Origin of the sequence: Polaribacter sp. L3A8 (genome assembly GCF_009796785.1) — a bacterium.
GTDB lineage: Bacteria > Bacteroidota > Bacteroidia > Flavobacteriales > Flavobacteriaceae > Polaribacter.
In genome coordinates, this window is the sequence record NZ_CP047026.1 from 115,343 (window position 1) to 173,013 (window position 57,671).

General features: G+C 29.5%; 42 protein-coding genes and 1 pseudogene (2 of these 43 running past the window's edge). 28 read left to right on the plus strand and 15 right to left on the minus strand.

What is annotated here, in order from left to right; translation table 11 throughout:
- The 4 genes from GQR92_RS00425 to GQR92_RS00440 all read left to right on the plus strand — a co-directional run.
- A protein-coding gene (locus tag GQR92_RS00425; protein ID WP_233269918.1) for an MFS transporter crosses the window boundary here: on the plus strand, window positions 1-447 show its end. 996 nt of this gene lie to the left of the window's left edge; only the last 447 of its 1,443 coding nucleotides appear in the window; the start codon falls outside the window, past its left edge; the stop codon is at window positions 445-447.
- Window positions 448-1,022: 575 nt separating this feature from the next.
- Window positions 1,023-2,849, plus strand: coding sequence for a T9SS type A sorting domain-containing protein (locus GQR92_RS00430; RefSeq protein ID WP_158837274.1), 1,827 nt, complete (start codon window positions 1,023-1,025; stop codon window positions 2,847-2,849).
- Between the two features lie 432 nt (window positions 2,850-3,281).
- Window positions 3,282-6,260 carry a cellulase family glycosylhydrolase gene (locus GQR92_RS00435; protein WP_158837275.1) on the plus strand — a complete coding sequence of 993 codons (2,979 nt, stop codon included), beginning with the start codon at window positions 3,282-3,284 and terminating at the stop codon, window positions 6,258-6,260.
- An 820-nt stretch (window positions 6,261-7,080) separates the two neighbouring features.
- Window positions 7,081-7,632, plus strand: coding sequence for a tetratricopeptide repeat protein (locus GQR92_RS00440; RefSeq protein WP_158837276.1), 552 nt, complete (start codon window positions 7,081-7,083; stop codon window positions 7,630-7,632).
- A 33-nt stretch (window positions 7,633-7,665) separates the two neighbouring features.
- On the opposite strand, the gene GQR92_RS00445 is transcribed toward GQR92_RS00440, so the two are convergent.
- The gene (locus GQR92_RS00445) at window positions 7,666-8,316 is read right to left on the minus strand and encodes a peptidoglycan-binding domain-containing protein (protein WP_158837277.1); all 651 of its coding nucleotides are present in this window, start codon (window positions 8,314-8,316) and stop codon (window positions 7,666-7,668) included.
- Window positions 8,317-8,388: 72 nt separating this feature from the next.
- A complete protein-coding gene (locus GQR92_RS00450; protein WP_158841879.1) occupies window positions 8,389-9,417 on the minus strand; it encodes a LacI family DNA-binding transcriptional regulator in 1,029 nt (342 codons plus the stop codon).
- Between the two features lie 153 nt (window positions 9,418-9,570).
- Between GQR92_RS00450 and GQR92_RS00455 the strand changes: the two genes are divergently transcribed.
- The 10 genes from GQR92_RS00455 to GQR92_RS00500 all read left to right on the plus strand — a co-directional run bounded on the left by GQR92_RS00455 (window position 9,571) and on the right by GQR92_RS00500 (window position 19,514).
- Window positions 9,571-10,617 carry a sugar kinase gene (locus tag GQR92_RS00455; protein ID WP_158837278.1) on the plus strand — a complete coding sequence of 349 codons (1,047 nt, stop codon included), beginning with the start codon at window positions 9,571-9,573 and terminating at the stop codon, window positions 10,615-10,617.
- A 97-nt stretch (window positions 10,618-10,714) separates the two neighbouring features.
- Complete coding sequence (locus GQR92_RS00460; protein ID WP_158837279.1) at window positions 10,715-11,383, plus strand: bifunctional 4-hydroxy-2-oxoglutarate aldolase/2-dehydro-3-deoxy-phosphogluconate aldolase; 669 nt, start codon at window positions 10,715-10,717, stop codon at window positions 11,381-11,383.
- A 181-nt stretch (window positions 11,384-11,564) separates the two neighbouring features.
- Complete coding sequence (locus GQR92_RS00465) at window positions 11,565-11,978, plus strand: response regulator (protein WP_105048253.1); 414 nt, start codon at window positions 11,565-11,567, stop codon at window positions 11,976-11,978.
- A gap of 2 nt (window positions 11,979-11,980) precedes the next feature.
- Window positions 11,981-12,520 (plus strand): heme NO-binding domain-containing protein, encoded by a 540-nt coding sequence (locus GQR92_RS00470; protein ID WP_158837280.1) that lies wholly within the window; start codon window positions 11,981-11,983, stop codon window positions 12,518-12,520.
- Entirely contained in the window at window positions 12,520-14,502 is a 1,983-nt protein-coding gene (locus GQR92_RS00475; RefSeq protein WP_158837281.1) for a PAS domain-containing sensor histidine kinase, read from the plus strand. The genes GQR92_RS00470 and GQR92_RS00475 overlap by 1 nt, the downstream gene beginning before the upstream one ends.
- Entirely contained in the window at window positions 14,503-15,648 is a 1,146-nt protein-coding gene (locus GQR92_RS00480; protein WP_158837282.1) for an FIST signal transduction protein, read from the plus strand. It abuts the gene before it with no gap.
- Window positions 15,648-16,691, plus strand: a complete 1,044-nt coding sequence (locus GQR92_RS00485) for a sensor histidine kinase (protein WP_158837283.1) — start codon at window positions 15,648-15,650, stop codon at window positions 16,689-16,691. The genes GQR92_RS00480 and GQR92_RS00485 overlap by 1 nt, the downstream gene beginning before the upstream one ends.
- Window positions 16,692-16,693: 2 nt before the next feature.
- The gene (locus GQR92_RS00490; protein ID WP_158837284.1) at window positions 16,694-17,011 is read left to right on the plus strand and encodes an Hpt domain-containing protein; all 318 of its coding nucleotides are present in this window, start codon (window positions 16,694-16,696) and stop codon (window positions 17,009-17,011) included.
- Between the two features lie 5 nt (window positions 17,012-17,016).
- Entirely contained in the window at window positions 17,017-17,727 is a 711-nt protein-coding gene (locus tag GQR92_RS00495) for a LytR/AlgR family response regulator transcription factor (protein ID WP_158837285.1), read from the plus strand.
- A 98-nt stretch (window positions 17,728-17,825) separates the two neighbouring features.
- A complete protein-coding gene (locus tag GQR92_RS00500; RefSeq protein WP_158837286.1) occupies window positions 17,826-19,514 on the plus strand; it encodes a T9SS type A sorting domain-containing protein in 1,689 nt (562 codons plus the stop codon).
- A 51-nt stretch (window positions 19,515-19,565) separates the two neighbouring features.
- On the opposite strand, the gene GQR92_RS00505 is transcribed toward GQR92_RS00500, so the two are convergent.
- Entirely contained in the window at window positions 19,566-21,638 is a 2,073-nt protein-coding gene (locus tag GQR92_RS00505; protein WP_233269920.1) for a tetratricopeptide repeat protein, read from the minus strand.
- Window positions 21,639-21,868: 230 nt separating this feature from the next.
- On the opposite strand from GQR92_RS00505, the gene GQR92_RS00510 reads away from it, so the two are divergent.
- Both GQR92_RS00510 and GQR92_RS00515 read left to right on the plus strand, forming a co-directional pair.
- Window positions 21,869-23,137, plus strand: coding sequence for an oligosaccharide flippase family protein (locus GQR92_RS00510; protein WP_158837287.1), 1,269 nt, complete (start codon window positions 21,869-21,871; stop codon window positions 23,135-23,137).
- A 111-nt stretch (window positions 23,138-23,248) separates the two neighbouring features.
- Window positions 23,249-24,430, plus strand: a complete 1,182-nt coding sequence (locus tag GQR92_RS00515) for a glycosyltransferase (RefSeq protein WP_158837288.1) — start codon at window positions 23,249-23,251, stop codon at window positions 24,428-24,430.
- Between the two features lie 13 nt (window positions 24,431-24,443).
- On the opposite strand, the gene GQR92_RS00520 is transcribed toward GQR92_RS00515, so the two are convergent.
- Genes GQR92_RS00520 through GQR92_RS00530 form a run of 3 tightly spaced genes read right to left on the minus strand, consistent with a single transcriptional unit; the run spans window position 24,444 to window position 30,261 of the window.
- Window positions 24,444-25,961 carry a glycoside hydrolase family 2 TIM barrel-domain containing protein gene (locus GQR92_RS00520; RefSeq protein ID WP_158837289.1) on the minus strand — a complete coding sequence of 506 codons (1,518 nt, stop codon included), beginning with the start codon at window positions 25,959-25,961 and terminating at the stop codon, window positions 24,444-24,446.
- The gene (locus tag GQR92_RS00525; protein ID WP_158837290.1) at window positions 25,955-27,172 is read right to left on the minus strand and encodes an Ig-like domain-containing protein; all 1,218 of its coding nucleotides are present in this window, start codon (window positions 27,170-27,172) and stop codon (window positions 25,955-25,957) included. The genes GQR92_RS00520 and GQR92_RS00525 overlap by 7 nt, the downstream gene beginning before the upstream one ends.
- Window positions 27,172-30,261 carry a hypothetical protein gene (locus GQR92_RS00530; protein WP_158837291.1) on the minus strand — a complete coding sequence of 1,030 codons (3,090 nt, stop codon included), beginning with the start codon at window positions 30,259-30,261 and terminating at the stop codon, window positions 27,172-27,174. Before GQR92_RS00530 ends, GQR92_RS00525 begins: the two co-directional genes overlap by 1 nt.
- Window positions 30,262-30,442: 181 nt before the next feature.
- Here GQR92_RS00530 and GQR92_RS00535 point away from each other — a divergent pair, with 181 nt between their 5' ends.
- The 3 genes from GQR92_RS00535 to manA all read left to right on the plus strand — a co-directional run bounded on the left by GQR92_RS00535 (window position 30,443) and on the right by manA (window position 33,318).
- Window positions 30,443-31,597: a response regulator gene (locus GQR92_RS00535; RefSeq protein WP_158837292.1), complete on the plus strand. Its 1,155-nt coding sequence runs from the start codon at window positions 30,443-30,445 to the stop codon at window positions 31,595-31,597.
- A gap of 74 nt (window positions 31,598-31,671) precedes the next feature.
- Window positions 31,672-32,082, plus strand: coding sequence for a hypothetical protein (locus GQR92_RS00540; RefSeq protein WP_158837293.1), 411 nt, complete (start codon window positions 31,672-31,674; stop codon window positions 32,080-32,082).
- Window positions 32,083-32,088: 6 nt separating this feature from the next.
- Window positions 32,089-33,318, plus strand: coding sequence for a mannose-6-phosphate isomerase, class I (gene manA, locus GQR92_RS00545; RefSeq protein ID WP_158837294.1), 1,230 nt, complete (start codon window positions 32,089-32,091; stop codon window positions 33,316-33,318).
- A gap of 1 nt (window position 33,319) precedes the next feature.
- Here manA and GQR92_RS00550 read toward each other — a convergent pair whose 3' ends face one another.
- The 8 genes from GQR92_RS00550 to GQR92_RS00585 all read right to left on the minus strand — a co-directional run bounded on the left by GQR92_RS00550 (window position 33,320) and on the right by GQR92_RS00585 (window position 48,356).
- Window positions 33,320-33,679 carry a hypothetical protein gene (locus GQR92_RS00550; protein ID WP_158837295.1) on the minus strand — a complete coding sequence of 120 codons (360 nt, stop codon included), beginning with the start codon at window positions 33,677-33,679 and terminating at the stop codon, window positions 33,320-33,322.
- A gap of 3 nt (window positions 33,680-33,682) precedes the next feature.
- Window positions 33,683-34,066, minus strand: a complete 384-nt coding sequence (locus GQR92_RS00555) for a YchJ family protein (RefSeq protein ID WP_158837296.1) — start codon at window positions 34,064-34,066, stop codon at window positions 33,683-33,685.
- A gap of 239 nt (window positions 34,067-34,305) precedes the next feature.
- The gene (locus GQR92_RS00560) at window positions 34,306-36,723 is read right to left on the minus strand and encodes a glycoside hydrolase family 2 protein (RefSeq protein ID WP_158837297.1); all 2,418 of its coding nucleotides are present in this window, start codon (window positions 36,721-36,723) and stop codon (window positions 34,306-34,308) included.
- A gap of 65 nt (window positions 36,724-36,788) precedes the next feature.
- Window positions 36,789-37,961: a glycoside hydrolase family 88 protein gene (locus tag GQR92_RS00565; RefSeq protein ID WP_158837298.1), complete on the minus strand. Its 1,173-nt coding sequence runs from the start codon at window positions 37,959-37,961 to the stop codon at window positions 36,789-36,791.
- 365 nt (window positions 37,962-38,326) lie between these two features.
- Complete coding sequence (locus tag GQR92_RS00570) at window positions 38,327-39,859, minus strand: RagB/SusD family nutrient uptake outer membrane protein (protein ID WP_158837299.1); 1,533 nt, start codon at window positions 39,857-39,859, stop codon at window positions 38,327-38,329.
- Between the two features lie 24 nt (window positions 39,860-39,883).
- A complete protein-coding gene (locus GQR92_RS00575; RefSeq protein ID WP_158837300.1) occupies window positions 39,884-42,910 on the minus strand; it encodes a SusC/RagA family TonB-linked outer membrane protein in 3,027 nt (1,008 codons plus the stop codon).
- 237 nt (window positions 42,911-43,147) lie between these two features.
- Window positions 43,148-47,218, minus strand: coding sequence for a hybrid sensor histidine kinase/response regulator (locus GQR92_RS00580; RefSeq protein WP_158837301.1), 4,071 nt, complete (start codon window positions 47,216-47,218; stop codon window positions 43,148-43,150).
- Window positions 47,219-47,270: 52 nt separating this feature from the next.
- On the minus strand, window positions 47,271-48,356 hold the full coding sequence (locus GQR92_RS00585) for a substrate-binding domain-containing protein (RefSeq protein WP_158837302.1): 1,086 nt from the start codon (window positions 48,354-48,356) through the stop codon (window positions 47,271-47,273).
- Window positions 48,357-48,550: 194 nt separating this feature from the next.
- Between GQR92_RS00585 and GQR92_RS00590 the strand changes: the two genes are divergently transcribed.
- The 9 genes from GQR92_RS00590 to GQR92_RS00630 all read left to right on the plus strand — a co-directional run bounded on the left by GQR92_RS00590 (window position 48,551) and on the right by GQR92_RS00630 (window position 57,558).
- Entirely contained in the window at window positions 48,551-49,378 is an 828-nt protein-coding gene (locus tag GQR92_RS00590; protein ID WP_158837303.1) for an SDR family oxidoreductase, read from the plus strand.
- 14 nt (window positions 49,379-49,392) lie between these two features.
- Window positions 49,393-50,580, plus strand: coding sequence for a mannonate dehydratase (gene uxuA, locus GQR92_RS00595; RefSeq protein WP_158837304.1), 1,188 nt, complete (start codon window positions 49,393-49,395; stop codon window positions 50,578-50,580).
- Between the two features lie 67 nt (window positions 50,581-50,647).
- The gene (gene kduI / locus GQR92_RS00600) at window positions 50,648-51,487 is read left to right on the plus strand and encodes a 5-dehydro-4-deoxy-D-glucuronate isomerase (RefSeq protein WP_105048280.1); all 840 of its coding nucleotides are present in this window, start codon (window positions 50,648-50,650) and stop codon (window positions 51,485-51,487) included.
- Between the two features lie 5 nt (window positions 51,488-51,492).
- Window positions 51,493-52,287 carry a gluconate 5-dehydrogenase gene (locus GQR92_RS00605; RefSeq protein WP_158837305.1) on the plus strand — a complete coding sequence of 265 codons (795 nt, stop codon included), beginning with the start codon at window positions 51,493-51,495 and terminating at the stop codon, window positions 52,285-52,287.
- On the plus strand, window positions 52,287-53,438 hold the full coding sequence (locus GQR92_RS00610; protein ID WP_158837306.1) for a DUF4861 family protein: 1,152 nt from the start codon (window positions 52,287-52,289) through the stop codon (window positions 53,436-53,438). The genes GQR92_RS00605 and GQR92_RS00610 overlap by 1 nt, the downstream gene beginning before the upstream one ends.
- Before the next feature lie 11 nt (window positions 53,439-53,449).
- Entirely contained in the window at window positions 53,450-54,436 is a 987-nt protein-coding gene (locus GQR92_RS00615; protein ID WP_158837307.1) for a TRAP transporter substrate-binding protein, read from the plus strand.
- A complete protein-coding gene (locus tag GQR92_RS00620) occupies window positions 54,436-54,906 on the plus strand; it encodes a TRAP transporter small permease (RefSeq protein ID WP_233269921.1) in 471 nt (156 codons plus the stop codon). Before GQR92_RS00615 ends, GQR92_RS00620 begins: the two co-directional genes overlap by 1 nt.
- Before the next feature lie 5 nt (window positions 54,907-54,911).
- Entirely contained in the window at window positions 54,912-56,210 is a 1,299-nt protein-coding gene (locus GQR92_RS00625; protein ID WP_158837308.1) for a TRAP transporter large permease, read from the plus strand.
- A 208-nt stretch (window positions 56,211-56,418) separates the two neighbouring features.
- The gene (locus tag GQR92_RS00630) at window positions 56,419-57,558 is read left to right on the plus strand and encodes a hypothetical protein (protein ID WP_158837309.1); all 1,140 of its coding nucleotides are present in this window, start codon (window positions 56,419-56,421) and stop codon (window positions 57,556-57,558) included.
- A 79-nt stretch (window positions 57,559-57,637) separates the two neighbouring features.
- Here GQR92_RS00630 and GQR92_RS17750 read toward each other — a convergent pair.
- Window positions 57,638-57,671: pseudogene (locus GQR92_RS17750) on the minus strand (IS1595 family transposase); its annotated part runs 301 nt beyond the window's last position; the annotation flags it as partial.

A 57,671-nucleotide genomic window follows, 5' to 3' on the forward strand; every position in this document is an offset into this window, starting at 1 on the left:
TTATTGTGGTTTCTTTTTATACCAGGAAAACCCTATATGTTTTTATTAGCGTTACCTTTTTTCTCTTTTGGTATAGGTGGTTTATTTACAATAATGATGTCTATGACCGCAGATATTTGCGATTTAGACGAATTAAATTTCGGACAAAGAAGAGAAGGTATTTTTGGTGCAATTTATTGGTGGATGGTAAAATTTGGTTTTGCCATTGCAGGTGGTTTAAGTGGATTAATAATGCTTATGGTAGATTTTACACCAGATGCCGCTACCCAACCAGAAGGAGCAGTTACTGGTTTAAGATTTTTCTTCTCTGTTTTTCCTATTCTAGGTACCGCAATTGCTATGTATATTATGAGAGATTACGATTTAACAGAAGAAAGAGCGATAGAAATTAGCACAGAATTAAATAAAAGAAAAGCCTTAAAGCAAGAAACTTTAAAGAAAATATAAATTAGCATATACTATCAATGAAACAACTTCTGTTTCTTAATAAACGCTATAAATACTTGATATTTATAGCGTTTTTTTATGTTTATTTAAGAAGTCCTTAAAAAGTATCAAAATCAATCTATATAAAGAGGTTGGTTATGGTTATAAGTATATTAATAACGAGTGTAACTTACTTAATAGCTCTATATTATTAAGCTCTTAATAGTTTTTTTAGTGGTGTTATGTTGTTGTTTATTAGGTTTTTAATGTGTTTTTTTTGTGCTATTATTGTCCGTGTTTAGTTATTTATAGTCCTCTTTTTTTTGAATGCAGGTATACATTAAAAATTAGAACAACAACACTTGTAATTTAAACAATACATTACCTATACAGATGCAAAATAATGCCTATTTGTTGTCTTTTATTCATTCTTAATAATTTACTATTATTATGATGCTATCATTGCTTTTGTTACTATTTTAATTCATTTTTTTATCATTTTTTTCAAACTGTATGTTTTTTGTTCAGGTCTTAAAAATCAATATTGCATAGTTTAAGGTTAATATTGAGTATACTAATTTAAAGAAATAACTATTATGAAAAAAATTACTCTATTATTTGCTTTATTGATCACATCAATAGGCTTTTCTCAACAACAAGAATATCATTTAGATTTTGAAGAAGGTACACCATCTGGAATTGCGTCTAATTGGTATACGTTTGATAACCAACCTGCTCCTGCAGAGATTGTTGACAACCCCAATTTAAATGGTGTAAATACTACCGCTTCTAAAGTGATGAAAGTTGTTATGGGACCTGGCAATGCTTTTTACGCAGGTGTTAATAATAAATGGGAAGACTCTAAATTTGGTACTTGGAAAATAGACATGAGTGTTGCCAGCAACCTAACCTTAACTATGGACGTACATAAGAATTACGTAGGTACTGTAGGTATTAAAATGGGAACAAATAGTGCAGGAACTTCATTTCAAATTACAGACCAGAATGTTGGTAATACAGTGGTAAATGAATGGCAAACATTAACTTTCGATCTTTCTGGAATAAACCCTAATGGAGATTTATCTAACATCAGTCAAATGGTTGTTTTTGTAGATTGGACGCAAGATATGGCAGATAGAGCAGCAGGAAATACCATATATATAGACAATATTAAATTTAATGCAGAAAAATTAACAGATGCACCAGAAGCACCTGTTGCAGGTACAGCTTCTTTACCATTAGATTTTGAAAGCGAAATAACTTGGTCAGATTTTGATGGAGGAGTTGTATCAACAGAAACAAACCCTTATAACAATGCAGACAATAGTTCTGCAAAAGTTGGTAAGATGGTAAAATTTGAAGGTAAAACTTGGGGAGGAAGTGCGTTAACCTTAAGTTCTGCAATGGATTTTGCGAATAATGATACTTTTACAATGAAAGTATATTCACCAAGAGTAGGAGCAAAAGTATTATTAAAAGTAGAAAATTCTGGAGATGCAGGAATTAATTTTAGTAAAGAAGTTCTAACAACCATAGCAAATGGATGGGAAACTTTAACTTTTGATTATGCAACTATTAGTAAGGCTAATTCGTATGATAAATTGGTCTTAATATTTGATAATGGAACAGTTGGAGATGGTTCTGCTAACTTTACTTTTTATATAGATGATATTGCATTAACTTCTTCAGGTGTTGTGCTTCCTACAGTAGCATTACCTTTAGATTTTGAAAGTGCAACAACATGGACCAATTTTGATGGAGGAGTTGTTACCACAGAAACAAATCCATATAACAATGCAGATAATTCTTCTGCAAATGTTGGTAAAATGGTAAAAAATGCAGGTCAACCTTGGGGTGGCAGTGTCGTAAAATTAAGTTCAGCAATGGATTTTGCAGCAAATGATACTTTTACAATGAAAGTATATTCGCCAAGATCAAATGCAAAAGTGTTATTAAAAGTAGAAAATTCTGCAAGTCCAGCTACTAGTTTCGAGAAAGAAATAACCATAACCACAGCAAATGCGTGGGAAACAATTACGTTCGATTATTCAGCAATTCCTAGTGGATCATATGATAGCGTTGTTTTAATTTTCGATTTAGGAACTATGGGAGACGGAAGTGCAAACTATACCTTTTATATGGACGATCTTATGTTGTTTAATGCAGCAACTGCAAGCGTGTCAGACAATAAATTACTAAATGTTTCTATGTATCCTAACCCAACTACGAGCAGTTTAAATATTTCTGCACAAAGCACTATTAAAAATGCTGCCATTTATAATATTTTAGGGAAACAAGTTATCAGTTTAGCAATCAATAAAAACAGTGAATCTATAGATGTTTCTAACTTAGCATCTGGTATTTATTTAATTAAATACACTGTAGATAATGCTGTAGGTACTGCAAAGTTTATTAAAGAATAACTTTATTTCTTTACAATAATTTAAAAGAGATGCTATTTTAGGATCTCTTTTTTTTGCATTTTTTATAACTTAAATTATAAACAAAACAGTAATTTTTAATGTATGAGTAAATATAAACTGACTTCATTTGCTACTATAAAACTCAATATTGTAGATTAAGAACTTTAAATAAAATAAAAAAAGTGTCTAAATTAAATTTTAGGCACTTTTTTTTGTTGTAAATAATTGTGATAGATGTATTTTATTTATCAAACCATTCTTTTTAGAAGAAATAAACTTAATCTGAGTTTAATATTTATCAAAAGAATATAACTATTATCCTAAATAGGAGCATAATAGTTTAATTGTTTGTTTTTTAGGTAGTTGTGTTTTGTTTTTTAGTTTTTTAGGATGAGTAATTGTGTTAATTTAGCGATATAAAAACTTAAAATTATGACCAAACTAAAACTAAAATTTTACGCATTATTTATTTTTTCATTAATATCCTATGGTATTCAAGCTCAATCTATTGTAGATAAACATGGTAGATTACGGGTTGATGGTAATACTATTGTAGACAAATCTGGCACCTCTATTAGTTTAGCTGGTAACAGCTTATTTTGGAGTAACGCAGGAGATTCTTCAGATTTTTACAATTCGAGTACAGTGAATCATTTAGCCGATAATTGGAATAGTTCAATTATTAGAATTGCCATGGGTGTAAAAGAATCATGGGATGGAGGAACAGGATACATTGATAGTCCTATTGCTCAAAAAAACAAAATTAAAAAAGTAATAGATGCTGCAATAGCCAAAGGTATTTATGTTATTATAGATTGGCATACCCATGAGGCTGAAAATTATCAAGAAGAATCTGTTGCCTTTTTTAGAGAAATGGCAGAGTTATACGGACAAAATGATAATGTTATTTATGAAATTTATAATGAACCCATAAAGCAACCTTGGTCTGTGGTAAAATCTTATGCTACTCAGGTAATTAATGCAATTCGTTCTAAAGATTCAGATAATTTAATCATTGTAGGTTCCCCTAATTGGTCTCAAGATGTTGATGTTGCATCTCAAAGCCCAATAGTAGATAGTAATACAGCATATGCTTTACATTTTTATGCGGGTACACATTCTGGATTTTTAAGAGACAAAGTTAAAAAAGCATTAAATAACGGAGTTGCAATTTTTGCAACAGAATGGGGAGCTGTAAATGCAGACGGTAAAGGAGATGCATCTGTTTCCGAAACAGAAGAATGGATGCGTTTTTTAAAGGAAAATAAAATAAGTCATGTAAATTGGGCGGTTAGTGATAAACCAGAAGGCGCATCAATTATAAATTCGGGTAAAGGAATTTCTGGGTTGCAAAATGATGATTTAACTGCAACAGGAGTATTTGTAAAAGACATTATAAAAAACTGGTCTGATGATACTCCTAAAAATGAAGATACTACCACTACAGGTAAAATTGAATGTAATACCGTAGAGTGTATTTTAAATGCAATGAAAAATGCAAAACCAGGAAACGAAATTATTATAGCTCCAGGTACTTATGTTGCATTAGAAAAAGACAATACTAATGGTAGAGCATCTCTATTTTTTTCTGCAAAAGATGGTAATGCAGATAAGCCTATTATAATTAGAGCAAAAGATGCTCTTAACCCTCCAATTCTTAAAGGAAAAGAAGGTAAATATGATGGATACGTAATGAGAATTATAGGTGATTACTGGCAAATAAAAAACCTTATTTTAGAAGATGGTTCTAAAGGATTGGTATTTGATAATGCAAATAATGGTCTTATAGAAAACATAACTGTTAGAGATATAGGTGAAGAAGGTATACATTTAAGAGATGGCTCTAGTAATAATTTAGTTACTGGTTGTAACGTTTCTAATACAGGTGTTAAAAAACCAGGTTTTGGAGAGGGTTTGTATGTTGGTTCAGATAAATCTCAACACAACAATCCTTATAGTCCAGATTGTAATAATAATACAATAGAAAATTGTATTATTGGTCCTAATGTTGCTGCAGAAGGGGTAGATATAAAAGAAGGAACTTTAAATACTATTATTAGAAACTGTACTTTTTCTGCAGAGGGAATTACAGGAGAAAATAGTGCAGACGCTTTTATAGATCTTAAAGGAGCGTATACCTTTGTGTATGGTAATACTTTTAATTTAGATGGATCTACAATTATAAATTCTGCAATAGATTTTCAAGATCGAAAAACAAATTACAATACAGGTTATAGAAATGCTGTTTTTAATAATACATTTAATTTAGGTACAAGAGGAGCAGATATTCCTTCAATGCGAGCAAAAGGAGGTAGCCCTTCAGAAATTCATTTCTGGAACAATACTCGTAATCCTAATACAGCAGACCCAACAAGTAGTTTTTCTTTAAAAGCTATGGTTTTATCTTGCCCTAGTTGGAATATTGTAAAATGTGATAATGGAGACACAGGTAATAGTGCCCCTACCGTTAGCATTAAATTGCCTAATAATGGAACTAAATTTACAGTAGGAGAAACAATTTCTATAGAAGCTATTGCTGCAGACAGTGATGGTAGTATTGCTAAAGTAGAATTTTATAATAATAACGAAAAATTAGGTGAAGATAGTTCAGCTCCGTATAAATATAGCATTACAAATGCACAAATAGGAAACTATAATTTGTCTGTAAAAGCAATCGATAATATAGGCGCTACAGCAGAAGCTAATATTACCGTTACAGTAAGTAATGTAATAGATACAGATACAAGTTGTGTTTTTAATACGCCATCACCAAACGCGTTACCAACATTTACAGATGCTGTTTTTTTAAATGCACACGTACTTGGTACAGGAGGACCAGATTTATCTAATTTAAAAAAATTTAGAATTAACTGGAATAGTACAAGTAATATATTGGGCAGATTTGCAATAAATACCAAGAATGGTGTTCCTACTTATTATCTAGATTTAAAAAAGAAAATGACTTATGATTTTGGTAACTCAAAACCAGAGTTAACTATCAGTAATTCGGGTATTTCTAATTTAGATGATTCTTATTGGGTAGCAGAAAATAATGGAAATTTTGTAATGGTTTCTAAAAGTGGAAACTTTACAATTTACTTTAATAATTCTACAACAGCACCAAGTTGTAATAGTGTACAAAGTTTACAAAAAGTTTCAGAGATAAAAATAAAAGAGCAAATAAAATTATATCCTAATCCTGTTAGAAATCAACAGTTAACAATTACCCATATACCAGAAAAAGGAGCAATCGTAAAAATATTCGATTTGCAAGGTAAAGTTGTAATAAAACAAACATTAGGAAATACATCTAAAACAGTATTAGATATTTCTCAATTAAAAACAGGTTTATATGTTGTTTCTATTCAAAATAAAGGAGTTCTAAAAACAATCTTACTTTCTAAATTGTAAAAAAAACAAGTTTGTATAAAAAATAGTAAGCAGTACAATAAAATAATTATTGTACTGCTTATTTAAATTAATATGGTATGCTTTATTAATAATATAAAGCCTCTAAAGTTAAAATATCTAAAAAGCCATCAGTAAAAACACTAAATCTATAGATGTTTCTAACATAGCATCTAATATTAATTTAATAAACTACACCGTAAATAATACGGTCAGAACTACAAAATTTATAAAAGAATAACATTAAATTAAAATAGTATAAGCGTCTAAAATTAATTTTTTAGACGTTTTTTTATGCAAAATAATATTCTTTTTGGGCGTTACCTAAAGGTCGGGCTTTTCACTATATCTTTTTGTAAAAAAACAAAAAGGATGCCGTTTCAATCCCTAACGCAAGCAATTTTGCCAACGAATTAACAAAATAGAAGAACGTATTTGTATTTTTATAAAAGTCCACTTTAAACCTTTTTCACTGTTTTATTTCAAAAGATAAAAATATAATAGAAATATCTGTAAAAAAAGGAAAAAGAGGACGTACTTTTGTCGTTGCTAAAGTTTTAAGAATATTTCTAATAGAATTGATAAACAATTCTTTCTCTAGAAAGCAGTTTATAAAATGGCACAATTGATGAATATATAAACAAAGAAGATGTTGTTATTAATAATTTACAAAAAAAAAGGTGTATATTATAATAGCATACAAATGAAAAAGAGACATTAAAAAAAATAAAAAATTATTTAAAAGTAGCGCAATCCACTTAAAATGATTTTTAAAATAGAATAAAAGAGTCATTTATTTTACAATGACAAACAAAGAAAAAAAATGGGAACACTAGTAAATAATTATATTTTTAAAGCATTAGAAAGTTACCCTTTCGATTTAGAAGAGGTAATGGAGGCTTTAAATTTTGCATTGTCTTACGATGATAAAAATACAATGGCATTAACTTTAATGGGAAGAGTTTATGCAGAAAAGTTATATAAATATGAAGAAGCAATTGTTTATTTTAAACAAGCTTTGGCAGAAAATATTCATGCTTTTGAGGTATATGCACCTTATATAAATACACTTTTATGGAATGAAGATTATAAAGAAGTAGAAGATTTTATAGATTTTGCATTAAAAGTAAAAGGATCTGATAAAGCACTTTTATATCTTAAAAAAGCCATTTTATATGAACAATTAAAAGATTATAAAACAGCTATAACATATATAAAATTAGCAAAAGAGCATACGTTTAATTCAGAATTTATGGCAGACATTACTATTGAAAAAGATAGAATAAAAGGTAAAATGCCAAATAAGAAGAAAAAGAAAACCAAAAATCCTAAGAATACTGACTCAAAGGTAAAGGCTTCAAAAAGCAAAAAATAATTTTAAGATGTTAGTAAAAGCTAACATCTTTGGTTATTCAAATAAAGTATCTAAAGTTAAAATATCTAAAACACCATCAGCAAATAGGTTGTTTTTTTCTTCGAAAATTTTAATAGCATTCAGTGTTTCAATTTTATAAACACCATCTGTAGTAATCTCAAAACCTTTTTTATTTAATTGCTTTTGAATTTCATAAATAAAAGCAGTTTTATAGCCATTAATCAATGCTTTATCAGGATTAAACATCCTTTTAATTTTGTTTTTTACTAAAGATTTTTGGTAGGCTTTAAAATCAGTTCCTGTTTCTTCTAAAAATTGTATTTCTTTGTTATTTAAACCGTTTGCTTTTAAAATTTTAGAGTTTTCTAATTTACTTTCATAGTATTTAATGCTGGCAAGTTTATTTGCATACTTTTTAACGGCTAATTTAGTTTCTTCAGTAGCATCTTCAGGAGCTCTAATATCTATATTATTAGCAGTCCATTGCATTTTTACAAAGCTGTTTATGTCTTCAATTACCTTGTAATAACTAAGTACAGTTTCTTGGTTATAATAAGCTAAATCTATTTTTTTTATTGTTTTATAATTAATATTAGGAGCGTTGTACCTTTTGTATTGCTGGTATTTTCCATAACCAATACTAAAAGCAATAATTAGTAATAATAAAATAATGAGTTGTTTCATAGCAAGTAATTGTAGCTCTTTAAAAAGAGAACAAAAATACGGTAAAGTTTCTAAAAAAATAGAAAGAAAAGGTTAAGAATGTTCTGTATTTGTAGAGTCTCTAGCTATAAGAGCAACATCTAAAATTCTTTTAGTAAACGTTTGTTTAACTACTGCTTTTTTAGCATGTTCCAAGAATGCAAAAGCAGCTTGTTTACCAATTTCATCACTATGTTGATCTATACTTGTTATTGTAGGTGTTGTCATCGATGTAAAGGGTTCGTTACCAAAACCAACCAAAGCAATTTCATTAGGTATTTTAATATTATTTTCTTTTAATACTTGTAAAGCACCTAATGCAGCATAATCACCTGCAACATAAACAGCGTCTGGTCTGTTTTTTAGAGATAAAAGCTGAGTCATTTTTTCTCTTCCATCTTTTATACTAAGATTACTTTCTATTAGTAATTCTTCATCTAAAGGTAAATTATTCTTTTTTAAAGCATCAATATACCCTCTAATTCTGTTGTTAAAAATTCTAGTATGCTTAAAACCACCAATGTGAGCAATTCTTTTGCATCCTTTATCAACAAGGTGTTCTACAATTATTTGGCTACTATTGTAATCATCTATACCAATATAATCTACATTTAAATCATTTTCACCTCTATCAAACATAATTAATGGAATGCCTGCTTTTTTAACTTTTTCAAAATACGTTAAATCTACAGTTTCATTGGCCATAGAAGCAATTATGCCATCTACTTGTGTATATAATAAGGTGTCAATACTGGCACATTCTTTTTTAAACGATTCGTTAGATTGTGTAATAATAATATTATAACCTTCTTTATTTAATACCTCTTCTAAATTTTGAATGACTGATGAAAAAAAGTTGCTGTTTGTTCTAGGTACAATTACACCTACTAATTTACTTTTTCCACTTCTTAGTGCACTTGCTAAATAATTTGGTTGGTAATTAAGATTTTTTGCCACCTGTCTAACTGCTTTTTTTGTTTTCTCACTAATTCGAGTATCATTATGTAAGGCTTTAGAAACAGCTGCAGGTGAAATGTTTAGAACATTTGCAATATCTTTTATGGTAGTTTTCTTTTTGATAATATTTTTTTTATATCTTTGCTTAATCGTTTAAGCAAATGTAGTACGATAATATTTATAATCAAAATGATAGTGTAAATCTTTCTTTTTGATTTTATTTTAGAAAACTGCTTAAACGTTTAACCAATTAACTGTAATATTAAAATAGAATTTAGAATGGCAAAAGTAGTAACATTTGGAGAGATCATGTTGAGATTAGCTCCTCAAGGATTTTTAAGATTTTCACAAGCAAATAATTTTGACGCTATTTATGGTGGAGGAGAATCTAATGTAGCAGTATCATTAGCAAATTATGGAGTAGATGTAGATTTTGTAACGCGTTTACCAAAAAATGATATTGGTGAGTGTGCAATGATGGAAATGCGTAAAAGAGGAGTTGGTGTAGATAAGATTGTTTATGGTGGAGACCGTTTAGGAATTTATTTCTTAGAAACAGGGGCTGTATCTAGAGGATCTAAAGTGGTTTATGACAGAGCGCATTCTGCAATTGCAGAAATAGAATCTGGAATGATCGATTGGGATGCTGTTTTTGAAGGTTGTGAATGGTTTCATTGGACAGGAATTACGCCTGCAATTTCTCAAGGTTCTGCAGATGTTTGTTTAGAAGCTGTAAAAGCGGCTAGCGCAAAAGGAATTACTATTTCTACAGATTTAAACTATCGTGCTAAATTATGGAATTTCTGTGATGCTGCACATAGAGAATCTATTATGACAGAATTAACTTCTTACTGTGATATTATTTTAGGAAACGAAGAAGATGCAGAAATGCACTTTGGTATTAAACCAGATGGAGCAGCAGTACAAACAGCTGGTCATGATGTAAAAGCAGAAGCTTTCTTATCAGTTTGTCAACAAATGACAGAGAAATTTCCAAGAGCTAAAAAAGTAATTACTACTTTAAGAGGTTCTATTTCTGCTTCTCATAATACTTGGGCAGGAGTTTTATATGACGGTAAAAAAATGTTACAAACACGTCAGTACCAAATTACAGATATCGTAGATAGAGTAGGTGGTGGAGATTCATTTATGGGAGGTTTAATCTACGGATTATTAACATACCCAGAAGATGATCAAAATGCATTAGATTTTGCCGTTGCAGCATCTTGTTTAAAGCACACTATTAAAGGTGATGCAAATTTAGTAACAGTTGCAGAAGTAAAAAAATTAATGGGTGGTGATGCATCTGGACGAGTAGCAAGATAAATTTTGGTGTAACTGTGTAAGTGTTAATTTGTTTAATCGCAAGATTGGTCAGAGTATTTACACAGTTAAACATTTACACAATTAAACAATAAAAGAAATGGCACAGTTTTCAAGATTAGAAGTAGCACAAGTAATGAAAGAAACAGGGATGATTCCTTTGTTTTTTCATAACGATATAGAATTAAGTAAAAAAGTATTAAAAGCATGTTATGATGGTGGAGCTCGTTTAATGGAGTTTACAGCACGTGGAGATTTTGCTCACGAAGTTTTTGGTGAGTTAACAAAATATGCTATTGCAGAATTACCGGGTATGATTATGGGTGTTGGTTCTGTTACAGATGCAGGAGCAGCTTCATTGTATATGGCTTTAGGAGCCAACTTTATTGTAACTCCTGTTTTAAGAGAAGACATTGCAATTGCTTGTAATCGTAAAAAAGTATTATGGTCTCCTGGTTGTGGTACATTAACAGAAATAACCAGAGCAGAAGAATTAGGATGCGAAATTGTAAAATTATTCCCTGGAGATATTTATGGACCTCAATTTGTAAAAGGAGTTAAAGGACCACAACCTTGGACTAGTTTAATGCCAACAGGTGGAGTTTCTCCTACTGAAGAAAACTTAAAAGGTTGGTTTGATGCAGGTGTAACTTGTGTTGGTATGGGATCTAAATTAATTTCTAAAGAAATTATTGCTAACAAAGATTATGCAAAATTAGAAAAAGATGTAAGAGCAGCTTTAGCTATTGTAAAAGCAGTTAGAAAATAAATTTAAATATTTTTTTATAAAAACTCCAACTGAAAAGTTGGAGTTTTTTGCTTTAGATGAAAATATTTCATCGATACTTTTCTGCACTTCATCGATACTTTAATTTGTGTGACCAACTACTTGTAAAAGACATTTTTTTATTAACTTAGATTTGTATCAGTTAAAAGTTAAACCCCACAAAATGTCTAAAAATTTGAAAGTATTGTTAATTGAAGATAACCTAATTGAAATAATGAAAATGAAAAGAACACTTTCATTATTAAAATTAGACCATACAATGCAGGAAGCTAAAAATGGTGAAGTAGCATTAGAAATTTTACAAGATAAAAGTAATTTCCCTGATTTAATTTTATTAGATTTAAACATGCCTAAAATGAGTGGAATAGAATTTCTATCGATCTTAAAAAAGGATGAAAATATACAACATATTCCTACCGTAATATTAACCACTTCAGATAATCAAAAAGATTTAGAAGAATGTTATAAATTAGGTGTTTCTGGTTACATTTTAAAGCCACTAAAATATGATGATTATGTTAAAAAGATTGAAACAGTGCTGTCTTATTGGAGTGTGAATGAACTAAAAAAATACTAATTATGAAAGGAATTGTTTTTACAGAATTTTTAGATCTAGTAGAAGAAAAGTTTGGTTTAGAAATGGTTGATAAAATTATTTATCAATCAGAATTAGCATCAGAAGGAATTTATACATCTGTAGGAACATACAGCTTTTCTGAAATGTTGCAATTAGTAACAAACTTAAGTGATAACACAGGTATTTCTACGGATAATTTGCTTTTGGTTTATGCAGAGCACTTTTTTGGAATGATAGAAAGAAGTTATCCAGGTCTTTTAGCAACCTATAAAGACCCAATAGAAATGTTGGCTTCTATTGAAAATCATATACATGTAGAGGTGCAGAAAATTTACCCAGAAGCAGAATTGCCAACATTTATTGTAGAAGAAAAAACAGAAAATTCTTTAACAATGGTGTATAAGTCTAGTAGAGCAATGCATCATTTTGGATTGGGGTTAATGAATAAAACTTTCGAGCATTTTAATACAGAGGCATCTATTGTTTTAGAAAAAATAAAGGAAGATGGTACAAAGGTTCGATTTATTGTTAATAAAAAATAATGAGTCAACATCAAATAGAAATACTAGAACGAGCACTAAAACGTGAAAAATCCGCAAGAAAAGCTGCAGAAAAAATTCTAGAGGATAAATCTAGAGATTTATATGAGCTTTCAGAAGAATTAAAAGGTTCTAATATAAAGTTAAATGAACTTTTAGAAGAAAAATCTTCTACATTAAAAGGAGTATTTGATAACATTAATGATGCATATCTAGTAATGGATTTGTTTGGTAATGTTTTAAAAATGAATGAGGTTGCTGTAGGTCTTTTTGGTTATGATATTGAAATAGAAAATTTTAATGTAACAGAAATTATTTATCCAGAAGATGTAGAATATACTTATAAATCTTTTACAGAATTATATGAAAAAGGTTTTTTTAATGGTTTTACAGCAAGAATTTATACTAAAAATAAAGAAATTAAATGGGTGCAAATAAATGCAACTGTTGTTTATAATAAAGAAAATAAAGCAATTGCAGCACAAGGTATTATTAGAGATATTACTAAAGAAAAAGAAGAAGAATATTTATTAGTAGAGTCAGAAAATAGATTAGCAGCACTTGTGTTAAACCTAAATAGTGGTATTATTTTAGAAGATGAAAATCGAAAAATAGTATTATCGAATACAAAGTTTTGCGAATTATTTAAAGTAGATGCAAAACCTCAAGATTTATTTGGGATGGACTGCAAAATGGCTTCAGAACAAAATAAGGTTTTATTTAAAGAACCAGCATTGTTTGTAACAAGAATGGATGAAATAGTAGCCGCTAAAAAATCTGTTTTTGGAGAGCAATTAGAAATGATAGATGGGGTAATTCTCGAAAGAAATTACATTCCAATATTTATTGAAGGAAAAATAAAAGGCTTTTTATGGACCTTTAGAGATATTACCTTAGAAAAAAAATACAGCTTAAGTTTAGAAAGTGAAAAAGAGAAATATAGCAGTATAATTGCCAATATGAATTTAGGTTTGGTAGAGATTAATACAGATGATGAAATTTCGATGGTAAATCAAAGTTTTTTAGAAATGTCTGGGTATGCCAAAGAAGAATTAATAGGAAAAGTAGGCCGTGATATTTTTGCATTTAACGATAGTTCAAATGTTGTAAAAGATCAAAAAGAAAAACGTCTTAAAGGAGAATCTACCTCTTATGAATTTAAGACAAAAAATAAAAGTGGAGAAACTAAATATTGGTTGGTAAGTGCTGCACCAAATTATAATTTGTTGGGAGAAAATATAGGTTCTATTGCTTTGAATCTAGATATTACTAAATTTAAAAGGTTGCAATTACAAAAAGAGCAAATTTTAAAGGAATTAGAAAAAAGTAATGAACATTTACATGAATATGCGCATATTGTTTCTCACGATTTAAAATCGCCACTTAGAAGTATTGACGCATTGGTTTCTTGGATTAAAGCAGATAATGAAGGTAAGTTTGATGAAGTAACACTACAAAATTTTGGTCTTGTAGAAACTACTTTAGAAACCATGGAAAAACTAATTTCTGATGTTTTAGAATATTCTAGTGCAGGTTCTAGTACAGAAGAATATGAAGATGTAGATTTAAATAATACGTTATCAGATTTAAAAAAGATATTATTTATTCCAGAAAACATAGCTGTTAATGTCTTAAAAAAATTACCAATTGTTAAAGGAGATAAGACTAAGTTTCAACAATTATTTCAAAACTTTATAAGCAATGCAATTAAATTTTGCGACAAAGAAATAGGTGTTGTAGAAATTGATTATAAAGAAGATTTTACTTTTTATCAATTTTCTATAAGAGATAATGGTATTGGAATTGAAGAAAAATATCATGATAAAATTTTTGAAGTTTTTACCTCTTTAAACAAAAGAGAAGATTCAACAGGAATAGGGCTGTCAATTGTTAAAAAAATAGTTGACTTATATAAGGGAGTTATTTGGTTAGAAAGTGAGCCAAATAAAGGAACTACTTTTTACTTTACCATAAAAAAAACTTAAATGAAAACCGTACAACTTAAAAAACATAAAAACTCTGATTGGAAATATTTATCAGAAAATACCCCTCTAAAAGCACCCTTAGTACTCGTTTTTGGAAATAGATTTTTATTGGAAGATAAAACTATTTTTGATGAAATTAGGGATAAATTTAAAGACGGACATATTGTATTTGGTTCTGCTTGTGGTGATATTTCATCAGAGTCTATAGATGATGAAAGTATTACAATCACAGCAATAGAATTTGAAAAAAGTAATTTTATAATTAAAACTACAAATGTTTTAAACTCAAATTCAGACTCTAAAGTAGATAGTTTTTCTGTAGGTAAAGATTTAATTAGCCAATTTTCTCAAGAAGGTTTAAAGCACGTTTTTGTTGTTTCTGAAGGAAGTTTTATAAACGGAAGTCAATTAACAAGAGGTATGAATGCTGCCACAGAAAATAATTTATTAATTACTGGTGCTCTTTGTGGAGATGATGCTCGATTTGAAAAAACGATATCTTCTTACAACGAAAACCCAAAAGCAGGAGAAATAGTGGCTATTGGCTTGTATGGTGAGTCTTTAGAGATTACATTTTCTATTAACGGCGGTTGGACACCTTTTGGACCAGAAAGAATTGTAACAAAATCAGAAGGAAATACGTTATATGAATTAGATAACTTACCTGCATTAGATTTATATAAGAAATATTTAGGAGAAAAATCTAAAGAATTGCCAGGTGCAGCTTTATTGTATCCATTAAATGTAAAAACAGAAGATGGACATAACACCATTGTAAGAAGTATTTTAAATATAGATGAAGAAGAAAATTCTATGATTTTGGCAGGTGATATTTTAGAGAATTCTAAAGTACAATTAATGATGACCAATGTAGATAATATTGTAAATGCAGCAGAAAAAGCGGCTAAAAATGCTTTAGAGTTTAGAAACAAGAAACCAGAATTAGCTATTTTAGTAAGTTGTATAGGTAGAAAACTAGTTTTAGACCAAAGAGTAGAAGAAGAAGTAGAAGAGGTAATGGAAGTTGTAGGAGATGCAACAACAATAACAGGGTTGTATTCTTACGGAGAAATAGCGCCTTTTATAGGAGAAAATAGTTGTGAATTACATAACCAAACAATGACAGTTACACTAATTAGCGAATAATGAATTCTTTATTAAAAAGACAAATAAGAAAATATCTACCCAAAGAATTGCAGTCTAACGCAGAGTTAGAACAATTCTTAGAGGCTATTGATAAATCTTATAGCACTTCAGAAGAGCAGTTTTTAATGCTTCAGAGAGCTACAACATTTAGTTCTGAAGAGCTGTTTTGTGCTAATGAACAATTAAGAGAAGAATCTGATTCTCAAAAAAAAGTAATCTCAAAATTAGAAAGTGTCATAGACAAATTACAGTTCTATGATTTAAAGAATAATCGTCCTAAAGAAAGTGTAGATTCTTTAAAATTGGTTGATTTTATAGACAATCAAACCAAAGAAATTATTAAAATTAATCAACAAAAAGACAAACTTTTAAGAAATTTAGAGCGCCAAAATCAAGAATTAAATGATTATGCGCACATGGTTTCTCACGATTTAAAATCGCCTTTGCAAAGTATAGAGGCTTTAACGGCATGGGTTTTAGAAGATTATTCTGGTGTGTTAGATGATACCGGTAAAGAGAATTTACAATTTATTAGAGATAATGTAGAAAAAATGGATACACTTGTAAAAGGTATTTTACAATATTCTACCATTGGTAAAATTGAAAAAGATTTTTATGATGTAAGTATAGATACTTTAGTAGATGAAATTTTAAATAATAAAGAAATATCAAATACGGCTACTTTTAGTATTCCAGAAAAATTACCAACTATAAAAGGAGATAAATTTAGGTTAAACCAATTATTTAAGCATTTAATAAATAATGCTGTAAAATTTAATGATAAAGAAGCTAAAACAGTAGAAATTGGCTTTAAAGAAACGCCTGATTTTTGGAGATTTTATATAAAAGATAATGGTAACGGAATTGATCGTAAGTATTTTGATAAAATATTTGTGGCATTTCAAAAATTAGAAGATGATTATCAGTCTACAGGAATAGGTTTATCTATCGTAAAAAAGATTGTAGAAGTATATAAAGGAGAAATTTATTTAGAATCTGAGCCAGAAGTAGGCTCTACTTTTTATTTTAGCATAAAAAAATAAAGATGGAACAACCAAATTTAGAATACATAGAACAGTTAGCAAGAGGAGACGAATCTATTAGAAATGAGTTAATAGACGTTATTAAAACAGAGTTTCCAGATGAAAAGAAAGAGTACTATGATTACCTAGAAAAGAAAGAATTTAAAAAAATAGAAGAAAGTGTTCATAAACTTAAACATAAAATTAGTATTTTAGGTCTCGAAAAGAGTTACGAAATTGCTAATGAGTTTGAACACAACCTTCGGGAACTAAGTTTAGAGAAACAAGAAGATTTTGAAAAAATTTTAAAAGCAATTACAGCGTATATAGAAACTATATAAGTTTTATGAATTGTATTATTATTGATGATGAAAAAATGGCAAGGGTTATAATTAAAACCTTATGCAATGAAATAGATTCTTTAATTATTTTAGAAGAGTTTCCTAGTGCCATACAAGCAATAAAATATTTGAATGAAAATGAAGTAGATTTAATCTTCTTAGACATCCATATGCCCAATTTTAGTGGTCTAGATTTTATTAGAAGTCTAAAAAATCCACCAAAAATTATTTTAACAACATCAGATCCAAAATTTGCTATAGAAGCTTTTGAGTACGATTTTATAGTAGATTATTTATTAAAGCCAGTAGAATTGCCACGTTTTAAAAAAGCAATTGAAAAGGCAGAGAGAAAAAATATTTCAGTAGCTACTTCAGCTAAACAAATTGCTAAAACTAAAGATACAGAAAACGATTTTTATGTGAATATAGATCGTAGATTAATAAAAATAGATTTACCAAGTATTTATTTAATAGAAGCAAAAGGCGATTATATTAAAATAAAAACAGAAAGTAAAGATTATACAGTGCATTCTACACTTAAAAAAATAGAAGAAAAACTTCCCGATTCTTTATTCCTAAAAATACACCGTTCGTACATTATCAATATTAAAAAAATTATAGATATTGAAGACAACAGTGTTTTAATCAAAAAAGATGTTATTCCTGTGAGTAGGTCTAAGCGTCCAGAATTAATGAAAAGACTAGATTTACTTTAATGTTTGTCTAAACAAGTCTTACAACTCATCTATAGTTAAAGTGTTAGTGGCTAAAAGTTACTAAATCTACTTTACTTCGTGCTTATTTTTGTGATATAATGAAACATATCATAAAAAAAATATTGCTAATTCTCCTTTTTGTAACAATAGGAAACACCATTGCTCAATCAGACAAAAGTAATTTTGTTAGTGCAGAAAGTGTGAAAATTAAGGGACTAAAATTTAATAAGCAACAACTTTATAAAAAGACTCCTAAAAATTCTTTCATAGAGTATTTACCAGAAACAGGAATAAATCATACAGAAACAGCATTTGTTTCTATTTCAGAAAAACTGGTCGTTAATAAAAATATAAAAGATTTTTTATCGGTAGTTTATTATCAAAGAGAACATAAAGTAGCTTCGGTTGTAGCAACAAAAACGGAAGGCGCTGTTTACAATCATTATAAAGAGATTTGTAATCGATTAAATGGAGCTAGTTTAGATAGTATTAGTACTGTTTTAGTAAAAGAGCATCAAGTAATAAAATCTAAAATACATAATGTTTCTGGTAAAGTTGAATATACTTTAAGTTTTTCAATTAAAGTAGATACCAATGATAACGAATTATTTAGTTTTTGGAATATAGACCAATATCCTACAGGTGATTATCAAAATTATTTAATTTGGGGAAGTTCTTACGCTCAAGTTTATGCAATCGCAAATTATGTTATAGAGCAATATGCCTTAAAAGGTGGACTTAAAAGTAAGGTCATAGAAAATGTATTACCAAATGTTTTTGTAAAAACAGGAAGTTACTCTAATGGTATTGTTCATTTAAATCTAATCAATAGAACTCAAGAAAAAGCAGTTAATTTTGTTGGTAATATAGCAGATACAGAAGTTTCAGAACATGTTAAAGCAGCAAATACTTTTTCACTCTCTGGAGATTATAATGAAGTACTATCTATAGAAACAGGTGTTTTATTTGATATTGGCTTTTATTTAGAAACAGCTTCGTCTAACCAAAAAGATGCCTTGTATCTAGCAGATGGACCTTGGGGTTTAGATTATTTAAAAGAATATGCAATGGTTTCAAATTTCGAAATAAAAACTTTTGAAAGAGAGTTTAAGGAAGCTGTTTATGAAGTAGAGCGAAGTGTTAAAGCTGTTGGAGAGGTGAAAGGAAATATTAATTTATTTAGACACCTTTTACCTGAAAACAAAACTTTAAATGTGGTTAAATATGACTTTCTTAATTTTAATATTAGAAATAATGAGCCTGTAGAAATAATACTTATGTCTGGCGAAGATAGAGCTTGGGAAAATAGGTTACGTTATACAATTCCTGCAAATTCAAAAGAAAAAAGATATAGTGTTTCTTTTTCAGATTTTGTAGATCATCTAGGGAATAAAGCAGTAATTACAGATATTAAAACTATTGTATTTTCTATTATAGGAGATTACACCAATTACAAACCTTTTAATTTTGATATAAATCAAATAGCATTCACAACAAATAGTACTTTAAGTACAGATGATGTTATTGTAAAAAATAATAACAAGTTAAAAAATTACCCAAATCCTTTTACAAGTTCTACAACAATTCTACTACCAACTGCAACTAATGATATTCAAATTAAAGTTTTTGATGTAATGGGTAGAGTAGTAGATATTCAAAAAATAAGCAGCCGTTCTTCTTTTACAAAAGTACAATACAATGCTCCTCAATTAAAAAAAGGAGTTTATAAATATAGCCTAATTGACGATACAAAAAGTCAACATTCTGGAACATTTATCGTCAACTAGCCCCCCAATCTCCAGAAGGAATGTTGTTGGGCAAAAGAGAAATCTTTTGCCTTACTTTTTATACAAAGGTTTTCTTAAAAAGATCCATTTAAATCTTACTCCAAACTCAGTATAGGTAAAACCAGCAGAACCTGCAGTTGCAACAGCAGAAGCAATATTACTTTGTAATCCGTAGATGTTTAAGAGTGCACGTTCAGAAAACTTATAGCCTAATTTAGCTTGAACTCTATAGGTGCTAAGAGCATCATCATCTTCTATGTATTGCAAACCAGTAGCTGCCGTTAATCCATAAAACCATTCTTTATTTTTTGCAGCTGCTTCATCTTTTATAAGATTTACAAATATTTCTACAGCATTAAATTTACTAGGACTAAAATAATTATCTCGAGATTCTTTAAAAGAGATGTTCTGATAATTAAGTCCTGCTTTTATAGAAGGTTTTGCAAACAGATTGTAATATAAAGAAGTAAATAACAAATTTCTTGCATTTTCATCACTTTGCCAAGTGTAATAATACTGTGTAAACCAACCTAAATTAAAGTTTGTATTTAAACTATAATTTAAAATAAGGTTATTTTGTACAATTTCATCATTCAATAATGCAGCGTTAAAATTTTGTATATCTCTTTTATAACCGAGCTCTAAGTTCTGAAGCTTAAATGGTTTTATATCAACAGAAATATCTGTTAAGAGTTGATTGTATTTTTTTGTCTCAGAATCTGAAGACGTAACACCAAAACTACCTTTTAAGGTTACGTTATTTAATAATTGATAAGAAGCACCTATTAATAAATTATTGGTTGTAGCTTCTATGTTGGTGTCTGGGTTAGAGGTTGTTCTATAATTATAATTGGCTAAAATTTTAAATTTTGTAGAAAAAGGAATTTCTGCATTAACATCGTAGGCATTTGCTTCGTTATTTCCATTATCATAAGAATAAGAAAATTTGGTTTCTACATACGGTGTAAAACTTAAATCTAATTGTTTTATAAAATTTGAGGCATCTTTTTGCTTCTCATAAAACGTTAAGGTGTTTTCTGCGCTTTTATAAGCATTGTTATAATAGCCAGATGCTTTTAGAGCATTTGCTTTTCCTAAATTACCATCAAAAGAAGCACTGTCTTTTTTTAAGATTAAATCATAATCATCAATACTTTTCTTAAAATCACTTTTATAAATATTTAATGTTGCTCTTAAAGAAAGCATCCAGTTTTCTGGATTTTTATTATTGTCTAATAACTTATCAATTTCAGTTTTAGCTGGCGTATATTTTTTATTCCAAATTAAAGCCTGAATATATCTTTCTGTAGTTTGGTTTTTTAGGGTTTCAGGTGTGTTTTTATCAATACTATTTAATGATTTTTTACTGATACTTAAAGCGGTTTTATCATCTTCCTTTAAATGATAAGACAAAGCAATACCGTTTAAAGATGTTAGTTTATCCGCAGGGTTTTTACCTATAATTTCATACGTGCTTTTTGCTTTTTCTGTTTGATTTGATATTAAATACAAATTAGCAAGATTTAATAAGGTTTCTTTATCATCTTTAAAAGAGGTGAAGTTTTCTTTTAAAATGGTTTCGGCTTCGTCATATTTTTGATCCGTTACTTTCTTACTTGCCAAACCTAATCTCATATATTTTTTAGAAACCAATGCATTTGGGGTCCCTGGTAATACTTCTAAGGCTTTATCTACATTGATTAATGCGTCTTCAAACTCTTTTAAATTAGATAACGTATTTGCATATCCTAATAAAGCAGCAAAGCTTTTATCATTTTCTTTTAATAATGTTTGATAATAGATTTTTGCATCAGGATAATTTTTACTCCAAAGTAAAGATTCTGCATAATTCAATTTTACTTCAAAATCAGAAGGATAATCTTTTAACAGATTTGTAAAAAGTGTTACAGCTGCTGTAGCCTTACCGTTTAAACCAATAGCTCTTCCGTAACAAAGTCTTGCAGTTTTGTTTGTAGGATATTCTTTTAAAACATCTTTAAAAAAAACTTCGGCTTGTTGATATTTACCTGTTTCTAAATAGGTAAAACCTTCTTTCATGTCTTGACTAAAACCTTGTAAACTAAAGAAAAGAAAGAATATAAAAGTAGAATATATTAATTTCATTGATTTTGTTTTTTGTATTGGCAAGTTAAGCAATAGTAATTAATCATTAAACTATATAAAAGTGTTTTTCAACGTCTTTAGAGATTCTTTTTAAGGGAACTAAGTGATATTTGCTTAGAATTATAGAAAAAGAGAAATAATTTTAAATAATAATGCAAATACGCATTAATGTAAAGTTATTTATGATTAATTTAAAGAACGCAAAATAGCTTAATAAAAAGATACATAATATGCAAGAAGTTATACGATTTGTAAAAAACAAAATTAAGCCAGAACAAGTATTTATGTTAAGTGTTCTCTTGGTAAATGGAGGGAACTACATTTATAATTTAGTTTTAGGAAGAGTTTTAGGACCCGAAAAATTTGCAGATGCAGCCATTTTAATTACTTTTTTATTAGTGTTGTCTTTTGTTGCCATGACGTTTCAATTGGTAACAGCTAAGTTTTCTGTACTTTTTGAAGATTCAATATTTAGTGGCTTTATTTCTAAAATATATAAAAATGCGCTAATTACCGGCATCTTCTTAGGAATTGCAATAATTGTTTTTTCTACGCAATTACAGCACTTTTTTAAAACAACTTCTTCAACCATGTTTGTTATTTTTGGTTTTGGAGTTCCGTTTTACTTTTTAATGAGTGTTAACAGAGGTGTTTTTCAAGGGAAGCAAGAATTAAAATCTTTATCAGTAACCTATCAATCAGAAATGATTAGTCGTTTATTGTTAACCTTTGCGTTGTTATATTTTTTAGATATAGATTCCTCTTTAATTATAGCAATCGGTATTTTTTGCTCTTTTATTTTTGGATTGATTCCTTTTAGAACTAGCAATTTTTCTTTATTTAAACCTTTTTCATTAGCAGCTGATAATAAAAAATTAGTAAAAAATTTCTTTATAATAACGGCTTTTTATGAGTTAACTCAGATTATTATAAATAACAGTGATATTTTATTGGTAAAACATTATTTTGAGTCTTACGAAGCAGGTTTGTATGCATCTTTGGCTTTAATTGGTAGAGTAGTCTATTTTATTGCTTGGATGTTTGTAATGTTGTTATTACCAACTGTTGTTCAGCTTAAAAAAGAAGGGGAAGAGACCTTGCCAATTTTATTAAAATATGTTGCCTATATTGGTTTTATTGCTGCGGCTATTGTGATTAGTTGTTTTCTTTTTCCGAATGAAATAATTAAAATATTATTTGGTAGCGAATACTTGTCAGTAGCACCATTGTTATGGAAGTATGCATCTGCAACAGGAGTTTTTGCCATCTCAAATATATTTGCTTACTATTATTTATCATTAGATAAATATGTACCTGTTGTACTTTCTGGAATTTTTGGAATGTTGCAAATAGTGTTAGTTGTTCTTTTTCATGAATCATTAGAACAAGTGGTTCATGTGCAAATTATAGCAATGGTATTGTTATTAATAGTGCAACTTAGTTTCTTCTTTTTTAAAGATTCTAAACCAACAGAGGCTATTAAAGAAACAGCGGAATAGTATTATCTAAACCTATTTTCCAATCATCTATATATAATTGCATTTGAGCAGCTTATCTAAAAGAAAATAAAGTAAAAACCTCAAATTTGTAGTATCATAAAAAAAAAGAATATGAAATTAGCCATCGTAACAGCATACCCACCAAGTAAAGTAACTTTAAATGAATACGCGTATCATTTAGTTAAGAGCTTTAGACAAAGTGAAAAAGTAAGTGAATTAATTTTGTTAACAGACGAAACGCCAGAAGGAAAAGATATTAACTTTACAGAGAATGGATGCAAAATTACGGTAAAAGAATGCTGGAAATTTAATAGCTATGTAAACATTATAAATGTTACCAAAGCTATTAATTTAACAAAACCAGATGCTATATTGTTTAACTTACAGTTTATGAAGTTTGGTGATAAAAAAGTGGCTGCAGCTTTAGGTTTGGCAATACCAATGGTGTGTAAAATTAAAAAAATACCAACTATTGTTTTATTACACAATATTTTAGAGCAAGTAGATTTAGAAAGTGCAGGTTTTACCTCGAATAAATTGGCTCAAAAAGTATATAATTTTATTGGTACATCTTTAACCAAATTAATTTTAAAAGCAGATTTAGTGGCTGTAACTATGGATAAATATGTTACTACTTTGGTTGATAAATACAAGGTAGATAATGTGAAAATGATTCCTCACGGAACTTTTGAAATTCCAGAAAATCCGTCTCAAGAATTGCCTGAAGGTCCTTTAAAAATTATGACTTTTGGTAAGTTCGGAACTTACAAAAAAGTAGAATCTATGATTGAGGCTGTAGAATTGGTAAGAAAAGAAACAGGCTTAGATTTAGAAATTGTAATTGCAGGAACAGACAACCCAAATGTACCTGGTTATTTAGAAAATGCACAAGAAACTTATAAGCATGTACCGCAACTTACTTTTACAGGATATGTAGAAGAAGAAGAAGTAGCACCTTTGTTTACAGAAAGTGCCGTAGTTGTTTTTCCGTATACGTCTACAACAGGTAGTTCTGGAGTATTACACCAAGCAGGTAGTTATGGTAGAGCAGTAGTAATGCCTAATTTAGGTGATTTAGCTACTTTAATTGAAGATGAAGGCTATAGAGGTGAGTTTTTTGAACCAGAAAGTGTAGTAAGTTTGGCAAATGCAATTAAGGCAATTGTAACTAATGATGCATATAGAATTCAATTAGGGGAAGCTAATTACAAGGCTGCAACGGCGTTTCCTATGGAAAGAATTACAAATATTTATTTAGACGAATTCAATAAAATTATTGCTAAAAAGAAATAATGATTGCTATAAATTATTCTTTAGAAATATATTTATAAGACAATTTCTTTTTACCAGAACTTGTAATAAATCCGAATTTTTTCTGTGGATTTGTTCGCCAAGGAAGTCTCCCTAAAACTTCTTTAGGTACGTTATCAAAATCATATAAAGTCCATGACATAAAAGGAATTTCATTTTTTGTCATGACTTTTTGCATTTCTTTATAATAGTTTGCTTGTTTTTCTTCAGAACCAACAAAAGGTCTCCAGAAACCGCCATAAGAAGACAAACCAAATTCTTGTAAAATAATAGGTTTCTCTTTTATTTCTTCTTTTAGTTTTAGGTATGCTGTTTCAAAATTTTCAAGTTTATCATAATAATGAAAAGAAACAACATCTACTTTATCTTTTAAAATAGTTGCACTTTTTGTGTTAGACCAACCAATAGTTACAGGGTGTTTTGTATCAATCTTTTTAATAAGAATAATCATAAAATCTAACCAAGCAGTTACATTTGTTTTTCCTCTAGAGTTAAAATCTAAGTTAGGTTCATTTTTAACATCCCAAGCTAAAATAGCTTCATGATCTTTAAAGGTTTCTACAATTTTTTCAGCATGTCTTTGGTTTAAGGTCCAATCTAAAACATCGTAATTTCCATAAAAATCAAACAAGGTAACCACTACTTTTAAGTTTTCTGCGAATGCAGTATCTAAAACTTTTTTAAGTTTTTCTAATTTATCAAATTTAACATTTGCTTTTCCAAAATCTTCATACGGAACAAAAATTCTAATGGAATTTAAGCCTGCTTTTTTAATAATTCTAAAATCGTTTTTAATAATGTTAATGTCAAATTCATCACCATACATATTCCAAGGTGTGGCTTGCGGGTAATAGTTAATTCCTTTTATGTTAGAGAAAGCAATAGGGGTTTTTACAAGCGAATCTTTAATTTTTTTAGAAGCTTCTTTTACCACGTGTCTAATACGCCAAAAACCATCTTCTAATAACAAAACATATCTATAGGTAGAAACTTCTGTAGTTTCTAAAAGTAGTTTTTTGTCTTTAAAAACCTTTTTATATTCTAAAGCATTGGTATCTTTTAAAACAATTAATTGTCCGTCTTCACTAAAAAATTCAATATCTAAATGATGCTCTAGAGTAGTGGCATCAATGGTTATTTTTTCTGATTTATTATTCTTTATAAGTTTGTAGATATTTTTTCTTGCACTTTTAGTAAAATAATCTTCTATACCAACTTGTGTATTGGTTTTGTAGGCTACTTGTTTTACATACCAAGCATCTAAATAATCGTTTTCAACCGCATTTATTTTTTGCAAACTTATTTTTCGTCCTTCGTTACCATCATTTTTCCATGTAACTTTTGGTAAATATTGTTCTGCCTGTTTAACTTCTGTGTGCAACATTTTACTTCTGTCTGCACCTGTATTTAAAAAACTGTACAAAGAGCTTACTAAAAATAAAAGGATACCAATTATGGCCATATAGGTGAGCATTAAAACACCTCTAAGAATTCGTTTATTTGTTTTTACCATAATTTAAAACTTTTAAACTCTTTTTTTATTCCTGCGGTTTCAATATAAATTGTGTACAAATTATTTTCAAAAATATTTGGATCTAAGTAAAAACTTGCAAATCCATTTTGAGATTCTTTAAAAAGCTCACTAACAAGTGTATCGTTTTTGTAAATGGTTAGTTTTACAGACAATCCATCCGGAATTATTTGATTCATAAAACTTTTTAATGGGCCTACTTTTATAGTTCTGTTATTATCTAAGAAAGCAACTTGGTAATCTTCTATTACTTTTTTGTATTTAATTTTTAAAACGTTACTCTCTGCAATACCAATAAAATACGCTTTTATACTCCATTGATCTTCAAAATCTGGATGAATAATTTTTGCATGAGCAACCCCATTTAATGTAGTACCTGTTGTTTTTAAAATACCACCGTTTTTATTGGTGATATAAAATTCTACATAACTACCATCACTTACAATATTGTTGTTTTTATCTTTTATGGTAGCGGTATACAAGGTTGTTATTTGATTACCATCTGCATATTCATGATTTCTACTCACATAGATTTTAAAATTTGTAGCGATGGCAGGCATAATATTTACATCAAATTCTTTAGAATTTAAACCAAAAGATTCTGATGAAATAATCATTCTTCCACTTTTTTTAGGCGAATAAATATTTCTGTATCCAATTAATTTATCGGTTGAAATAGCTTTTGATGTTTCTGATTTTAAAAACTGATATTTTACATCAACTTTACTATCATCTAAAATAGGATTATCTAAACTATCTGTTGGTATCACGACTAACATGGTGTAATCTAAACCACCAGCATCTATACTTGGTGGACCTAAATAAGTTTCTATTGATGCTGGTTGGTGCAGAGAATTAATGGTGATATTCCCCGAAATATCTTCTGCTGCATTGATGATTTTCCAAGATAAAATGCCTCTTTTTTTGGATAGAAATTTAGGGATTTCAAAGACCGTTTTTTCATTTGTAATTGTAGGTTCTAAAACGGTTGCACCATAACTATTAGCACAATATAATTGATAAATAGAATCGGTTTGTACGGTAAACTCTAGTATAATTTTATCATTTACATTAAAAGTGTTTTTTGTTGATAGTAAAGAAATAGAAGCTTGCTTAGTGGTTGTTTCTTGCGCAAAGAAAGAAACAATGACTACTTGTAAAATGGTTAGCAAAAAAAGTTTTTTTAATTTCATTATTTTGGATTACCGATATACATACTTAATTCTATTTTAATATAACTAAAAAGCGGATGTTCTACTTTTTGCAAATTACCAATGGTCTGATTTTTAATTCTGTTTGGCATTATTTTAAAGGCAATATCTTTATTAGGCAATCCATTTACAAAACAAAAACTCATATCATCATTAATTATTTTGATGGTTGGGTTTAATGGTATTGGGTAGCTAAAACGGAGTTTACGCTCTTGACGTATTCCTTCTTTTAAAAATAAATTATCTACCCAAATCATTTCTTTATTTTCGTTGTAAAAAGTAATAATCATTTGCGGAACCGTAATTTCTTGAATTCCGCTATTAAATAAAGTTCCGTTAATTTGATTTGGAGTGATGCTTATTTCACTTAAAACAATGTCTTTAAATAAATCTGAATTAGTTGTGTTTCCTGCGGCTTGTAAATTAAACTTTGTAGGTTGTTCACTTAATTCCACAGGTGTAAATTCGTCTGGATTAAATGTTTTAGGAATTGAATCTTTGGTTTTAGACCAAGCAATACCTTCAAAATTAATTCTAAAAGCACTAATTTCTTTAGGCATTAATTTATGCTTTAAAATATGCTTTGCATTGTAGGTTGCTAATTCTTTATTATCGTCATTATAAAGTGTCCCTTTTAAAACAACATCTGCAGGTACATTGTCTATATTTTGTACTTCGCCAATAATAGCATAGCGTTTGTTAAATTTTATCAGTTTGGCAGAAACAATCTCTAAAACAGGTTGTTTTAAAACATCTTCATGATGCGTTTGTTCTGTAGTAATTCTTCTTCTACCTTGATTAAAATAACCTGTAGTATTTTTAGAATAGAGTTGGTCTGGTGGTAAATCTATCGATTTTCTTGTAGGCTTTAAATACCATTTTCCTTTTCTTTTAACGGCCGTTTTAATTTCGGTTTTAGATAGTTTTTCTAAAGGCGTAATCCATTTGGTTTCTACTTTTAAAGTAGCCATACTATCCGTTTCTTTTTTTATTTCTGTGGTAATTGCATCTAATTTTGCATACGAACTTAGCAAACCATCAGTAACAGAAATTTCTAATAAATATTGAGCGCGTGTAAGTTCATCCTCTGGATCTATATAAGTAAAACTTTTATTCAATTCTTTAAAATCGATGGCATCATAATAAGCTTTTACAACATTTTCTGGAGACCTTTGTGTTTCGTTTTTAATATAAAACATATAACACGCATAGGCAATTACAAAGATTAAAACCACTGCCCAAATATGCAATGCTCTTAAAACAATTCTAGGAAATTTAAGGTAGTCTACTTTAAATTTAAAATAAACAGGTACAGCTTTTACTTTTGTTTTTAAGCCATTTACAAACAAGGATTGTACATTTAAAATAAAGGCAATTAAAACCGTTAAAAAAGGAATGACACCCCAAATTATTTTTACCCAAGCAGGCACATCTTCTTTAGGTAAGATTGAAGAAATAGGAGGGACGTTCAATTTTTCCCAAACCATAATTCCGTTTTCTAACTGAGATAAACGCTGCCATCCGCAGAAAAATAAAACCGGATCGTAAAATTTATCATTCGAAAAAATATATTTTAAATTGTATTTTTCTGGCGTAGTTAAAAATTGTTGTAAAGAACCAATACCCGCAACTCCTTTAAATTTAGAGTTTTCTAAACGTTCTATAGGTCTTGTTGTTAACTCGGGTAAACGTCTTGCAGAGTGGTAATTACCATCTACACTCATGGCATTTGTTTGCGCTGCTAACCAAGCCATTTGATCTCCAAAACCGAGTGTTAAATACCGCCACTGATCATGAGAATCTTGACTCAAAAAATTAACAATAGGTAGCATTTTTATTTTTTGAGGTTGAGACGGTCTAAAGTATCCTAAACTCATAGTAAAAATAACCATAGAAACATAAGCACCCGCTAAAAGTCCACCTAATAATCGATGATAAACGGCTCCGAATTTATCTTGAATTAATGTTTTTAAATCTCCTTCTACAAATCGGTAAATAAATTCACCAAATATTGGTATCGACATGATAGAACCCCAAAGCGTAAACCTATCTAAGGTTAAAATATTAAAGGCTGTTTCTCCTAATATTATTTTAGGTATAGGTGTTGTTCCACCCGTTCCTAAAATAACCAACATTGTAAAAGACAAACCAAAAAATAAATAACGTTTGCTAAAATATCTGTAAAATATATACGGTAGAATAAATAATAAAATTCCCCATGGAATGGTAAAAAACACCAAACCAGAAGAAGTTACCTCAATAAAACTATCTCTAGAGCCATGCGGAATTGGTACTTGTGTAATGGGGTTTAATTTTGAATTCATCCAATAGGGAAAAATGCAAAAAATAATAAGGAATAAAGAAGAGAAACCAAACGCTAAGTTTTTCTTCAATTGTTTCATAAATGTTTTTAGAAATAATAAAAGCGTAACCTCTTTATAAGAGTCTACTTCTTCTCTAGCAACATCCATAATTACAGTTCCTATTAAGGGAAAAATAAAAAATAACATTCCAAATATAGGCGTAACATGATGAGAGGTTACGGTAACGGCAATTAAAGAAAGGGAAGTGAAAAAGAATTTATACTTACCCGTTTTAAGCCATAAATAAATTTCGGGTAACGAATGCATTAAAACTGAAACACCAATAATACTCGGCAATTGACCAAAAATATGCAAGGTTTCTACAAAAGATGAAGAGAAAACGGCTAAAATAGCTGCATAACCTGCAACCGTTCTGTTAGATGTTATCAATAAAGAATATCTATAAGATCCGGTAACAAAAAGAACAATAGCAATTAAGGCCACTGTAAACATTCCGAATTTTAATCCTCCAATTAAGGATAAAGCACCAATGGTTTGATGTACTAAAGGCGGGTAACTCTGTACCGTAAAACCAGTATACCACTTGTAATTCCAAGGTTCAAACCAACTGTGGGCATAATGGTCTGCAAAAAATAAATGAATTAAAGCATCATATGTAGTTTCTAAGGTAAAGAAAATAGAAGAACCATGAAATAGTACCGCTAATAGAATTGCAGTAATTAAGTATTTATTAGATTTTTCTTTCATTTACAGAACGTTCGCTTATAAGAATGTAAATATAAAAATTTTTAAGGTTAGTTTTTTTTTATTAGTCTAAAGTAAACTACCTTTCAACAGAGTTAAATGACCTTTAATGACCAATTTAAAAAGAATAAAGTAGAACTAAAGTATTTTTGCCGTGTAATTAATAAATAAAAAAGCTTCAAACATGAAAATATTAGCGATAGATGATCAGAAATTAGTCTTAATTCCATTAGAAAGTAGATTAAAAGAAATGGGATATGAAGTAATTACAGAAACAGATGGAATAAAAGGAATTGAATTATATGATTCTTTTCAGCCAGATTTAGTTATTGTTGATATAAATATGCCTACTATTTCTGGGTTAGATGTTGTAAGACATATTAGAGAAGTTAAAAAATCAAATACACCTATTATGATTTTATCTGGTAACACAGATGATGAAATGATTACGGAAGGTTTTGAGTTAGGGGTAAATGATTACATGAAAAAACCTTTGAGTTTAACTGAAGTTGGTTTAAGAACAAAAAGGTTAATTGGTGCTCCAGATAATATGGATCTTACCAAAAAATACTCAAATACCATTATTCAAGAAAGATGTGTTGGCGTGGTTATACCTTGTTATAATGAAGAGGAAAGGTTACTAAGTAAAGAGTTTACAGATTATATAGATAAAAACTCTGGATATCATTTGTGCTTTGTAAACGACGGAAGTAAAGACAAAACACTAGACGTTTTAAACAAGCTAAAAAAAGGAAGAGAAGATTTTATTACCGTGTACGATTGTGAAAAAAATGGAGGTAAAGCAGAAGCAGTAAGACAAGGGATGCTCTATATGGCTAAACAAGTAGATTTAGATTATATAGGTTTTTTAGACGCTGATTTATCTACAGATTTAGCCGATTTTGATGATTTAGTAACCACTATTGAAAATAATGCGAAGTATAAAATAGTAAGTGGTTCTAGAATTAGTAGAATGGGAGCCAATATTACCAAAGAATCTGCAAGAAAAATTATTAGTATGACGATTAATTTTATCATCAGAAAAATTCTTTCTATGGATTTTAAAGACACACAATGTGGTGCTAAAATTTTTCATAAAGATGTTATTGATGTTTCTTTTGGTGATAAATTTGTAACACAATGGATTTTTGATGTAGAAATTTTTAGAAGAATCACACTACATTATGGCTTAGATAAAGCAAAAGAAATGTTGTGTGAACAACCTTTAAAAAGATGGATTCATGCAGATGGATCTAAGCTATCTATGAAAGATTCTGTTAAAATTGTTGGGCAATTAGGTCAGATAGCTTGGTTTTATAGAAAAGGTAAAAAAAAGTAATTCATTAAAAACGATAAGTAAATCATTTTATAAAAGAGTATTAAAGAGTGCCGAAACTATTAGAATAAAGAAATATGAAGAAAGGAGTAATTGTAGTTTTCGAAAAAAAAGATATAGATGTTTTAGAGAAATTACCTTTAAAATCATTTTTTAACAAACATTTTAAAATTTGCCTAGTTAATAATGGCAATGACAATAAAATACTAAAATTATTATTTAAATTAAAAGAATCTTCTAAATTTGACATTTCTATTTTAAACTTAAGAAAAGAAAAAGCATCAATGGCAGCCGTAAAAGCAGGAGTACGTTTTTTGTCTAAAACAGAAGACATTAATTTAATAGTGCACACGCCGCCGAAAAATATTTTTAACAAAAGTCTGATGAAGGAAATGTTAAAAATATCTGATGATGATTTAGCGCTTAAAATAGATGAAAGAGTATTACTAAGAAAGGTATATGCACTTGAAGAATTAATAAATTGTTAAATAAAGATGGTTGAAAATTTAGGCAAAAAGGACAATAAATTTTATAAGATAGTTGGGCAGGTACAGTATTATGATTGGGGTGGAAAAAGTTTTATTCCTAATTTAGTTTCTGAAAAAAATGAAGCAAATACAACGTATGCAGAATATTGGTTAGGTGCCCATTTAAAAGCACCATCAAAAGTAATTACAGCTAAAGGAAGTATTTCTTTAGATCAGTTTTTAAATGAAAACCCGATTGAAAATTTAGGAGCGGATGTTGTAAATAATTTTGGAAAATTACCCTATTTATTTAAAGTTTTAGATGTTGATAAGATGCTTTCTATACAAGTACATCCAAGTATTGCAGCTGCAAAAAATGGATATAAAAAAGAAAACGAAATAGGTATTCCATTAACAGCAAGTAATAGAAATTTTAAAGACGAAAATCATAAACCAGAAATAATGATTGCTTTAACCGATTTTTGGTTGTTACATGGTTTTTTAGAACAAGAAAAATTAGTAAAAAATTTAAAAGAAACCGCAGAATTAAGTTTCTTGTTAACTACTTTTTTAGAAGATGGTTATTTAGTCCTTTATAAAAAAGTGATGGAATATAGTCAAAAAGAAGTAAATACAATTCTTAGACCTTTGGTAAAACGTATTCTTCCTAAATTTATAAAAAATGAATTAGAGAAGTCTTCCCCAGCTTATTGGGCAGCTAAATCATTAGACAATAAAGATTCTGAAGATATCGATAAAGGAATCTTTTCTATCTACTTTTTTAATATTTTAAATTTAAGTAGAGGAGAAGCAATTTTTCAGGATGCAGGTGTGCCTCATGCCTATTTAGAAGGTGTAAATATGGAGTTAATGGCAAATTCTGACAATGTATTAAGAGCAGGATTAACCAGAAAGCATATTGATGTTGAGGAGCTTATAAAAAACACAAAATTTGAAGAAACGATTCCTAATATTTTAAACGGAGTTGAAAATAAAGCAAATGGTGAAGTTGTTTTTAAAACCATTGCAAAAGATTTTGAATTAAGCAAAATTGAATTAAAAGAAGCAATAACTCATACTTCTGTTTCTAATTCTGTAGAAATATTAATGGCTTTAAACGGAGCTGCTACACTTTTACAAGGTGATGAATCTATTGCTATAGAAAAAGGACAAGCAATACTTATTAAACCAAATACTTCTTATAAAATTGAAACAAACTCTCAAGTAGAAATATACAGGGCAAGTGTACCTAAATAAATTAATTTAAAACTGTTTTAGAGTTTTTTACTCTAAAACAGTTTTCCATTCCCAAAAACTTGGGGTCTCCAAGTTTTTCAGACCAAAAACCTTCTAGAATATCTTTATTTAAGCATTTGTAAACGACAGTGCCTTTAAATATTTTATCATTATAACCTTTATAATTAAAGTTGATAACTAGAATATTATCCTTAAAAAAGCCTGTTCCATATTGTTCTTGAGTATCATGAATCAACCATTTAGCAATAATTCTATGATTAGTATCTAAAGACAAATTAAGAGCTCCTTTATAAGAGTTTTTTTCATCATCTTGATTGCTTCCAATAATAGAAAATGTACCTACTAAATCTTCAACTGTCATTTTTTATAAATATTTGACTTCATTTTTTGCATCTAAATATACCCAATATCCATTTTCTTTACAAAAAGTAGAATTTTCTTGTATACTTTCTAAATTTCCGTTTTCTAAAAAGAAAGCATTAAAACGCACGGTGCTTTCTGTGGAGTTTATTATTTCTAATTTAACCCATTTTACAGATTTTGTCCATTTTTCTAATTCCTTGTATTCTTTTTTAGAAAGTCTTGTAGTACTATGATGACTTTTGTGTAAATATTTTATATCAGCTAAAACAAAAGCACTGTATCTAGAGCGCATTAATTGTTCTGCAGATGTAACACTCTCTATGTTATTATGTGCTTTTTGGCAACAATCTTTATAAAGTTTTACAGGATTACAAGGGCAATTCATTTGTTTTTATAATCTTTAATTAGAACCCCTTTTTTTTATTAATTAATAAAGGTTTTTCTGTTTTAAGCAAAAATACTTTTATTTATACATTTGTAAACCAAAATTGCTGTAGTATTTATTTGAAGAGTTTAAATTTATACAGTTAATTGTATGAATATATTCTATCAAAAAAAAAAAGAAACCCCACTATTTAATAATAAATTATGAGATTTCTTTTTCAAATTAATCAACTAAAATTTTTATTCAATGGTAAGATAGGTTCCTTTAAAATTTTGGTTTAAAACCATCATTTTTAATGGTTTATTTTGTGTGTTCCTTTTAACTTCAATAGAAGCTTTACCGTTTGCCATTTGTATAGATTCACTTCCTGTTGGTGTTCCTAAACTCTTCATAGTTTGGCCACCAGATAAACATTGAAAATAAACTCTGTCTTCATAATCTAAACAACGTAATCCTTTAGAATCGTGGGCAATGGCAGTAACTAAATAGTTTCCATTTTCTAAGTTTGTGTAAGATAGTTTTAACCCTTTTGCTTTTCCGTTTTTTGTATATCTATAGTTAACAATTAATTTGTCTGATACTATTTTTCCGTCTGTAGTTTTACCCTTAGAAACCAATGTGTTTTCACCATCTTTAAATTGCAAACTCCAATTTAAACCAGCAGCCGGAAATTGTTTTGTATTTCTTGTTTTTGTACCTAAACTTTTTCCGTTTAAAGATAATTCTACCTCTGTACAGTTACTGTAAACACTAATGTCTCTTGCCAAACCTTTTGGTCCCTGACGCTCTGTCCAGGTATGAGATTCAATATACGTAAATGGATCTTTACTCCAGTAACTTTTAAATACATAAAATGCATCTTTTTTATTGCCATCTCTATCTACCAAACCTTTCTGATTCATGTAAGGAATAGCATTTTCGGGTCTTAATGGTGTACCAAAATCTTTAAAAGCCCATTGAATATTCCCAACAAAAGTGCTGTCATTTTCAGAGATTCTTAAATGCCAATCAAACAAATCTACAATGTAGTTTTCACTCCAATCTCCAATTTGCGCAATATTAGCAACATCTGTTTGTACAATTGCTTCTTCCCAACCATCTGCTTGAATCTTTCCTTCTCCCGTAATTGGGTTTTCTGTATGACGACCTAAATGACTAGAACCACCATATTCTGCATGTAAGAAAGATTTGTATTCTTTTTTATATTGATCGATGGCTTTTTGATAACTTTTATAACTTCCAGAATACCAACCAGACCAAATAGAAGGGGAGAAGACGTCTACAATATCTGCACCTTCATAATACTTTCTAATAGCAGTTTTTCTAGTTGGGTCTAATTTATGTGATAAATCGTTTATTTCTGATAAAAATGAATTCATTTCTTTTATATCTCCTCCATTTTCAAAATCGGGCAACCAATACATCTCGTTTCCTAAAGACCAAATAATAACACTTGGTCTATTGTAGTTTTGGTTGATAATTTCTGTTAACATGTTTTTGGTGTTTTTTTTCCAATTGTCATTACCAACACCGCCTCTGCACCAAGGTAACTCATCCCAGACTAATAAACCTAACTCGTCACAAGCTTTATAAACTTCTGGGTCTTGTGGGTAGTGTGCCAAACGTACAAAGTTAGTTCCCATTTCTTTAATGAGTTCCATGTCTGCTCTATGTTGCTCGTTGCTCATTGCAGCACCAACACCAGCGTGTTCTTCATGTCTGTGAGTTCCTCTTAAAAGTAAGCGTTTTCCGTTTAAAAAAAATGCGCCATATTCTTTAAATTCAAACCATCTAAAACCAACTTTATCTGAGATTTTATCTGTAGTTATTTCATTTTTATCAACTAAAGAAACTTCAATTGTGTATAAGTTAGGATTTTCGGTATCCCATAATTTAGGGTTTTCAATATTTTTAAAATTGATTTTTGCTGAATTATCTGCAACCGAAAACTCTTTCTCTGTAACTGTTTTTCCATCAGCATCTATTAAAGAAGCTTTTATTTTAGAAGTATTATTAGCGTTTACAACATCTACGGTTCCTTCTAAATTTGCTTTTTCATTAGAAACATTTGGAGTTATATATTTTAAATTTGCTAAATGTGTTTTTGGTTTTGTTTGCAGCCAAACGTCTCTAGTAATTCCTCCAAAGATAAAGAAATCACTTTTTTGTGATGGAATAATTTCTGGGTCATAACTATTATCAGCTCTAACTATAATTTCATTTTCACCATTTTTTAGTGCATTAGAAATATCAAAAGTAAAACCAATGTAACCACCAATATGGGTGCCTATCTTATTCCCATTTACATATATTTTAGAGGTTATATTTACACCTTCAAAATACAATTCGTAGATTGTGTTAGGGGTAAGAGAAATATCAATCGTTTTTTTATACCAACTGCCACTTCTTCTATAACCAGGCTCTAAATCTGTTGCATCTAGACTATTCCAAGAATGAGGTAAATTTATATTTTTCCAATTATTAGTATTTAAAGCTTCAGAAATGTTTTCGGTATCATTTTCTAAATACATCCAATTTAGGTTGATATTGGTTTTTGTTCTTTCTATGGTTTTATTTGTAACATCTTTAGAAGTACATGAAAATAGAATAAAAGTACATATAGTTAATAAGTGATAGGGAGTTGTTTTTAAAATCATATTTAATGTTTTATAGATCAAAAATATTTTAGTCTTATTTTTTAACTGTCCTGTTTTGTCATTTATTATTTGAGTGATTTTAGCCTTAACTTAGTTTCTAGAAAATAATAATCGCCATATACAATTGGCGCATCCATTTCTGATCTTTTAGACCAATCTCCAGAACTGTGATCTAAAATAAAAGGTATGTCTAGAGTTTCAGGTAAAATGTATTTTTCTGTTTGTACATTATTCATGAATTTTTTACTGTAATTAAGGTATGTTTCGTTTTTTGTATATTCATAAAGTTCTACCAATGCGGAGGCTACAACTGCCCCAGCAGAAACATCTCTTGGTTCATTAGGAATATTAGGAGCATCAAAATCCCAATACGGAATACCATCTTCAGGTAAATTTTTATGGTTTAAGAAAAAATTAGCTGTTGCTTTTGCTTGCTCTAAATATTTTTTATCTTTTGTGTATCTATACGCCATTGTAAAACCATAAATGGCCCACCCCTGACCACGAGCCCAAGAAGAGTTGTTGCTATAACCTTGATGTGTTACTTTCATTCTAATAGCTCCATTTTCTGGATTGTAGTCTAATACATGAAAACAACTATTGTCTTCTCTAAAGTGATTTTTTAATGTGGTATTTGCATGTGTTACTGCAATTTTATAAAAAGTACTGTCATTAGAAATCTTAGAAGCTTCAAACAGTAATTCTAAATTCATCATGTTATCTATAATAACAGGAAAATTCCATTTATCTTTATTAAAATCCCAAGAACGAATACTTCCAACAGTTTTATTAAATCTAGAGCTAAGTGTTTGTGCACTTTTAACAATAATATCTTTATATTTTTGATTGTTATTATGTTTTAATGCTTGTCCAAAGCTATTATAAACTTTAAAACCCATGTCGTGAGTTTTATCATTGTACTTTTCTTTTTCTATAAAAGCAGTCCATTTTTGTGCTAATTCTTTGTCTTTTGGGTTTCCTGTAATCTGATAAATCTGCCAGATATTTCCTGCAAAAAAACCGCTAGTCCAATCTTTAGAAGGTACTTTTTTTATTTTTTTTTCTTTTGGGTTATAGCTTCTTGGAAAGGCTAAAGAGTCTACTTTGTAAAGTAGAAGTTTAGTATATCTATTTTCTAATTTTTTTTGAGAATTATAGCGTTCTTTTTTCTCAGTTTTACAAGAAACAAGAAAACTTAATATTATAAAAAAGAATTTAATATGGGTTTTTTTTATCATAAAATTTAAAATGTAAAAGATGTGAGTTATTCGGTTTAAATGTATTTTAAATATAATAAATAGAAATACGAAAAAGGGTGTAAAATGATACAGCTCTTTTATTAATAGTTGTTTAAACGGATGTTTTAGAAGTTTTTTTATATTTTAAAGAATCCGAAATATAGGTTACTTCTAAATTTTAATTGTTTGAACTTTATGGTTTGATTACATTCTACCATTAATTGGATATTGACTTTGTATCGAACAATAAAATAAAGCAAAAATAATATGTTGAATTTTTAAAATAAAACCAAAATTGGGTTTGCAACTTAAAAAAGATGCAAACCCAAAATAATCTCAATTCAAATAATCAACCAACTAATATTTTAGTATCCAGAATTGTTTGGCATTAGGTTTGTATTTCTTGCTAACTCATCTGCTGGTAATGGATATAAATAATCTCTATTAACATCAAAGTTAGGTCTGTACTCTAACCCGCTTGTACCAAATACATCACCATTTTCTGGGTTTGCCATTTTTCTTCTAGTAATGTCGTACCATCTTTTAAACTCGAAAGCAAGTTCCCATTTACGTTCTTCTAACACCATGGTTCTAAAATCATCTTGGTTTAAACCAGAAACATCTGCTGGAAAAGCAGCACCGTTTCTGGCTCTTGCTCTAACTCTATTTACGTAACCATGTGCTTCTGCAGAACCAGGAGAAATTTCATTTAATGCTTCGGCAGCAATTAATAATACTTCTGCATATCTCATCATTATATAATTATTGTTAGAAGCTCTACCGTTACCTGTTGCAGAGGTTCCGTTAAAACGAGTATATTTTGCAATATGCGGTCTGTTAACACCTCTACCACTTCCTCCGTTTTCTTTAAAAACAGTATATGGTTTTACGGCACCATTAAAAACGGCAGTATTATCAAAACTTACAGCTTTTCTGTAATCTCTATCATCCCAAGTATTGTAAACAGCAAGAGTAGGTACGGCTACAGACCAACCACCACCAGATACATTAGGGTATTGTTCGTCATCTCTAAGACCTGTTAAAGCTGCTTGGTAATCTCTACCGTCATCTCCGTCACTAGCACCAATAAAATCTAAAACAAATATTGGCTCCTTAGAAGCGTCTACTTTAGAAGAGTTAAATAAATCTTGAAAGTCTGCTTCTAAACCTAAATTATAAATACCTTCATTATCTATAACACCTTTAGCTTCTTTATAAGCATTATCATAATCTCCTATTGTTAAATACACCAAGGCTAAATAAGAATGAGCTGCAGATTTTGCAGGTAAAGATCTACCAGCTTGCGTATTTGGTAACCATTTTTTTGCAAATTGTAAATCTGCAATAATGTTTTTATATACATCAGCAGCAGCTGTTTTACTAAGAGAACTGGTGGTTGTTAAGTCTGTTACGGGTTTGTCTATATAAGGTATATCCCCAAATTGTCTTACTAAATGAAAGTAGGCAAAAGCTCTTGTAAAATAAGCTTGTGCTGTAACTGGGTTTTTTACGTTTTCATCTACATTTACATCTTCTGCACCTGCAATTGCTTGATTAGAAGCTGCAATAATTTGATAAACTCTAAGCCAATAGCCTTCAACCATACCATTGTCGGCAGCAACAGTAAATTCATCATGTTCAACTCTTCTAGATGATGTTGTTAGGTCTCCAATAGCTACCATATCGCTTCGCAACATTAAAGGTAAAGACATTTTTCTTCCCCAAAATTTTTCATGGGTCATATGTCCATAAGCAGCATTTACAGCTGTTTGTATGTCTTTTGGAGTATTAAAAAAACCATCTGGAGCTAATAAGCCTATAGGTTCTTCTTCTAAATTAGAACATCCAATTATTGATAAACTCATCAATAATAAGAATATATATTTATATGTTTTCATATTTATACGTTTTTAAATTATGGATTAAAATTTTATATTAAGACTAAAGTTAACAGATTGTACTGTTGGATAATTACCAAAGTCAAAGCCATTAAAAGTATTACTATCAGAACTATTTCCTCCTCCAGCACCAAAGTAGCTTACCTCTGGGTCTAACCCTGAGTAATTAGTAAAAGTCAATAAATTTTGCCCACTAATAGCTAACCTTACATTATCCATCCCTAATTTTTCTGTTACACTTGATGGTAAATTATAACCCAATGCTATATTTTTTAATCTAATATAGCTACCGTCTTCTACAAAACGAGATGAAATTTGTTTTCCTCTAAGTTTAGCAGAAGGTACATTTGTATCTGTGTTTGTTGGTGTCCAAGCATTATTAAATAAATCTCTAGTTGTATTAGAATCTCCATTAGCTAACTGTACATTCGTTAGATTCATAATTTCTCCACCGTGAGAACCTTGAAAAAAGATATTTAAATCAAAGTTTTTATAGGTAAAATTATTTGTAATACCCATGGTCCAATCTGGGTTAGGGTCTCCTATTATTTTTTGATCTGCAGTCGTTATTTCACCACTACCATCAACATCTGTAAATAATTGATCTCCTGTTGTTGCTCCTGCTAAAATTGCAGTTCCTGCAGGTAAAGTACCTCCTTGGTAAACTCCTTGGTATTCATACCCCCAAAAAACACCCACAGCTTCATCTTCTCTTAAAACATGTGTACGTGGTATGTTAAAATAACCAGGAGAGGCATCTTGAAATATATCTTGACCATTTAATAATGTAACAAATTTATTTTTATTGGTAGACCAGTTAAAGTCTGTTGTCCAAGTAAAATTGTCGTTACTTATATTTCTTGTATTTAAAGTAATTTCAAAACCTTTGTTATTTACCTCACCAACATTTCTTAAACTAGCTGGAGTTAGAAAACCTAAATATTGTGGTTGACTAGAATCTTGTATAATAAGATCTTTAGTATTTATATTATAATAATCTAAGGAAAGAGAAACTTTACTATTGTACATACTTAAATCTAAACCAACATTTGTTTGGTAAGAAGATTCCCATTTTAAATTAGGATTAGCAACTTGGTTTGGGGTAACATTAATTACTGTTGATCCATTAATAGGAGTATATACAGAACCAAAACTAGATAATGATTGATAAGGAGCAATAGATTGATTACCAGTAACACCGTAACTTGCTCTTAACTTTAAATTAGAAATAGTTTCACTGTTTTTTAAGAAGTTTTCATTAGATACTTTCCAACCTAAAGCACCAGAAGGGAAAATTGCATATTTTTCATTAGCAGCAAAATTAGAAGCTCCATCTCTTCTTACAGTAGCTGTTATTAAATATTTATCATTATAATCGTAGTTTACCCTACCAAATTGAGATTGAATTTCTGATTCTGATAAAGATGATGTTGGAATTAATTGTGTTGCTCCAGACCCTAAATTATAATAAGAGAAAGAATCAGAAGTAAACCCTTCTGCTCCTGCAGAAAAACGATCTGTAGATGTTTTTTGATAAGAATAACCTGCTAATAAAGTTAAGTTACCTTTACCTATTTCTGTATTATAAGTTAAGTAATTTTCACTTAATACGGTGGTTCTTTTATAGTTTGTAATTGTAGCTCTACCACCTGTACTACCACCAGCAGTAGTAATTAATGTAGAGGGTCTAAAAACACCTTCTGTACCATTGGCAGTACTTAAACCAAAAGTAGTTTTAAAAGCAAGGTTTTCTAAAACATCATAATTAGCATACATGTTGGCTCTAAAATTATCTGTTTTTGTTTCATTAATACCTTCCGTTGCAATTGCGTATGGGTTATCTACGTTATCACCTATAGAATTAACAGTATTTTGGCCGTTTGCATCTAAGATACCTAAATCTGGAGAAAAACGAAAGCTTAAAGACACAACATCATCTCCACCACCATTAGCAGTTTCACCTGTAGATTGTGTAGGCACTCCGTTTTTATCGCCTCTACTGCCAAAAAGATTTAACCCTAATTTTAATTTATCAGTTACTTGTGCATCAATATTTGATAAGAAAGATACTTTTTCAAATTGAGAGTTTATAATAACACCTTCTTGTTTAAAATAAGTAGCAGAAGCATAAAAGTTAATGTTTTCACTTCCACCAGAAAAAGAGAATTGATGGTTTTGTGTAGTACCTGCTCTATATAATAAATCTTGCCAATTTGTATTAGCAGTTCCTTTTGTGTACCCTGGGTTTATTGCTGTTTGATAAGCTCCAAATTCAGTTGCATTTAATAAATCTAACTCATTTGCGGTGTTTTGTACAGAGTAATTAGTATTAAATTCTACAGATATTTTACCCGTTCTACCTTTTTTGGTAGTTACCATAACAACCCCATTAGAACCTCTAGAACCATAGATGGCAGTTGCAGAGGCGTCTTTTAAAACTTCCATAGACTCAATGTCGTTTGGTTGTGGCATTGTTGCACCTACAAAACCATCTACAACAATTAGAGGAGAACTACTTGCGTTAATAGAAGTGTTTCCTCTAATTTTTATATTGATTGGCGCTCCAGGCTCACCACCATTGTTAGATTGTACAACCACACCTGCAGCTCTACCTTGTAAAGCTTGTGCTGCATTTAAGACAGGAAAAGCATTTAATTCTTCTGATTTTACAGAAGAAACAGCCCCTGTTATGTCGCTTTTTTTACGAGAACCATAACCTACAACAACAATTTCATCTAATGCACTTGAATTTTCTACTAAACCAATATTAATAGTTGTTTTACCTTTAACCATTACTTCTTGTTTTTCATAACCTAAATAGCTGAAAATTAATATATCATTAGCTTTTTTTGTTGTAATAGTATAAAATCCATCAAAATCTGTGACAGTACCAATTGTTGTTCCTTTTACTTGAATTGTTACTTCTGGAATAGTGCCTCCTGTGACCTTATCTGTTACTGTACCCGTTACTTTTTGTTGAGACATTATTACCAATGGCACAAAAAGTAAGAAGAAAAGCGAAAGCTTTTTAATTGAATTTTTTTTAGACATAAAATTAGATATTAATTGATTAAAAAAATAGTAAACCATAGTGGTTTACAGTATTAAAATTAAAGAGAATTGCACTTATAAAAAGAGTACTATGTATATGAATAGTTCTTTATTTAAAAGATTATTTCCTTTTTTATAAAATTAATTTAAACTCTGGAAATAGAAATACAGAATAGGTAGTAAAAACGTACAAACCTTTATATATAAAGGCATATTAAGGTAAAAATATATTGCTAACTAGTAGTTAGAAAATTTATTTGAATATTGAGTAGGGGTTTCTCCAAATTTTTTAACAAAGCATTTGCTAAAATATTTAGGATTTTTAAAGCCAACTTTACAACTAATTTCAGAAACATTAATTTTACCCTGTTCTAGTAATTGTGTGGCACGTTTCATTCTAAAATGTTGAATAAAATCATTTGGAGTAAAGTTGGTCCATGCTTTAATTTTTATAAAAAGCATCGTTCTACTAACACCTAATTCCGAACAAAAATAAGGAATATCAAATTCTTCATTAGAAATATTAGCTTCTACAATTTCTAAGGCTTTTTTATATAATTTTTCGTCTAAAGAAGAAATTACAAGTTCATTTTGAAATAGTGCCTCACTACTAGAAAATTTTTCTTTTAGTCGATTAGTTGTATTTAATAAATTTTTAATTTTTATTTTAAATTCATCAACATTAAAAGGTTTACTGATGTAAGAATCTGCACCACTTTCTAAACCTTCTAATTTATAAATTAAGGAAGACCTAGAGGTTAGAAGAATAATAGGAATATGGCTTGTTTTTATGTTACTTTTAATTTCAGAACAAAGTTCTGTACCTACCATTACAGGCATTATTACATCACTTACAATAAGATTTGGTACATTTTTTATAGCACAATTTAATGCAATTTCTCCATTTTCTGCTTCTAAAATATTGTAATTTTCTTTTAGCAAATCTTTCATAAATTTACGCAAAGGCTTGTTATCTTCTACGAGTAGAATAGTGTCTTTGTTTGGGTCGGTTATTTTATCAGATAAATTATCTTCTAAAATAACAACGGGTTCATTTAGTTGTGTAATGTATTGAGAAACATCATCGCTAAATTTAAAGTTTTGTATAATTTCATCTTCATTTAAATGATGTTTTCCTAAGGGTATAATTACACTAAAAATAGAACCTTTATCATTTTTATTATTTTTAACCTCTAGGTTTCCTTTATGAAGAGTTACAATATTTTTTGCAATAGATAAACCAATTCCAGTTCCTTTATTGTAATCTTTTTCGGGGTTATTGTTTGCGGTAACTTCAAAAAAACGATCAAATATTTTTTGTTTATTTTCTTCGGATATTCCAACACCTGTATCTTCTACAGATATAATAACGGTATTGTTTTCTTTTTTTACATGTATCTGTATTGATCCATTTTGTGGGGTGTATCTAAAGGCGTTAGAAATTAAGTTATAAAAAACACGTTCTAATTTATAACGATCATAATAAACTAATATGTTGTCATCTGTGGTGTGAAAATTAAAATCGTAATTTCCGTTTTTAGCGTATTCAGAGAATGATAAAAAGATTTCTTTTAAGAATTTAACAATATTACCTTCTGCGGCTTCTAATTTAAATAGATTTTTTTCGAGCTTTCTAAAATCCATTAATCGGTTAATTAATTGTAGTAAATGGTTTGCACTATTTTCTACAACCAATAACTTTTTATACATTTTACTGCTGCCTTTGTAATTTGTTAGTATTTGTTGTAAAGGACCTAGTATTAGGGTTAGGGGAGTTCTAAACTCATGAGAAATATTTGTAAAGAATTCTAGTTTAGCTCTATTATTCTCTTCAATTTTTGTGTTTTCTAAAAGTTCTAAATCTAATTTATATTTTAATTGTGTTTTAGATTTTTGTATTTGAATTAAAAAATAAAGTGCCGTGGCAATAATGCATCCATATAACAAAAAAGCCCACCAACTTCTCCAAGGTGCAGGACTAACATTTATATTTAGTATGGTGGGTTTTGTGTTCCAAAAGCCATCATTGTTGGCCCCTTTTACTTCAAAAATATAATTTCCAGGATTTTGTAGTGTATAAGATGCTGAATTATCTGAGGTAAATATCCACTCTTTTTCTAATCCTTTTAAGCGATATTGATAGGTGTTATTTTTTGCATTTATAAAGTTAGGAATTGAAAAGTAAATAGAAAAGTTTCCTTCTTCATAAGATAATGAAATATGCTCTGTATAACCAATTGTGTTTTTTAAAATGTTAGAAGCATCTTTAACTTTTACAGATTTATTTTTTATTTTAAAATCTGTTATTAAAACTTGTGGAATATAGGTATTTGTTTTAAGGTTATCTGTGTTAAAAGAAGTTGCCCCATTTGGTCCGCCAAAATAGAATTGCGAAGGTTTAATTTTTAGGCTTGAGTTGTCATTAAATTCATTACTTATTAATCCGTCTTTTTGATTGTATGTTGTTGATTTTTTTGTGTCTATATTGTATTTAATTATTCCTTCGTTAGTACTAATCCAAAGATTTTTTTCTTCGTCTTCTAAAATACTATGAACATTAGAAATATTATTTTTTTTACCATGAATGGCAATCTTTTTAAAAATAGTATCATCTAGTTTAAACAAGCCTTTTGCCTTTGTGCCTACCCAAATTGTTTTATTTTTATCTTCAAAAACAGTAGAAATGTCATCGCCAGATTGCGTATTATTATCATAAAAATATCTTTGAATTTTATGGTTATTTGTAATTTTATTTAACCCTCTTTGCGTGCAAACCCAAACGTTATTTTTAGAGTCTACGGTTAAAGATCTTACTAAATTATTTGTTAAAGAACCATCATCAGAAAAAATGTTTTTAAATATTTTATAGCTTTTTAATTTTGTGTTATACTTAACAACACCAAAACCAAATACACCAAACCAAAGCGTGTTTTCTGAATCTTTTTTTATGGAATACACATTTTTATCTTGTAATAAATCTCTAATTACTTTTGTGCTTTCATCATTTTTTATACTTTTTTTGTTTAAATCGTAAATGGCAATGCCATTACTAAAGGTACCAATCCATAGTAAGTTTTTATCAACAAAAAGAGATTTTATGTTTTTATTAGGTAAAATAGAATTGTTGTTTTGGTCTAAATATTTTAAATTATTTGTTTTTGTATTAAAAATATTTACTCCTCTTCCTTCGGTTCCAAAAAATAATAAATTATTATAGGTTTCAATAGAACTAATAACATTGTAGTTAATTTTTTTTAAGTTATTGTTCTCAGAAAAATTAATAAAATTACTGTTTTCTTCATCCCAAATATTTACACCTCCGTAATAGGTGCCCACCCAAATAGATCCTTTTTTGTCTTTTAGTATAGATTTAATACTATTTTTACTTAAGCTTTTAGAGTTGTTTGTATTGTTTTTTAAGGTTTGTATTTTTTTGTTTTTATCAAGAACGTATAAACCGTTATAAGTACCTATCCAAAGTTGATTTTTGCGATCAAAAATAAGTTGTCTAACATCATTAAATACTTTTTTTTGATTACTCTCTGATAAAAAGTTTTTTACATCTTTTTTAATAGGATTAAAAAATAAAACTCCTTTATTTTTGGTGGCAATTAAAATGGTTTTATCTACATTTTCTATTAATTGTTGAATGTGAATATCTGTGTAATTTTTAAAATTAAAAGTCTCTTTTATTCTATTAGTTACTGTACTCAATCCTTTATTTGTACCAATGTAAATGGTGTTTTCTTTAGTTTCTAATATTGATGAAACAAAATTACTTGCTAAACTTTGGTTATTTGTATTGTTATGATAGAGATTTACAAAATAGTCTGTTTTTTTATTGTAGATAGATAGTCCGTTAGAGGTTGCTATCCAGATTTCTCCGTTAGACATTTCTTTAATATCCCAAATAGTATTGTTACTTAAAGAGTTTGTTTTGTTGTTGTGTAAGTAGTTGGTAAAAGTGTTTTTTTTGGGGTCGTACTTATTTAAACCATTATAAGTACCAATCCAAATAAAGCCATCTTTATCTTCTACTATTGATGATACATCGTTGTTACTTATAGAGTTTTTGTCTCCAGGAATATTTCTATAAATAGTAAAAGTATTACCATCATATTTATTTAAACCATCTCTTGTGCCAAACCACATTTGTCCCAGTTTATCTTGATGAATTGCAATCACAGAACTTTGCGAGAGCCCATCTGAAGTAGATATGTGGTTAAATTGAATTTCTTCTGATTGAGAATAACTAAAAAAGCAATTTATCGTAAAAGAGAAAACAAATAATAGATGTTTAATATTCATAAATTAGACTTGTAATTTTAAAATAAAAGGTTAAATATGAATAATATGCTTTTTATGAAGTTTTTTGTAAATCACTTTCATGAATAAAATCATTTTGCATATTATATTTTACATTTTCTTTAATAAGAATATCTATTGGAAGATGAATTTTAGCATTTGGTATTTTATTATAAATTAAATAATCAGAAAATAATCTGATAGCTTCATAACCTTGATCAAACGGTTTTTGAGAGATTAAGAAAGACACATGGTCGTTTAATAAGCACTCGGTGTTTTGTGGTGTATTGTCAAAACCAATTAAATCTATGTTTTTTAAATGGCTATTTTCTAAACATTCAACCACAATATAAATTCTACTCGATGGTACAAAAATTCCTTTAATTTCTGTATGAATTTTTAAGTAGTTGTTTATTATTTCTTTTGTTTCTAAAGTATTATTTAAATTTTCAATTTTTAAAGTTTGAGTTTTAGAATTAATTTTATTTTTTAAAAAATAGTTATTAAAACCTTTAATTCTATTAGAAACAGCATTATTTTTGGTAATATTATATCTAGATTGAATAATTAAAAACTCTGAAGATTTTGGAGTATTAAAATGCATTAATTTACCAGCAATATAACCTGCAGTATAAGAATCTTGACCAACATAAGCGATGTTGTTAAAACCTTTAATATCAATATTTAAAAATAAGTAAGGAATGTTTAACGTTTCTAATTGAGTAACAATTGTATGCGTTTCTTTAGAAAAATTAGGAACCATTATAACCGCTGTTGGGTTTGTGGCTAATAAAGTTCTAAAAGTATTAAAATAAGAAAGAGGATCGTATTGATTAAATGTAAAAATATTAATTTGTACTCCATAACTCTTAACATCGTCTGCCGCTTTTAAGATACCCAGGTAGGGTGATTTCCAAAAAAGGTCATCCTCTTTGTATTCAGGAATAAGAACTGATATTTGGTGTTTGTTTTTCATTGCAAGAGCACTAGCAACAGGGTTTACACTAAAATTATGATGATCTAGTATTTTTCTAATTTTAGTTTCTGTTTTTTTAGAAACACCACCTCTGTTGTGTATCACTCTATCTACGGTGCCTTCAGAAACGTTGGCTTCTTTTGCAATATCTTTTATTGTAATCATTTTTAAAGTGGTAATCTCTAGTGTTTTATGTTGGTTTTTGTGTAAAAAAACTGGATAAGGTCTTCTTCTTAATTTTAGGCAATTTAGGTAAAAAAATAATAATTTAGTGTACGCACACGATTTTTTTTTGTTACATTTGTGTACGCACACGAAAACACACAATTAATAATTTTAATAAATTAAGAAGTTTAATAATGAATAAAACAATTGTATTAACTGGAGCTGGAGGAGTTTTATGTAGCACATTGGCCTTGGCACTTGCAAAGCAAGGAAATAATGTTGCTGTTTTAGATTTAAGAAAAGATGCTGCAGATAAAGTAGCTAAAGAAATTAATAGTGCAGGAGGAAAAGCAATAGGTGTTGCCGCCAATGTTTTAGAAAAAGATTCTTTAATAGAGGCTAAAAAAGTGGTAAACGAAGCTTTTGGTAAAGTAGATATTTTGGTTAATGGAGCAGGAGGTAATCATCCTTTAGGGACTACTTCAAATCCGTTTTTAGAATTAGAAGATTTAGCAAATAAAACAGAAGGTTTTAAAACTTTTTTCGATTTAGATCCAAAAGGAATCGAGTTTACATTTAACTTGAACTTTTTAGGAACTTTAATTCCAACTCAGGTTTTTGCAACAGATATGGTTGGTAGAGAAGGGTGTTCTGTTTTAAATATTTCTTCTATGAATGCATTTACTCCATTAACAAAAATACCAGCTTATAGTGGGGCTAAAGCAGCCGTTTCTAATTTTACACAATGGTTGGCAGTTCATTTTTCTAAAGTAGGTATTCGTGTAAACGCATTGGCTCCTGGTTTTTTCTTAACAGATCAAAACAGAAGCTTGTTAACAGAAGCAGATGGAAGCTTAACACAAAGAGGGCAACAAATTATAGATCAAACGCCTATGAGCCGCTATGGAGAACCAGAAGATTTAGTGGGTACTACATTATGGTTGTGTGGTGAAGGATCAAAATTTGTAACAGGTGTTGTAGTACCAATTGATGGTGGGTTTGCTGCTTATAGCGGTGTTTAATAAAAAGTAATAAAATGAGACAAAATTTAGAACAAACTTGGCGTTGGTATGGACCTAACGACCCAGTTTCTTTATCAGATATAAAACAATCGGGAGCAACAGGTGTTGTTTCTGCATTACATCATATTAAAAATGGTAAAGTTTGGACGGTTGAAGAAATCACCAAAAGAAAAGATATTATAGAAAATGTAGGGTTAACGTGGTCTGTAGTAGAGTCTGTGCCAATTCATGAAAACATTAAAACAAAATCTGGTAATTATCAATTGTATATTGATAATTATAAGGAAACACTTTTAAATTTAGGTAAATGCGGTATTGATATTGTTTGTTACAATTTTATGCCCGTTTTAGATTGGACACGTACAAACTTAGATTATGAAGTGTCTGATAATTCTACAGCATTGCGTTTTGAAGCAGCCGCTTTTGCCGCTTTCGAATTGTATTTGTTAAAAAGACCAGGTGCGGAAAATGAATATTCTGATGCTCAGAAACAAAAAGCAGCAGAATTTTTAAAAAACTCATCAGCAGAAGATCAAAAAACTTTAATTAGAAATATTATTGCAGGTTTACCTGGAGCAGAAGAAGGATATTCTTTAGAAGAGTTTAATGCTATTTTGGCAACGTATAAAAACGTAGGTCCAAAAGAATTAAAAGCCAACCTATTTTCATTTTTATCAGAAATTATTCCTGCTGCAGAACAAGCAGGTGTTTTAATGTGCATTCATCCAGATGATCCTCCTTTTCCTATTTTAGGTTTACCTAGAGTGGTATCTACAGAGCAAGATATTGTAGATTTATACGAAGCTGTTCCTTCACAAAATAACGGGTTAACTTTTTGTACAGGTTCTTTTGGTGTAAGAGCAGATAACGATTTAGCAGGTATGGTAGAGCGTTTAGGAGATAGAATACACTTTATTCATTTACGTGCAACAAAAAGAGATGCAGAAGGTAATTTTCATGAAGCAGATCATTTAGACGGAGACGTAGATATGTATGCTGTAATGAAAGCTTTAATTTTAGAACAGCAAAAAAGAATTGCTGCTGGTAGGCAAGATGTAAGAATGCCTTTTAGACCCGATCATGGTCATAAAATGTTAGACGATTTAAAGAAAAAAACAAATCCGGGTTACTCTGGTATTGGTCGCTTGCGTGGTTTGGCAGAATTAAGAGGATTAGAATTAGGAATTAGACGTTCATTATAAAAAGAATAAAAATTACACCTCATAAGTTTAAAAGCTTATGAGGTAAAAAATTATAAAATAAAATATTATGGCAACAACTTTCGAAACAAGATACGCTTCAAGTCCGCAAACAGTAAAAAAATACGATACTCAAGAATTAAGAGACGAGTTTTTAATTCCTGATTTAATGGAAGCAGGAAAAATAAAACTAACATATACACATTACGATAGGTATATTGCTGGTGGAGCAGTACCAACAGCACCATTAAAATTAGAAACTATAGATCCTTTAAAAGCTAATTTTTTCTTAGAAAGAAGAGAAATGGGAATTATAAATGCAGGAGCTAGCGGAAGTATTTCTGTTGATGGGGACGTTTTTAAAATGAATCATAAAGATGCTTTATACATTGGTAAAGGTGCAAAAGATGTTGTTTTTACTAGTGATGATGCTAATAACCCTGCAAAATTTTATATCAATTCTGCACCAGCACATACTGCATTTCCAACAAAACATGTTACAAAAGAAGCTGCTAATAAAATAGAATTAGGAAGTTTAGAAACAGCAAATCACAGAACGGTAAACCAAATGATTATTGGAGGTATTGTAACTACTTGTCAATTACAAATGGGGATGACAGAGTTAAAAACAGGTTCTGTTTGGAACACAATGCCAGCACATGTGCATGATAGAAGAATGGAAGTGTATTATTATTTAGATATTCCTCAAGATCAAGCGGTATGTCACTTTATGGGACAACCACAAGAAACACGTCATATTTGGATGCAAAATCACCAAGCAGTAATTTCTCCACCTTGGTCAATTCACTCAGGATCAGGAACATCAAATTATACATTTATTTGGGGAATGGCAGGAGAAAATTTAGATTACAACGATATGGATGTAGCTAAAATAACAGATTTAAGATAAAAAAAATGTCACAAACTTTATTTGATATTACAGGAAAAGTTGCTTTAGTAACAGGGGCAACGCATGGTTTAGGAATGGCAATGGCAATGGGTTTGGGTAAATCTGGTGCTACGATTGTTGTGAATGGAAATTCATCACAAGAAAAAATTGATAATGCGGTTGCAGCATATCAAAAAGAAGGAATTACAGCGTTTGGTTACAGGTTTAATGTAGCCGATGAAACACAAGTAATTGCTAGTATAAAAAAGATTGAAGAAGAAGTTGGTGCTATTGATATTCTAGTAAATAATGCTGGTATTATTAAAAGAACACCATTAGTAGATATGGAAGTGGCCGACTTTAAGCAAGTAATAGATATAGATTTAGTGAGTCCTTTTATTGTTTCTAAACACGTTGTTAAAGGAATGATAGCGCGTAAAGCAGGTAAAATCATTAATATTTGTTCTATGATGAGTGAGTTGGGTAGAAATACCGTTGGTGCCTATGCAGCAGCAAAAGGTGGTTTGGTAATGTTAACCAAGAACATGGCTACAGAATGGGCACGTTTTAATGTACAGGTAAACGGAATTGGACCCGGGTATTTTGCAACTTCGCAAACAGCTCCTATTCGTGTAGACGGACATCCGTTTAACGATTTTATAGTAAATAGAACACCAGCAAAAAAATGGGGAGATCCAAATGATTTGGCTGGTGCAACAATTTTCTTGTCATCTAAAGCGAGTGATTTTGTAAACGGACATATTTTATATGTTGATGGTGGTATTTTGGCAACTATTGGTAAACCTTCAAACGAAGAATAATGAAAAAAGTAGCCCTATTTTTTTTAGCATTATCTCTTTTTATCAATTGTGATAAAAAAGCACAAGTACTTTCAACTATTGAAATAAAAAATCCACTCAATATTGATAGAGAATTTGAAACCGTAGAAATAGATATTTCTAATTTTGAGGTTAAACATTATAAGATTTCTGAAGAAAATTCTGAAGAAAAAATTATTTTTCAATTAGTTGATACTAATTTTGATGGAAAAAATGATGTATTATTATTTCAACCAAAAATAGAAGCAAATTCTACTAAAAAGTATCTTTTATTAAGTTCACACCAGAAACAAGATGCTGTGGTAGAAACTTGTTATTCTCGTTTTGTACCAGAAAGAACAGACGATTATGCCTGGGAAAACAATAGAGTTGCCTTTAGAACTTTTGGACCAGTAGCTCAAAAAATGATTGAAGACGGTGTAAAAGGAGGTACTTTAACAAGTGGAATGGATGCTTGGTTAAAACGAGTTGATTATCCAATTATTAATAAATGGTACAAAAAAGCCGAAACAGAAAAAGGTGCATACCATAAAGATCATGGTGAAGGTTTAGATAATTTTCATGTTGGAGTTAGTAGAGGAGTTGGCGGAATTGCAGTTAAAGTAGATACGTCTTATTATTTTTCTAAAAATTTTACAAGCTATAAAACAATTACCACAGGACCTATTAGAACAAGTTTTGTTTTAACCTATGCTAATTGGGATGCAAATGGAAAAGAGATTACAGAAACCAAACACATTTCTTTAGATTATGGTCAAAATTTATCTCGTTATGAGGTAGCTTTAAAAGGTACAGATACCATTTCAGTTGGGTTAACCTTACATAAAAAGGATGGTAAAACATCTGCCAATAATAATTGGATAAGCTATTGGGAACCTTTAGATGATTCAGAATTAGGGCAAGGTGTTGTAGCTTCAGATGCTTATTTTATCAATTCAGAAGTATATCTTACCTCAAAAAAGGATGAAAGTAATTTCTTTACAAATCTAAAAGTTATTGGTCAAAAAGTAATTTATTACGCAGGCTTTGGTTGGAAAAAGAGTAATCAATTTAAAACGCAAACAGATTGGGAGTCTTATTTAGAAGGATTTGCCAAAAAGATTAATAATCCATTGATAATAAAAATACTATAAATCAATATATAATGATAAATAGGAATACTTTTTTTACCGTTTTACTCATCACTCTTTCTTTATTTTTAGTTGGATGTAAGACCGAAAAAACAACAAAAGTTTTAAAATTAGCCCATAGTTTAGATACGCAGCACCCGGTGCACAAAGCCATGGTTATTTTAGGAGAAAAACTAAAAGAAAAGTCGGGCGGTAAATTAATTGTTAATATTTATCCAAGTAGTCAATTAGGTGGAGAAAGAGAATGTTTAGAATTGTTGCAAATAGGTAGTTTAGATATTACAAAGGTTTCTGCAGCAGTTTTAGAAAATTTTATTCCAGAATACAAAGTGTTTAGTGTGCCTTATATGTTTAGAAACAAGGCGCATACATTTAGTGTTTTTGATAGTAAGATTGGTGAACGTTTATTATTAAAAGGAGAAAAATTTAGATTACGTGGTTTAACTTTTTATGATGCAGGAAGTAGAAGTTTTTATATGAAAGAAAGCCCTATAAAAACGCCTAATGATTTAACAGGTAAAAAAATTAGAGTGCAAAAAAGTAACATGGCAGTTGCTATGATTAACGATTTAGGCGGGTCTCCAACACCAATTTCTTGGGGAGAATTATATACAGCCTTACAACAGGGAGTTGTAGATGGTGCAGAAAATAATCCACCAAGTTTTTATACCTCCAAACATTATGAAGTTTGTAAGTTTTATTCTTTAGATGAGCATACCTCTGTACCCGATGTATTATTAATTGGTACAGATACTTATAGTCGTTTAAACGAACAAGAAAGAGGATGGTTAAAAGAGGCCGTTGCAGAAAGTACCATAGCACAAAGAAAATTATGGGCGGCATCAGAAACAGCGTCTTTGGCAGCAGTTAAAAAAGCAGGTGTGCAAATTTTTTATCCAGATAAAAAACCTTTTGAAGAACAAACTAAAGGAATATTAGAGATGTTTTCTGATAATGAAGAAATGAAATCATTAATTATTTCCATAAAAAACCAACAATAATGAGAGCTAAAATTGATAATATATTAGAAAAATTAGTGCTTTTTATTTTAGCATTAATGTTATTAAGTGTTGTTTGGCAGGTGTTTTCTAGATTTATTTTACGAAACCCAAGTACTATTACAGATGAAATTTCTAGTTTCTCTTTAATTTGGTTAGGGTTGTTAGGTGCAGCTTATGCAACAGGTAAGCATTTGCATTTGGCAATAGATTTAATTCCTGAAAAAGTGGTAGAAAGAAAACAAAATTTATTTGACGCAATTGTTTACTTATCCACTTTTGTTTTTGCTTTTACAGTTATGGTTATTGGTGGGGTTAGATTGTGCCAATTAAGTTTTCAATTTGGGCAAACATCAGCAACTTTAGAAATTCCTTTAGGCTTCATTTATTTAGTGGTTCCTATTTCTGGAATTCTAATTAGTTATTACAGTTTAGATACATTTATCAATAAAAGAAAATTAAATAAAGCTTAAAAGATATGAATTTAGTTGAAGTTTTAATTTTAGTTACCAGCTTTTTAATTTTCTTATCATTAAGAGTTCCAATTGCATATGCAATTGGTTTAGCTGCTTTGTTTACGCTATTAAGTGCCATGCCTTTTTTACCATCGGTAACTACATTAGCGCAGAGAATGGCAACCTCTTTAGATAGTTTTACATTGTCTGCAATACCGTTTTTTATATTGGCAGGTCAAATAATGAATAGAGGTGGAATTGCCGTTAGGTTAATTAATTTTGCAAAGGCAATTGTAGGGCCACTTCCTGGAGGTTTGGCTTTTGTAAATATTATATCTTGTATGCTTTTTGGGGCTATTTCTGGATCTGCAGTGGCAGCAGCATCTGCTATTGGAGGGTTTATGAACCCAATGATGGAAAAAGATGGGTATGATAAATCTTTTAGTGCTGCTGTAAATATTACAAGTGCAACTACAGGCTTAATAATTCCGCCAAGTAACGTATTAATTGTATATTCTTTGGCAAGTGGTGGTGTTTCTATTGCTGCCTTATTTATTGCAGGTTATGTACCAGGTTTATTAATTGGTTTAGCATTAATGATTGTTGCTTTAATTTATTCGATTATAAAGAAATATCCAACAGATAAATTAGTTAGTTTTAGAGAGTTTTTTAAACGTTTTATAGCTGCTTTACCAAGTTTAATGTTGTTAGTTGTAGTTATTGGTGGAATTGTAGCTGGTATTTTTACGGCTACAGAAGCATCTGCAATTGCTGTAATTTACACGCTAGTTTTAGGTTTTTTATATAAAGAAATTACAGTTAAAGATATTTCGCCAATATTGTTAGAAACAGTAAAAACATCGGCAATTGTATTGTTGTTAATAGCAACATCTATTGCAATGTCTTGGGTAATGAGTTACGAAAACATTCCGCAGGAAATCAGTAACACATTATTATCAATTAGTGATAACCCAATTGTAATTTTAATTATCATCAATTTAATATTATTATTTGTAGGTGTGTTTATGGATATGACTCCTGCTGTATTAATCTTTACACCAATTTTTCTACCAATTGTTACAGAATTAGGAATGGATCCAATTCATTTTGGAATTATTATGATTATGAATCTTTGTATTGGGTTATGTACCCCACCAGTTGGTTCTGTGCTCTTTGTAGGTTGTAGTGTTGCAGATTTAAAAATTCAGCAAGTAATAAAACCCTTGTTACCTTTATTTTTGGTGATGATAGCCGTATTGTTATTAATTACATACTTCCCAGAATTAACACTTTGGTTGCCAAGACAATTTGATTTGATATAACTAATATTTATTATTAGAGTTAATTTTAACAGCCCAATACGTTTTATTTTAAAACGTATTGGGCTGTTTTGTATAAGAATTACTTTAAATTAAACAGAGATATAGTACTCTCTTTTGTTACAGTATAGTAAAGGACACAATTACATTGTTTGCTAATTATCTTTGGTGTTAACAAATAAAAATTTATCAACCATTTATATTTTATAAAATGAGCATATTAGAAAAAAACAAGCTAAAAAGAAAAGGTTTTTATAATAGTGTAATTCTCTTTTTTTTATTAGGATCAACCTTAAGTGTATTCTCGCAAAAAGTATATGTAGAAAAAGATGGAATTGTAATGATGGAGGCAGAAAACACAACTTCTCCATTAGGTAAATGGGGGGTAAGTACACATTTTAATAATTATTCGGGCACAGGTTATATAGAGTATTTAGGAGGTGAGGTTACTGGGGTTGGTGTCGCAGAATCACCGTTAATTTATAGATTTAAAATTTTGCAAGCAGGGGATTATGCTTTACAGGTAAGAGGAAGATCTAGATTGTTAAAAGGCGAAGAAAGAGATTGGGCTAATGATGCATGGTTTAGAGTAGAAGGAGATTATACTGTGGGGGCTAATGGACCTAAAGATATTAGTTGGATGCAAAATAATACCAAGTTATTTGTAGGTAGAGGAGGTAATGGAAAATGGGGATGGGGTACCAATTATGATAAAAAACATGTGCAGCCAAAAGCAATATTTAAATTTAAAGCAGGAGAAATTTATACATTGATAATGTCTGGGCGTTCTAAACGATTTAATGTTGATAGAATTTTATTTTTTAAAACAACAATAGAAAATCACGTGGCAAGAGCTAATGTAACAGAATCAGAGTCTATTAATGACGATGAAATTACAGAAAAGTATACATATTTAGCAATTAAAGATTTTGCTAATATTAATGCAGGCGAAGTAAATTATTATAAAGATAAAGTAAGAAAAGCACTAGCAATTAAAGCATCGGTAGTAGTAGATAGAGATAAGTTTGCAAAAGCTGAAACAATTTTTACAGGTAAAGATGGCGCTTATAATATTACTTTAAATACACTGGCAGAGTTTGATGGAGAATGTACTTACCATGTTTTTGTAAATAAATATTTAGTAGGTACTTACCAAAATTCAGCTGTAAACAAAGACAACGATTATAGAAAAGAACAAGTAATCTTTAAAAATATAAAAATAAACCAAGGAGATGTCATTGCTGTATCCTCTAATACCCATACAAATGGGTTAATACCAGAAGGTAATGGTACTGCTTGGGCAAGAGGTAGGTGGGAGAGTCTTTTAATAACAACTTTTAAAAATAATTAACAAATTTTTCATCAAAAAGATAATTTATATTCTGATTATGAAAACAAGTGTAATTCGTTAGATGCGCTAAACTTACTAAATGAGTAATAATTTTGTGATACTCTAATTTATCG

Coding starts and splice junctions, on each gene's coding strand:
- GQR92_RS00430 (WP_158837274.1), top strand. CDS start 1,023: ATGAAAAAAATTACTCTATTATTTGCTTTATTGATCACATCAATAGGC.
- GQR92_RS00435 (WP_158837275.1), top strand. CDS start 3,282: ATGACCAAACTAAAACTAAAATTTTACGCATTATTTATTTTTTCATTA.
- GQR92_RS00440 (WP_158837276.1), top strand. CDS start 7,081: ATGGGAACACTAGTAAATAATTATATTTTTAAAGCATTAGAAAGTTAC.
- GQR92_RS00445 (WP_158837277.1), bottom strand. CDS start 8,316: ATGAAACAACTCATTATTTTATTATTACTAATTATTGCTTTTAGTATT.
- GQR92_RS00455 (WP_158837278.1), top strand. CDS start 9,571: ATGGCAAAAGTAGTAACATTTGGAGAGATCATGTTGAGATTAGCTCCT.
- GQR92_RS00460 (WP_158837279.1), top strand. CDS start 10,715: ATGGCACAGTTTTCAAGATTAGAAGTAGCACAAGTAATGAAAGAAACA.
- GQR92_RS00465 (WP_105048253.1), top strand. CDS start 11,565: ATGTCTAAAAATTTGAAAGTATTGTTAATTGAAGATAACCTAATTGAA.
- GQR92_RS00470 (WP_158837280.1), top strand. CDS start 11,981: ATGAAAGGAATTGTTTTTACAGAATTTTTAGATCTAGTAGAAGAAAAG.
- GQR92_RS00475 (WP_158837281.1), top strand. CDS start 12,520: ATGAGTCAACATCAAATAGAAATACTAGAACGAGCACTAAAACGTGAA.
- GQR92_RS00480 (WP_158837282.1), top strand. CDS start 14,503: ATGAAAACCGTACAACTTAAAAAACATAAAAACTCTGATTGGAAATAT.
- GQR92_RS00485 (WP_158837283.1), top strand. CDS start 15,648: ATGAATTCTTTATTAAAAAGACAAATAAGAAAATATCTACCCAAAGAA.
- GQR92_RS00490 (WP_158837284.1), top strand. CDS start 16,694: ATGGAACAACCAAATTTAGAATACATAGAACAGTTAGCAAGAGGAGAC.
- GQR92_RS00495 (WP_158837285.1), top strand. CDS start 17,017: ATGAATTGTATTATTATTGATGATGAAAAAATGGCAAGGGTTATAATT.
- GQR92_RS00500 (WP_158837286.1), top strand. CDS start 17,826: ATGAAACATATCATAAAAAAAATATTGCTAATTCTCCTTTTTGTAACA.
- GQR92_RS00505 (WP_233269920.1), bottom strand. CDS start 21,638: ATGAAATTAATATATTCTACTTTTATATTCTTTCTTTTCTTTAGTTTA.
- GQR92_RS00510 (WP_158837287.1), top strand. CDS start 21,869: ATGCAAGAAGTTATACGATTTGTAAAAAACAAAATTAAGCCAGAACAA.
- GQR92_RS00515 (WP_158837288.1), top strand. CDS start 23,249: ATGAAATTAGCCATCGTAACAGCATACCCACCAAGTAAAGTAACTTTA.
- GQR92_RS00520 (WP_158837289.1), bottom strand. CDS start 25,961: ATGGTAAAAACAAATAAACGAATTCTTAGAGGTGTTTTAATGCTCACC.
- GQR92_RS00525 (WP_158837290.1), bottom strand. CDS start 27,172: ATGAAATTAAAAAAACTTTTTTTGCTAACCATTTTACAAGTAGTCATT.
- GQR92_RS00530 (WP_158837291.1), bottom strand. CDS start 30,261: ATGAAAGAAAAATCTAATAAATACTTAATTACTGCAATTCTATTAGCG.
- GQR92_RS00535 (WP_158837292.1), top strand. CDS start 30,443: ATGAAAATATTAGCGATAGATGATCAGAAATTAGTCTTAATTCCATTA.
- GQR92_RS00540 (WP_158837293.1), top strand. CDS start 31,672: ATGAAGAAAGGAGTAATTGTAGTTTTCGAAAAAAAAGATATAGATGTT.
- manA (WP_158837294.1), top strand. CDS start 32,089: ATGGTTGAAAATTTAGGCAAAAAGGACAATAAATTTTATAAGATAGTT.
- GQR92_RS00550 (WP_158837295.1), bottom strand. CDS start 33,679: ATGACAGTTGAAGATTTAGTAGGTACATTTTCTATTATTGGAAGCAAT.
- GQR92_RS00555 (WP_158837296.1), bottom strand. CDS start 34,066: ATGAATTGCCCTTGTAATCCTGTAAAACTTTATAAAGATTGTTGCCAA.
- GQR92_RS00560 (WP_158837297.1), bottom strand. CDS start 36,723: ATGATTTTAAAAACAACTCCCTATCACTTATTAACTATATGTACTTTT.
- GQR92_RS00565 (WP_158837298.1), bottom strand. CDS start 37,961: ATGATAAAAAAAACCCATATTAAATTCTTTTTTATAATATTAAGTTTT.
- GQR92_RS00570 (WP_158837299.1), bottom strand. CDS start 39,859: ATGAAAACATATAAATATATATTCTTATTATTGATGAGTTTATCAATA.
- GQR92_RS00575 (WP_158837300.1), bottom strand. CDS start 42,910: ATGTCTAAAAAAAATTCAATTAAAAAGCTTTCGCTTTTCTTCTTACTT.
- GQR92_RS00580 (WP_158837301.1), bottom strand. CDS start 47,218: ATGAATATTAAACATCTATTATTTGTTTTCTCTTTTACGATAAATTGC.
- GQR92_RS00585 (WP_158837302.1), bottom strand. CDS start 48,356: ATGATTACAATAAAAGATATTGCAAAAGAAGCCAACGTTTCTGAAGGC.
- GQR92_RS00590 (WP_158837303.1), top strand. CDS start 48,551: ATGAATAAAACAATTGTATTAACTGGAGCTGGAGGAGTTTTATGTAGC.
- uxuA (WP_158837304.1), top strand. CDS start 49,393: ATGAGACAAAATTTAGAACAAACTTGGCGTTGGTATGGACCTAACGAC.
- kduI (WP_105048280.1), top strand. CDS start 50,648: ATGGCAACAACTTTCGAAACAAGATACGCTTCAAGTCCGCAAACAGTA.
- GQR92_RS00605 (WP_158837305.1), top strand. CDS start 51,493: ATGTCACAAACTTTATTTGATATTACAGGAAAAGTTGCTTTAGTAACA.
- GQR92_RS00610 (WP_158837306.1), top strand. CDS start 52,287: ATGAAAAAAGTAGCCCTATTTTTTTTAGCATTATCTCTTTTTATCAAT.
- GQR92_RS00615 (WP_158837307.1), top strand. CDS start 53,450: ATGATAAATAGGAATACTTTTTTTACCGTTTTACTCATCACTCTTTCT.
- GQR92_RS00620 (WP_233269921.1), top strand. CDS start 54,436: ATGAGAGCTAAAATTGATAATATATTAGAAAAATTAGTGCTTTTTATT.
- GQR92_RS00625 (WP_158837308.1), top strand. CDS start 54,912: ATGAATTTAGTTGAAGTTTTAATTTTAGTTACCAGCTTTTTAATTTTC.
- GQR92_RS00630 (WP_158837309.1), top strand. CDS start 56,419: ATGAGCATATTAGAAAAAAACAAGCTAAAAAGAAAAGGTTTTTATAAT.